This is a genomic window from Cupriavidus sp. NPDC089707 (assembly GCF_044748965.1).
Classification (GTDB): Bacteria; Pseudomonadota; Gammaproteobacteria; order Burkholderiales; family Burkholderiaceae; genus Cupriavidus.
This window is the reverse complement of record NZ_JBIVHB010000031.1, coordinates 1-56,561: the sequence shown is the minus strand read 5'-3', so window position 1 is coordinate 56,561 and position 56,561 is coordinate 1. Positions and strand designations below refer to the sequence as shown.

Below are 56,561 nucleotides of genomic sequence, written 5' to 3'. Positions count from 1 at the left end.
TGGAGCAGGCCGCGCGTGAAAAGCAGTCACAGCTGATCGACGAGATCGTCGGCAGCGGCACCATGAGCGCGCACGACCTGGCGCTGTTCGCCGCGGACAAGTACCAGCTGCCGCTGCTGGACCTGAACCAGTACAACCTGACCAAGGTGCCGCCGGGGCTGGCGGGCAACCGCGAATTTCATGCTCATCGCCTGCTGCCGCTGGGTCGCCGCGAGAATCGGCTGGTGCTCGGGATGTCCGATCCGTCCAACCAGGCCGGCCTGGACGCGATCAAGGAAAAGTACAAGCTGCCGGTCGAAGCGGTGGTGGTCGAGCACGACAAGCTGATGAAGCACGTGCGCTCCGCCGGCGAGGCGCTGGGCACGCTGAAGAACATCTCGCCGGTGCAGGCCGAGCGCAAGATGATCGAGTACGACCCGGTGGCGGCCGCTGGCGCGCAGCGCAACCGCACTGCCGCCGATGCCATCGATGACGCCCCCGTGGTGCGCTTCCTGCAGAAACTGCTGACCGAAGCCTTCCATCGCGGCGCGTCCGATCTCCATTTCGAGCCGTTCGAAACCTTCTACCGGATCCGATTCCGTGTGGACGGCGTGCTGCAGGAGGTGGCCAGGCCGCCGCTGGATATCCGCGACAAGATCGCCACCCGCATCAAGGTGCTGTCCCGGCTGGATATTTCTGAAAAGCGCGTGCCGCAGGACGGCCGCATGAAGCTGCTGATCGCGTTACCCAAGGAGACGAAGGACAACAAGGACAGCAAGGACGCGAAGGACCCCAAGGACAAGGACGCCAGGGAAACGGTCGAGAAAGCCGTCGATTTCCGCGTCTCGACGCTGCCGACGCTGTTCGGCGAGAAGATCGTGATGCGGATCCTGGAATCGTCGAGCGACAAGCTCGACATCGACCAGCTCGGCTACGAGCCACAGCAGAAGGCGCTGCTGCTGGACGTCATCAAGCGCCCGTACGGCATGGTGCTGGTGACTGGCCCCACCGGCAGCGGCAAGACGGTGTCGCTGTACACCTTCCTGAACCTGCTGAACCAGGGTGACATCAATATCTCGACCGCCGAGGATCCTGCCGAAATCCAGCTGCCCGGGATCAACCAGGTCAACGTCAACGACAAGGCCGGGCTGACCTTTGCCGCGGCGCTGCGCTCGTTCCTGCGGCAGGATCCGGACGTCATCATGGTCGGCGAAATCCGCGACCTGGAAACCGCCGATATCTCGATCAAGGCCGCGCAGACCGGCCACCTGGTGCTGTCGACGCTGCACACCAATGACGCGCCCACCACGCTGACGCGGCTGATGAACATGGGTGTGGCACCGTTCAACATTGCTTCCAGCGTGCTGATGATCACAGCGCAGCGGCTGGCGCGGCGGCTGTGCACCTGCAAGCGCGCCGGCGAGCTGCCGCGCGAGACGCTGCTGGATGCCGGCTTCCGCGAACCGGATCTGGATGGCAGCTGGCAGCCCTATCACCCGGTCGGGTGCGAGCGCTGCAGCGGCAGTGGCTACAAGGGCCGCTGCGGCATCTACCAGGTCATGCCGATCACCGAGGCAATGCAGCAGATCATCCTGTCGCACGGCACCGCCCTGCAAATCGCCGAGCAGGCGCGCAAGGACGGCGTGCTATCGTTGCGCGAGGCTGGGCTGATGAAGGTCAGGCAGGGCGTCACGTCACTCGAAGAGGTGCTGGCGACCACGAATACATAGCAAGTCAGTCAGGTCACAACGTAAATACAAGACGTACCAGAAGCGTCATTTACACCGGGGGTCAACAACATGGCGACGCGCGCACCAGCGGCGGGCGCCCGGACGGCAGCACCGTCGCGGGCAAAATCAGGAAAGGGGCGCAAGGCCCCCACCCAGTACATCTTTGAATGGGAAGGCAAGGACCGCAAAGGCAAGACCTTTACCGGCGAACTGCGCGCGGAGAGCCAGGCCGAGGTCACCGCCACGCTGCGCAAGCAGGGCCTGACCATCGTCAAGCTCAAGAAGCGCAAGGCCGCGCGCGGGCGCAAGATCACCGAGAAGGACATCGCCTACTTCACCCGGCAGCTGTCGACCATGCTCAAGGCGGGGATTCCGCTGCTGCAATCGATCGACATCATCGCGCGCGGGCACGCCAATCCCAACTTCACCCAGCTGCTCTCCGAGATCCGCTTCGATATCGAATCGGGCAGCAGCATGGCGGCGGCGTTCCGGCGACAGCCGAAGTACTTCGACACGCTCTACTGCAACCTGATCGATGCGGGCGAACAGGGCGGTATCCTGGACGCACTGCTGGAGCGCCTGTCGCTCTACATGGAAAAGACCATCGCGCTGAAGGGCCAGATCAAGTCGGCGATGATCTACCCGATCGCGGTGCTGACGGTGGCCTTTGCCGTCACCGTGATCCTGATGCTGTTCGTGATCCCGGCGTTCAAGGGCGTGTTCTCCAGCTTCGGCGCCAACCTGCCCGCGCCGACGCTGCTGGTGATCGCCATTTCAGACTTTTTCGTGCAGTACTGGTATCTGGTCATCGGAACGCCGGTGGCCGGCATCACGTTCTACCTGCGGGCACGCAAGAAATCGGAGAAAGTGCAGCGCTGGTCCGACCGTGCGCTGCTGAAGCTGCCGATCTTCGGCAGCCTGTTCCGCAAGGCGGTGATTGCGCGCTGGACGCGTACGCTGGCGACCATGTTCGCCGCCGGCACGCCGCTGGTGGAGTCGATGGAGTCTGTGGCGGGCGCCGCCGGCAATTGGGTCTACTACGATGCCACGCGCGAGATCGAACAGTCGGTGCGCATCGGTACCAGCCTGACCAACGCCATGCAGGCCACGCACGTGTTCGACAACATGGTGCTGCAGATGACGCAGATCGGTGAAGAATCCGGCGCGCTCGACAACATGCTGCTGAAGGTGGCCGAGTTCTACGAGCGCGAGGTCGACGACGCGGTGGCCGCCATCTCCAGCCTGATCGAACCGATCATCATCGTGGTGCTGGGCGTGCTGATCGGCGGCATGGTGGTGGCAATGTACCTGCCGATCTTCAAGCTGGGACAGGTGGTGTAAGCCATGGCGCTGGCGTATTCCGTTTCACCGTTTCCCGCCGGTAGCGGGCAATTGCTGCAGGCGCTGGCGGCGCTGCCGCCTGCCTTCATGGTGGCGGCGGCGGCCATGCTTGGCCTGGTGGTGGGCAGTTTCCTCAACGTGGTGATCCACCGGCTGCCGCGCATGATGGAGCGCGAGGAAGCCAACTATATCGCCGAGTTGCGCGGCGATCCGCTGCCCTACCCCGCCCGCTACAACCTGATGGTGCCGCGCTCTGCCTGTCCGCACTGCGGCCACACGATCGCGCCCTGGGAAAACGTGCCGGTGCTGAGCTGGCTGGCGCTGCGCGGGCGCTGCTCGGCCTGCAAGACTCGGATCAGCGCGCGCTATCCGCTCGTGGAACTGGTCTGCGGCGTGCTGAGCGCGCTGGTGGCGTGGCGCTTCGGCCCTGGCGTGCAGGCATTGGCGGCACTGGTGCTGGTCTGGGCGTTGCTGGCGCTGACCCTGATCGATGCCGACACCCAGTTGCTGCCGGACCAGATCACGCTGCCGCTGCTGTGGCTGGGACTGGTGCTGAACCTGGGCACGCTGTTCGTTCCGCTGGCCGACGCTGTGATCGGGGCTGCCGCCGGCTACCTGGTGCTGTGGACGGCGTACTGGCTGTTCCGGCTGGTGCGCGGCAAGGAAGGCATGGGTTTCGGCGATTTCAAGCTGATGGCGGCACTTGGGGCGTGGTTCGGCTGGCAGGCGCTGCCGGCGTTGGTGCTGCTGTCATCGGTGGTCGGAGTGGTGTTCGGGCTGGCCAGCATCGCGCTGCGCCGGCAGGATCGCGACACGCCCTTCCCCTTCGGCCCTTTTATCGCGCTGGCGGGGCTGGTGGTGCTGGTATTCGGCTCCGGCGTGCTGCCGCTGACCGTGCTGCCGTGAAGCTGGTATCGTGACGGCAACATCGTCAACTGGCCTTCACGGCATCCCCACATGCTGGAAATCGGACTGACCGGCGGCATCGGCAGCGGCAAGACCCGCGTGGCCGACATGTTCGCCGCGCGCGGCGCTGCGATCATCGATACAGACCTGCTCGCTCACCAGATCACCGCCCCGGGCGGGCGTGCCATCCCGGCGCTGGTCGAGGCCTTCGGGCCTGAGTGCCTGCGCCCTGACGGCGCCATGGACCGCGACGCAATGCGCGCGCTGGTGTTCGCCGACCCGGCCGCCAAGGCGCGCCTGGAAGGCATCACCCATCCGCTGATCCGCGCGCTGACCAACGAGCATGCGCAGGCGGTCCGCGACGCCGGCGAGCATCCTTACCTGATTTACGTGGTGCCGCTGCTGGTCGAGTCCGGCTCATGGCGCGAGCGCGTGGGCCGCGTGCTGGTGGTCGACTGCACCGAAGCCACGCAGGTGGCGCGCGTGATGGCGCGCAACGGCTTCAGCCGCGAGCAGGTACAGGCGATCATGGCCAAGCAGGCAACGCGGCGTGCGCGGCTGGCATGTGCCGACGACGTCATCGACAACGACGGTCCGGTAGACGCGCTCGCGGCGCAGGTGGACCGCCTCGACCGCTATTACCGCGAACTGTCGGCGTCCGGAAAGGTCCATCCCGAAGCTGGCGCATGATGCGCGGGCCCGGCCCGGCGGCACGCGGCGAACGCGCGTCCGACATTGTCCTCGGCCCGGGTCTCGCATAGAATGCGCTGGAACATGCCAGGAAATCGCCGCATACTGCGGGCATTGGACACCGCGGATCACTCCGACACCGTCCACCCAGCCCCTTCCGGCGTTCCCCGGGCCACATTCCGCACCGGGCCTGCTCCTCTCACTGGGGCCGCCCGGCGCCCTGCACGGACATAGCACTTGATTCTGTACGAATATCCTTTCAACGAACGCATCAGGACACTCCTGCGGCTGGAGGACCTGTTCGATCGGCTGGAATACTTCCTCGGCCAGGATCATCCCCAGCAGCACCATGTCGCGCTGACCACGCTGTTCGAGATCATCGACGTAGCCGGCCGCGCCGACCTCAAGACCGACCTGATCAAGGAACTGGAACGCCAGCGCCAGGCGCTGGCGCCGCTGCGCGCCAACCCGCAGATCGACCAGGAAGCGCTGGACAGCGTGATTGGCGAAATCGAGCAGGGCATCGCCATGCTCAACCAGACCGTGGGCAAGGCCGGGCAGTTGCTGACCGACAATGAATGGCTGACCAGCATCCGCAGCCGCGCCATCATTCCTGGCGGCACCTGCGAGTTCGACCTGCCGGCCTATTACGCGTGGCAGCACCGCCCCGCGGAGGACCGCCGCGCCGATATCCTGAAGTGGGCGCGCCCGCTGGTGTCGCTGCGCATGGGCACCACCATCGTGCTGCGCCTGCTGCGCGAAGCCGGCCAGAGCGGAAAGGTGATCGCCACCGGCGGCAGCTACCAGCAGATGCTGTCGGGGCGCAGCTACCAGCTGATGCAGGTGTGGCTGGATGACTCACTGCTCGCCTTCATCCCGGAAATGAGCGCGAACAAGTACATGCTGTGGGTGCGCTTCACGCAGCAGGACGGCGACCTGCGGCCGCGCCCGGTCGATGCCGATATCCCGTTCCTGCTGAAACTCTGCAATTTCTGAAGCCATGCCCGCTGTCGTCAAATGCCCCACCTGTGGCACCGAGGTGGCCTGGGTGCCCGACAACAAGTTCCGCCCGTTCTGTTCCGAGCGCTGCAAGCAGATCGACCTCGGCGCCTGGGCGTCCGAGAAATACGTGATCGGCGGCAAGCCAGGCGAGACGCCTTCGCCTGACCTGCCCGGCGACGAGGACGACTGACGCAGTCGCCTCAGCCGCACAGACCGCTCAGTGCGCCGCCGCCAGCACGCGGCGGTAGAACCCCACGCATACCAGCGCGAAGACCGCCAGGCCCAGCCACTGCGCCGTCGCCTCAAAACCGGCGCCTGCCAGCGCCAGCGGCGCATCCGTGCCCGACAGGCCGATCACCGCGGCCAGCATCACGCCAACCAGGCTTTCGCCCACAATCAGGCCCGACGCCAGCAGCGTGCCGCGCCGCTCGGCGTGTCCCAGCGCCAGCTTGACGTCGTCGCCGCGCGCGGTGGCGCGGCGACGTTCGACGCGCAGCTGTGCCCTAGGCTTCTTCGCCCAGCCATTCGACCACCGGAATGGTGGCCGGCAGCAGCGGCGCGACCGTCACGGGCACCGTCTGCCAGGAAAAGGCCTGGCCTTCGCGGCCGACCGGGTCACCGCGCCAGGCAGTGACTTTGCAGAAATGCAGCCGCACATAGGCGTGCGGGTAGTCGTGCTCGAGCACATGCCAGCGCTCGCACGCGGTAATGTCCAGTCCCAGTTCTTCATGCAGTTCGCGGGCGAGTGCTGCCTCTACGGTCTCGCCTGGCTCGAGCTTGCCGCCCGGGAATTCCCAGTAGCCTTCATATGGTTTGCCCGCGGGGCGCTGCGCCAGCAGGAAGCGGCCATCCGGCTGCACCATCACGCCAACGGCGACTTCGGTGACCTTGCGCGGCGGGTTGCCGGCGGTCTCTGCGGGCTTGTCCATGGCCGGGTTCATGCGTTGTCGTTCCCCGGCACGTCGGCAATATACGGCTGGCCATGCTTGCCGCCCCAGTCGCGCGCGAACTGCCACGCCACGCGGCCCGAGCGCGAGCCGCGCTCCAGCGCCCACACCAGCGCGTCGCCGCGCGCGGCGGCGATGTCCTCGTCGGTGCAGCCGAAGTGCCTGAGCCAGTGGCCGACAATGGTCAGGTACTCATCCTGCTTGGGCGGGTAGAACGACAGCCACAGCCCGAAGCGCTCGGACAGCGAAATCTTCTCCTCGACCACTTCGCCGGGATGGATCTCGCCGTCGTCGGTGTGGCGGTAGGTTTCGTTGTCCTTCATGTACTCCGGCAGCAGGTGCCGGCGGTTGGACGTGGCGTAGATCAGCACGTTATCCGACTGCGCAGCGACCGAGCCGTCGAGCGCGGATTTCAGCGACTTGTAGCCCGACTCGCCTTCTTCAAACGACAGATCGTCGCAGAAGATGACAAAGCGCTCGGGGCGGGTCGAGACCAGCTCGACGATATCGCCGAGGTCGCCGAGATCATCCTTGTCGACCTCCACCAGCCGCAGCCCGTCCTTGACGAAGGCATTCAGGCAGGCCTTGATCAGCGACGACTTGCCGGTGCCGCGCGCGCCGGTCAGCAGCACGTTGTTGGCCGGCAGCTGGCTCACGAACTGGCGCGTGTTGGCGACGATGGCGTCCTTCTGGCGCTCGATGTTTTTCAGGTCGTCCAGGTGGATCGGCGGCAGCTGGCGCACCGGCTGCAGATAGCCGATATTGCCGAACAGGCTCTGGCGCTTGCGCCAGCGGAACGCTACCGCCTCCTGCCAGTCCGCATCGTTCAGTTGCGGCGGCAGCCATTGTTCGAGGCGGGAAAGGAAGTTGTCGAGGCGGGCGGCGAGGTCGGACATGGTGATGGGGCGGTGGCAGTAGAGGTCAGCTTGTTGCCAACTGTTTTAGCTCCCTTTCCCCTCAGTGAGAGAGGATTGGGGAGAGGGGTGGTTTGGCGCTACCACGCTTCCTGATGCGCCGGCCCTCTCCCCCGGCCCCTCTCCCGCAAGCGGGAGAGGGGAGCAAAACAGTGGTGCTTAAGAACGGTAGTCGGCGTTGATCGACACGTAGTCGTGCGACAGGTCGCAGGTCCACACCGTGGCTTCGGCATTGCCGCGGCCCAGCGCGATGCGCACCGTGATCTCGGCCTGTTTCATCACGCGCTGGCCGTCTTCTTCGCGGTAGTCGGGATTGCGGCCGCCGTCGCGGGCGACCCAGACATCGTCCAGCCAGAGGTTGACGCGGCCGACGTCCAGGTCATCCACGCCCGCGTAGCCGACCGCGGCCAGGATGCGGCCCAGGTTGGGGTCCGAGGCGTAGAACGCGGTCTTGACCAGCGGCGAGTGCGCGACCGCATAAGCGATCTGGCGGCATTCGGCCACGTCCTTGCCGCCTTCGACGCGGATGGTCATCAGCTTGGTCGCGCCTTCGCCGTCACGCACGATCATCTGCGCCAGCTCTTGCGCCAGGCTCGTTACCGCGTCGCGCAGCGCTGCAAAGGCCGGGCCTTCGGCGCGGTCGACCACGGCACCGGACTTGCCCGAGGCGATCAGCACGAACGAATCGTTGGTCGAGGTATCGCCATCGATGGTGATGCTGTTGAACGAGTGGTCGGCGGCGTGCGTCACCAGACCCTGCAGCACCGGCTGCGCCACCGCGGCGTCCATGGCGATAAAGCCCAGCATGGTCGCCATGTTCGGGCGGATCATGCCGGCGCCCTTGCTGATGCCCGACAGCGTCACCGTCTTGCCGTCGATCTGCACCGTGCGCGATGCGACCTTGGGCTGCGTGTCGGTGGTCATGATCGCTTCCGCCGCGGCCAGCCAGTTGTCGGCCTTGGCGTTGGCGATGGCGGCGGGCAGCCCTGCCAGCAGGCGGTCCATCGGCAATTGCTCGAGGATCACGCCGGTCGAGAACGGCAGCACCTGGTCGGCATGGATGCCCAGCTGCACAGCCAGCGCGTCGCAGGTGGCGCGGGCGTTGGCCAAACCCTGCTCGCCGGTACCGGCGTTGGCATTGCCGGTGTTGACCACCAGCGCGCGGATGCCCTTGCCCGACTTGTTCACAGCCGCAAGGTGCTCCCGGCACACCTGCACCGGCGCGGCGCAGAAGCGGTTGCTGGTGAAGACGCCGGCCACGGTGCTGCCTTCGGCCACGCGCACCACCAGCACGTCCTTGCGGTTGGCCTTGCGGATGCCCGCCTCGGCCCAGCCGAGCTCCACGCCGGCGACGGATTTCAGGTTCTCTGCCTGGGGCAGCGGAAGATTGACGGGCATGTAGGACTCCTCGATGTTCCTGCCAGCGACTTGCTTGTCTCAGACGAACATGCCCGCGAAGGGCGGGCATGTTCGTTTCCTGTTGCGTCAGGCCCCGCGCTCGGGACCGACGTCATACCGGGCACCCGGCGCGGCTCAGTTCAGCTGAGCTTGCCGTGGCACTGCTTGAACTTCTTGCCCGAGCCGCACGGGCACGGATCGTTGCGGCCAACCTTGGGCATGCCCGCCAGCGCCAGCTCGGCGGCGGCCATGGCCGTGCCGGTGCGCGGCGACGGCACTTCCTCGACCGGCTCGCGGCCTTCGGCGAACTCGTCGTGCTTGTACTGCACGTTCTCCAGGTGCGACAGGCCTTCCTCGATCTGCTCGGAAGCCTGTTCCAGTTCCTCCGGCGACTGGATCTGCACGTTGAAGGTCACGCGGGTGACTTCGTTCTTGATCACGTCCAGCAGGCGCGCGAACAGCTCGAACGACTCGCGCTTGTACTCCTGCTTGGGATCCTTCTGCGCATAGCCGCGCAGGTGGATGCCCTGGCGCAGATGGTCCAGCGCGGCCAGGTGTTCGCGCCAGTGCGTGTCGATGCTCTGCAGCATGACCGAGCGCTCGAACCCGGCGAACGACTCGCGGCCGACCATCGCGACCTTGCCGTCGTAGCGCTCGGTCGCCGCCTTCATGATCAGGTCGAGCAGCTCTTCGTCCTCGATGCTCTGCGCGCCCTCGATGGTCTGCGCCAGCGGCACCTCAAGGCCCCAGTCCTCGCGCAGGCGCGCTTCCAGGCCGGCGATGTTCCACTGCTCTTCCATGGTGTCGGCCGGCACGTGATCGCGGAACAGCTCGATCAGCACGCTTTCGCGCAGGTTGGTGACCATCTCGCCGACGTCATTGGCCTCGAGCACGTCGTTGCGCAGCTTGTAGATTTCCTTGCGCTGGTCGTTGGCGACGTCGTCGTACTGCAGCAGCTGCTTGCGGATATCGAAGTTGCGGCCTTCCACCTTGCGCTGCGCCGATTCGATCGAGCGCGTGACGATGCCGGCCTCGATCGGCTCGCCTTCGGGCATCTTCAGGCGCTCCATGATCGCGCGCACGCGGTCGCCGGCGAAGATGCGCAGCAGCTGGTCGTCCAGCGACAGGTAGAAGCGCGACGAACCCGGGTCGCCCTGGCGGCCGGCACGGCCGCGCAGCTGGTTGTCGATACGGCGCGACTCATGACGCTCGGTGCCTACGATATGCAGGCCGCCGGCGGCCTTGACCTGCTCGTGCAGCGACTGCCATTCATCCTTGAGCTGCTGGATGCGCGCGGCCTTGTCGGCGTCGGACAGGTTCAGGTCCGCTTCGATAAAGCCCGACTGCTTCTCCACGTTGCCGCCCAGCACGATGTCGGTACCACGGCCGGCCATGTTGGTGGCGATGGTGATCATCCTGGGACGGCCGGCCTGCGCCACGATCTCGGCTTCGCGCGCGTGCTGCTTGGCGTTGAGCACCTGGTGCGGCAGCTGTTCGCGCTCGAGCAGGCCCGACAGGTATTCCGAGGTCTCGATCGAGGTGGTACCCACCAGCACCGGCTGGCCACGCTCATGGCAGTCGCGGATATCGCGCACCACGGCGTCGTAGCGTTCCTTGCCGGTCTTGTAGATCTGGTCTTGCTGGTCCTTGCGCTGGGCCGGGCGGTTGGTCGGGATCACCACCACTTCCAGGCCGTAGATCTCCTGGAATTCATATGCTTCCGTGTCGGCGGTGCCGGTCATGCCGGCCAGCTTCTCGTACATGCGGAAGTAGTTCTGGAAGGTGACGGTGGCCAGGGTCTGGTTTTCCTGCTGGACGCTTACGCCTTCCTTGGCCTCGACCGCCTGGTGCAGGCCGTCCGACCAGCGCCGGCCGGTCATCAGGCGGCCGGTGAATTCGTCGACGATCACCACTTCGTCGTTCTGCACCACGTAGTGCTGGTCGCGATGGAACAGGCTGTGCGCGCGCAGGGCGGCGTACAGGTGGTGCATCAGCGTGATATTCTGCGGCGCGTACAGCGACTCGCCCTCGCCGATCAGGCCCTGTTGGACCAGGATCTGCTCGGCCTTCTCGTGGCCGGCTTCGGTCAGGTAGACCTGGTGGCCCTTCTCGTCGACGTAGTAGTCACCCGGCTTCTCGACGCCGGTGCCATCGGCCTTTTCCTCGCCGATCTGGCGCTCGAGCAGCTTGGGGATGCCGTTCATGCGCTGGTACAGGTCGGTCTGGTTCTCGGCCTGGCCCGAGATGATCAGCGGTGTGCGCGCCTCGTCGATCAGGATCGAGTCCACTTCATCGACGATGGCGTAGTTCAGCGGCCGCTGCACCCGCTGCGACGGGTCGTAGACCATGTTGTCGCGCAGGTAGTCGAAGCCGAACTCGTTGTTGGTGCCGTAGGTGATGTCGGCGCTGTAGGCAGCCTGCTTCTCGTCATGCGCCATCTGCGACAGGTTGACACCCACCGACAGGCCCAGGAAGTTGTACAGCTTGCCCATCCACTCGGCATCGCGCTGCGCCAGGTAGTCGTTGACGGTCACCACGTGCACCCCCTGGCCCGTGAGGGCATTCAGGTACACGGCCAGCGTCGCGGTCAGGGTCTTGCCTTCGCCGGTGCGCATTTCGGCGATCTTGTTGTCGTTCAGCACCATGCCGCCGATCAGCTGCACGTCGAAGTGGCGCATCTTCATGACGCGCTTGCTGGCCTCGCGGCACACGGCAAAGGCCTCTGGCAGCAGCGCTTCAAGCGACTCGCCGCCGGCGTGGCGCTGCCGGAAGGTCTCGGTCATGCCGCGCAGGTCGTCGTCCGAGAGCCCCTCGAACTTCGGCTCCAGCGCATTGATCTGCGCCACCGTGCGGCCGTATTGTTTGATCAGCCGCTCATTGCGGCTGCCGAAGACTTTCTTGAGAAGGCCCGTGATCATCGATTGCTTTCACCTGCGCGGGACCGGGTTGACGCCCCTGGTAAGCGGGCCCCCCGGCGGCCGGGCGAGGAATGGATAGATTGGCGCGAAACGCCGAGTTTATCATGTGCCGGGGTCACGGCCGGAACGCGCGCCGGGCCTTGCCGTGCAAGGCGGCGAATGCCAAACACCGGCCAACGCGGGCCGACCCCGGCCCTCTGCTTGCAGCAGTTTGGGGCGGGTGCGGCAGCTTCAATCCGCACCCGCCCCGGGGCCGCCCCGGCGCCCCTTGCTAGAATGCAGCCATGCGCCGCTTTACCCACCACGCCCTGCAGACTGCTGCCGCCAAGCCGCTCAATGACTGGCTGGCCAAGTCCGGCCCGGTTTCGGGGCTGATGCAGACCGCGCGCCAGCTGTCCGTGCTGGAGGCCGAAGTGCTGTCGCTGCTGCCCCCCGGCATGCGCGCCGGCATTGCCGTGGCCGGGGTCAAGCGCGACGCCGTCGACCCGAACGGCCAGGTGCTGCTGTTGCTGGCGGCACACGGCGCGGCCGCGGCGCGGGTGCGGCAGGTGGTGCCGACGCTGCTGGGACGGCTGCAGCAGCGCGGCTCGCAGATCACCGCGATCCGGGTACGGGTGCAGCCCGAGGTGCAGCGCCACTCGGACTGGGACACCGGACCGGTCGAGCGCAAGCGCACCAGCGGGCAGATGACGCCGACCGGCCTTGCCAGCCTGGACCAGCTCGCGCGCACGCTGCCGGATTCGCCGCTGCGCGATGCGCTCAAGACGCTGCTCTCGCATCACCGCTGAGCGGCCGACAGCCATTTCCGAACAAACAAGAAAGCCGACCCTCGGGTCGGCTTTTCGTTGCGCGGCGCGCAGGCGGCGCGGCTCAGGCAAAGGCTGGCTGGGCCTGCGGCAGGAAAGCGGCTGGCGCGTCCTCGACACGGTCGAACGTGACCAGCTCATAGGCCTCCTGGTCCGCCAGCAGCGCGCGCAGCAGCTGGTTGTTCAGGCCGTGGCCCGACTTGTGCGCGACATAGGACCCGATCAGCGGATGGCCGACCACATACAGGTCGCCGATGGCATCGAGGATCTTGTGGCGAACGAATTCGTCGCCATAGCGCAGTTCCTCGTTGTTCAGCATGCGATGCTCGTCCAGCACGATGGCGTTGTCCAGGCTGCCGCCGCGCGCCAGGCCCATCTCGCGCAGCGCCTCCACCTCATGGGCAAAGCCAAAGGTGCGGGCCCGGGCGATTTCGCGCACGTAGCTGGTGTCGCCAAAGTCGATCGAGAAGGTCTGGCCGGTCTTGTCGACCGCCGGATGGCGGAAGTCGATGGTGAATGCCAGCTTGAAGCCGAAAAACGGCTCCAGCCGCGCAAACTTGTCGCCTTCGCGCACTTCCACCGGCTTCTTGACGCGGATAAAGGTCTTCAGCGCGTTCTGTTCTTCAATGCCGGCCGACTGCAGCAGGAACACGAAGGACGCGGCGCTGCCGTCCATGATCGGGATTTCCTCGGCGTCGACGTCGACATAGAGGTTGTCGATGCCCAGGCCGGCGCACGCCGACATCAGGTGCTCGACGGTGGAAACGCGCGCGCCATCCTTCTGCAGCACCGATGCCAGGCGCGTGTCGCCGATGGCCGAAGCGGCCACGGGAATCTCGACGGCCTCGGGCAGGTCGACGCGGGTAAAGACGATACCGGTGTCGGCGGCGGCGGGACGCAGGGTCAGCGTGACCTTACGGCCTGAATGCAGCCCGATGCCAACCGTCTTCACCAGGGATTTGATCGTGCGCTGTTTGAGCATGACAGCCTCAGCTATTATAAAAATCTATCGTGATGCTTTTCTGATTAAGCGATTTTACCACCACCCCGAAAATGGTGCAGCCGGGTTTTGTTTCCGGCTGTTAACGCCGCATCAAGATGTTGCGAATAATCCACGTTTACCCGGATGACTGTGTCAGCCGCGCAACGCAGCCAGCACGGCCTCGGCGCTGCTGACGCGGAATTCGCCGGGCGCCTCCACATCAAGCCGGGTCACGACACCATCGTCGATCACCATGGCATAGCGCTTGGAGCGCACGCCCATGCCGCGCGCGCCCAGGTCCTGGTCCAGTCCCAAGGCACGCGTCCATTCGGCGCTGCCGTCAGCCATCATGCGCACCGTGCCGGCGGCCTGCTGTTCGCGGCCCCACGCGCCCATGACGAAGGCGTCGTTGACCGACACGCACCACACTTCGTCGACGCCGGCGGCGCGCAGGTCCGCGGCATGCGTCACGAAACCCGGCACATGCTTGGCCGAGCAGGTCGGCGTGAACGCGCCGGGCAGTCCAAACACCACGATCTTGCGCCCGCGCACCAGGTCGGCGACGCGCAAAGCATTGGGGCCGAGCGCACAGCCATTGCTCTCGGTTTCAAAGAATTCCTGCAGGGTGGCGTCCGGGACGCGGGAACCGACGGTAATCATGGGGCGTGGTCTTCCTGGGTTTTCTGAAGAATAGGTCGGATGCGAATTGGCTGCCCTGGCGATTGTTGCATCGCACAGGCAGCGGGCAACCTCAGGATCATAGGCGCCGCGCCGGCGATGCAAAAGCCGGGTCACATCCGGTCGCATTCGATACACCTTGCTACAAAGACGTCCGCGCGACGCACCTTGTGGGTGCGCCGCGCGGACGGCGAGACATCCCGACCGGGAAGGCGGGAAACCAGTCCGGGGAGGCGGCCAGCGGCACGCCCTGCCCGGCGACGGGATGCGGGTTGTGGCGGACGATGCGCCGTTGCGGCAGGCGGCGCGGCGCCGCCTGCCGCCTGCCGGGTCACGTCAGTCCATGCAAGGCACGCGCGGATAGGGAGCGCGCGTGCATCGCGACAAGGCGACGCGATCCGTCAGGCGGCCAGTGGAGGCACCGATGCAGCGCCGTCCGGCGCTCAGTCTGCCTGCTTGCGCAGGAAGGCCGGAATATCGTACGTGTCCACACCCTTCTCCTGCAGCGCCGCCACGTGGGCAGACGCCGACTCGCGCGAGCTGCGCCACACCGCCGGCGTGTCCAGGTTGCTGTAGTCCGGCGAGCTGTGCTGCGCGGCAGTGGCGGCCATGTTGGCCATCATCTGCACCGGCATGTTGTCCGTGCCAGTCTTCAGCAGCGTCATCGGCTGCTGCTTCTTGGCCGAGCGGCCCAGGCCGGTTGCGACCACGGTCACGCGCAGCGCATCGCTCATCGAATCGTCGTACACCGTACCGAAGATCACGGTCGCATCTTCCGCGGCGTAGCTGCGGATGGTGTTCATGACTTCCTTGGTTTCCGACAGCTTCAGCGAACGGCTGGCGGTGATGTTGACCAGCACGCCGCGCGCGCCGGACAGGTCCACGCCTTCCAGCAGCGGGCTGGCAACGGCCTGCTCGGCCGCCAGGCGGGCGCGGTCCACGCCCGACACGGTGGCCGTCCCCATCATGGCCTTGCCCTGCTCGCCCATCACCGTCTTCACGTCTTCGAAGTCGACGTTCACCAGGCCGTCAACGTTGATGATCTCGGCAATGCCGGCCACCGCGTTGTGCAGCACGTCGTCGGCGCACTGGAAGCATGCGTCCATCTCGGCGTCGTCGCCCATCACTTCGAACAGCTTTTCGTTCAGCACCACGATCAGCGAATCGACCGACGATTCCAGCTCGCTCGAACCATGCTCGGCTACCTTGGCGCGGCGCGCGCCTTCGAAGTCGAACGGCTTGCTGACCACGCCCACGGTCAGGATGCCCATTTCCTTGGCAACCTGCGCCACGATCGGCGCGGCACCGGTACCGGTACCGCCGCCCATGCCGGCAGTGATGAAGACCATGTGCGCGCCACGCAGGGCGTCGGCGATCTGCTCGCGGGCCTGCTCGGCGCAACCGCGGCCGACTTCCGGCTTGGCGCCGGCGCCCAGGCCCGTATTGCCGAGTTGCAGCACGCGCGAAGCGCTGGAACGCTTGAGCGCCTGGGCGTCGGTGTTCATGCAGATGAATTCGACGCCTTGCACGCCGCGGCTGATCATGTGCTGCACGGCATTGCCGCCCGCGCCGCCCACGCCGACCACCTTGATGATGGTGCCGTCCATCACTTCCGTTTCGATCATGTCAAAGTCCATCACTGCCTCCGAGAAGAATCAGTCCCCAGACGATGCAGCCTCCCCGCCGCAACCCCTGGTTTCTGAACAAAAAACCATTAAAAGAAAAAGAACCAAGAAAACCTTTGCTCAACGCGCCATCGCCTGTCCGGTAGACAAGACCGTCCGCGCGCCGTTTGCATCTTCAGCCCGGTAACTTCCGCATCGATCAGAAATTGCCGACAAACCATTCCTTCATGCGGCCCCACACCTGCTTGACCGAGCCGCTCTGCACCGCCACCTTGCGCCCGCGCATCCGTTGCACGCGGCCTTCCAGCAGCAGGCCCATCACCGTCGCATAGCGCGGGCTCTTCACCACCTCGTGCAGGTTGCCGCGGTACTCCGGCACACCCACGCGCACGGGCTTGAGGAAGATGTCCTCGCCCAGCTCGACCATGCCCGGCATCATCGCGGTACCACCCGTGATGACCACGCCGGACGACAACAGTTCTTCATAGCCCGACTCGCGCACCACCTGGTGCACCAGCGAGTACAGCTCTTCGATGCGCGGCTCGATCACCGCGGCCAGTGCCTGGCGGCTGAGCGTGCGCGTGCCGCGGTCGCCTACGCCCGGCACCTCGATCATGTCTTCCGGATCGGCGATCGCCTGCTTGGCGATGCCGTACTGGATCTTGATGTCCTCGGCGTCCGGCGTCGGCGTGCGCAGCGCCATGGCGATGTCGTTGGTGATCTGGTCGCCGGCGATGGGGATCACGGCCGTATGGCGGATCGCGCCTTCGCTGAAGATGGCGATATCGGTGGTGCCGCCGCCGATGTCGACCAGCACCACGCCCAGTTCCTTCTCGTCCTCGGTCAGCACCGCCAGGCTCGACGCCAGCGGCTGCAGGATCAGGTCGTGCACTTCCAGGCCGCAGCGGCGCACGCACTTGACGATGTTCTGCGCGGCGCTGACGGCGCCGGTGACGATATGCACCTTCACTTCCAGGCGGATGCCGCTCATGCCGATGGGCTCGCGCACGTCTTCCTGGCCGTCGATGATGAATTCCTGCGTCAGGATGTGCAGGATCTGCTGGTCGGTCGGGATATTGACCGCCTTGGCGGTCTCGATCACGCGCGCCACGTCGGTCTGCGTGACCTCCTTGTCCTTGATCGCCACCATGCCGCTGGAGTTGAAGCTGCGGATATGGCTGCCGGCAATGCCGGTAAAGACCTCCGAGATCTTGCAGTCGGCCATCAGTTCAGCCTCTTCCAGTGCTTTCTGGATCGACTGCACAGTGGCCTCGATATTGACCACGACCCCTTTCTTCAGACCCTTGGACTCCGACTGGCCCATCCCGATCACCTCGTAGCTGCCGTCGGGGCGCAGTTCTGCGACCACCGCCGCCACCTTCGAGGTGCCGATATCGAGACCGACCAACAGGTCCTTGTATTCCTTGCTCATCGGGTTTTCTCCGCGTTCTTGCTCTTCAGTCGCGTCGGATTGTTGTTGGAAGTACCGGAAACCGCTGCCGCCGCCCGGGCCGCCTTCGCTGCCCGCTCCGCCTTCTCGGCCCGCACCGCCGCGGCGATCTGCGCCTCGGTCAGGAAGCGGGCGTTGGCGGCTCGGATGGCAAAGCCGTTGGGATAACGCAGGTCGGCGTAGTCGATCTGCTTGCCCCACTGCTCGGTGACCTGCGGCCACGCAGCGACGAAACGCCTGACCCGCTGGTCCATGGCAGCGCGATCTTCATCGTTCTGCTCGCGGCCCAGCTCGACCACCATGCCGTTGGACAGCTTGGCGCGCCAGGCATAGCGGCCCGACAGCGTCACCGCCAGCGGCTCGGTCTGCAGCGGCTTGAACCACTGGCGCATGACCTCGAGCTTCTCGATCACGTCGCCCTCGCTGTCCGGCGGCCCGTCCAGCGCCAGCAGCTGTGCGTCTTCTTCCGCCTCGGCGGTGTTGGCCACGAAGATCTCGCCGTAGGTATTGAGCAGGCGCCCGCTCTCCGGCGAGCCCCAGGTACCCAGCGCCTCGTGTTCCTCGACCTCCACGGCCAGGCCGTTGGGCCACTCGCGCCGCACGCTGGCACGGCGCACCCAGGGCACCGACTCGAACGCCTGCCGTGCCGCGTTCAGGTCGAGCGTGAAGAAGTTGCCCGACAGCTTGCCCAGCGCGCTGGCACGCACGCTGGGGGCGTTCACATGGCGCAGCGCGCCGCCGTCCATCGGCGCGACCTCCACGTGGGTGATGGCAAACACCGGCCGCTGCGCCAGCCACAGCAGGCCGGCCGCGAGCGCCATCAGCGCCACCACGGCGTACAGCGTGGTGGCGATCAGGTTGAGCAGGCGTGCGTTATGCCACATGATCCAGGCGGGTTCTCTGTTATTCAGGCTTCCAGTGCTCGTTCGGGTGCAGGTCCAGCGTCGCGGCGGCCACCACCTGCAGCACGAAGTCCTCGTAGCTGATGCCGACCGCGCGCGCCGCCATCGGCACCAGCGAGTGGCCGGTCATGCCGGGCGAGGTATTCATCTCGAGCAGGAACGGCTTGCCGTCGGCGCGCAGCATCACGTCGGCGCGCGCCCAGCCGCGGCAGCCCAGCACGCGGTAGGACTGCACCGCCAGCGCCTGGACTTCCTTCTCGACTTCGGGGTCCAGCCCTGACGGACACAAGTATTGGGTATCGTCAGTAAAGTATTTATTTTGATAGTCGTAGTTGGCCTCTGGCGCGACGATGCGGATCACCGGCAGCGCTTCGGCGGTGTCGCCCTCGCCGACGATCGGGCAGGTCAGCTCGGCGCCGTCGATAAAGGTCTCAGCGATGACGTCGTTGTCCAGCGCCTCGGCCCGATCGAACGCCTCGCGCATCTGCTCGGCCGCCGTCACCTTGGTCAGGCCGATCGACGAGCCTTCGCGCGCCGGCTTGACGATCAGCGGCAGGCCCAGGTCGGCGACCACGGCGTCGAAATCCGTATTTGCATGCAGCATGGCGAAACGCGGCGTGGGCAGGTCATGCGTGGTCCACAGGCGCTTGGTGGCCTGCTTGTCCATCGCCAGCGCCGAGGCCAGCACGCCGCTGCCGGTGTAAGGCACGCCCAGCTGTTCCAGCAGGCCCTGGATGGTGCCGTCTTCGCCGTAGCGGCCGTGCAGCGCGATAAAGACGCGGTCGAACCTGGCCGCGGCCAGCTCGGCCACGCTTTGCAGGCCGGGATCGAAGCCGTGCGCGTCGACGCCGCGCGACTGCAGCGCGGCCAGCACGCCGCTGCCCGACATCAGCGAGACCTCGCGCTCGGCCGAACGGCCGCCGAACAGCACGCCAACCTTGCCCAGCGACTTGGGATCGATATTGGGATGGGCGACGAAGCTCATTGCTGGCCTCCCGACTGTTGCGTCTGCTGGTACGACACCAGTTGCCCCGGCACGCCGCCGATCGAACCGGCGCCCATTGTCACGACCACATCGCCGGGCCGGACAGCATTCAGGATGGCCTGCGGCATCTCTTCCATCTGCTCCACGAAAACAGGTTCTACCTTGCCGGCCACGCGCAACGCGCGGGTCAGCGCACGGCCATCGGCGGCCACGATCGGGCTCTCGCCGGCGGCATAGACCTCGGACAACAGCAGGGCGTCGACGGTGCCCAGCACTTTGACGAAGTCTTCAAAGCAATCCCGCGTACGGGTAAAACGGTGCGGCTGGAACGCCAGCACCAGGCGGCGGCCCGGAAATGCGCCGCGCGCCGCGGCCAGCGTGGCGGCCATTTCCACCGGGTGGTGGCCGTAGTCGTCCACCAGCGTGAAGGTGCCGGCACCATCGGTGGTGGCCACTTCGCCGTAGCGCTGGAAGCGGCGGCCCACGCCGTGGAACTCGCGCAGCGCCTTGACGATGGCGGCGTCGGGCACTTCCAGCTCGGTGGCGATGGCGATCGCCGCCAGCGCGTTCTGCACGTTGTGCATGCCGGGCAGGTTCAGCACGATTTCCAGCGGCGGCTCGGTATGGCCGTTGAGCTGGCGCAGCACGGTGAAGTGCATCTGGCCGTCGACCGCGCGCGCGTCTACGGCGCGGATCTGCGCGTCTTCGGCAAACCCGTAGCGCACCACCGGCTTGGACATGAACGGCAGGATCTCGCGCACGTTGGGGTCGTCCACGCACAGCACGGCGATGCCATAGAACGGCAAGCGCTGCGTGAATTCGATGAACGCCTGCTTGAGCCGGGCAAAGTCGTGCCCGTACGTGTCCATGTGGTCGGCATCGATATTGGTGATGACCTCGATGACCGGGAACAGGTTCAGGAACGACGCGTCGGACTCATCGGCCTCGGCCACGATGAAGTCGCCGGTGCCCAGGCGCGCATTGGCGCCGGCGGAGTTGAGCCGGCCGCCGATGACGAAGGTGGGATCCAGCCCGCCTTCGGCCAGCACGGATGCCACCAGGCTGGTGGTGGTGGTCTTGCCGTGCGTGCCGGCGATGGCCACGCCCTGCTTCAGGCGCATCAGCTCGGCCAGCATCACCGCGCGCGGCACCACCGGGATGCGCTTGCTGCGGGCGGCCAGCACCTCGGGGTTGTCGCCGCTGACCGCGGTCGACACCACCACGGCGTTGGCGCCGGTCACGTTGGCCGCGTCATGCCCGTGCATGACCGTGGCGCCCAGCGAGGCCAGGCGCCGCGTGGCGGCATTGCTGCCCACGTCGGAACCCGAGACCTTGTAGCCCAGGTTCAGCAGGACCTCGGCGATGCCGCTCATGCCGGCCCCGCCAATGCCCACGAAGTGGATGTTTTTGACGATATGCTTCATTGGATTGCTGCTTCGCTCACTTCAGTCCCTGGCCAGCTGGCTGCACACCTCGGCGACGCGCCGGGTTGCCTCAGGCTTGGCCAGTCCGCGCGCCAGACGCGCCATATCTTTCAGCTGCGACCGGGTCAGGCTGGCGATGGTCTGCGCCAGGCCCTCGGCCGTCAGGTCTTGTTGCTGCACCAGCAGGGCCGCGCCCGCGCTGGACAAAAACTTTGCGTTGGTGGTCTGGTGGTCATCCACCGCGTGCGGGAACGGCACGAAGAGCGCCGCCACGCCCGCCGCGGCCACTTCCGACACCGTCATCGCGCCGGCGCGGCAGATCACGAGATCCGCATCGGCATAGGCGCGCGCCATGTCGTCGATGAACGGCAACGTCTGCGCCGGCACCTGCGCCGCCGCGTAGTTGGCGCGCAGCGTGTCGATCTGCCTGGCGCCCGCCTGGTGGGTCACCACCGGACGCTCGCTTTGCGGCAACAGCGCGATCGCCTTCGGCACAACCTCGTTCAGCGCCGCGGCGCCCAGGCTGCCGCCCACCACCAGGATGCGCAGCGGGCCGGTGCGCTGGTCGTAGCGCGACTCGGGCGCATCCAGGTGCGCCAGTTCCTCGCGCACCGGATTGCCGGTCCATTCGCCGCCGGGCAGCGTGTCCGGGAACGCGCACAGCACGCGGTCGGCCACCTTGGCCAGCACCTTGTTGGCCAGGCCGGCAATCGAGTTCTGCTCGTGCAGCACCAGCGGCCGCCCCAGCAGCGACGCCATCATGCCGGCCGGGAAGGTGATATAGCCGCCCATGCCCAGCACCACGTTCGGCCGCACGCGGCGCAGTGCGCCGATGCTCTGCCAGAACGCGCGCAGCAGGTTCAGCGGCAGCAGGAACTTGGTCACCAGCCCCTTGCCACGCAGCCCGCCGAACTGGATGTATTCCATCGGGATGCCGTGCTTGGGCACCAGCGTGGCTTCCATGCCGGTCCGGTTGCCCAGCCAGACAATGTTCCAGCCCTGCTCGCGCAACGCATGCGCGACCGCCAGCCCCGGGAACACATGCCCCCCGGTGCCGCCGGCCATCACGAGCAGGGTGCGCGGTGCGGTCATGCCTTGCCTCCGCGCGCCGGCACGCGATTGTGGCCGCGCACGCCGTGCGTGGCTTCACCCACTTGCGGCAAATTGAAGATGTATCGCTGCACGATGGTCATACCTTCCCTCCACGCATCAGCACGCGATTTTGGCTTCGGCCGCTGCGCTTAACTTCCTGCTGACGCAGGAAGTTAGCCTTCGCCGAAACCGTGTATTGCTGCGTTCCGGTCATACCTTCCCTCCGCGCATCAATACACGGTTTTCATAATCGATACGGAGCAGGATCGCCAACGCCACGCAGTTCATCAGGATCCCCGACCCGCCATAGCTCACCAGCGGCAGCGTCAGCCCCTTGGTCGGCAGCAGGCCCAGGTTCACGCCCATGTTGATAAAGGTCTGCCAGCCGATCCACACGCCGATGCCCTTGGCCACCAGTCCTGCAAAGGTGCGGTCGAGCTGCAGCGCGGTGCGTCCGATATTGAAGGCGCGGCGCACCAGCCAGTAGAACAGCACGATCACCACCAGCACGCCGATAAAGCCGAACTCCTCGCCGATCACCGCAAGGATGAAGTCGGTATGCGCCTCGGGCAGGTAATGCAGCTTCTCGATGCTGCCGCCCAGCCCGACCCCGGTCCATTCGCCACGGCCGAAGGCAATCAGCGAATGCGTCAGCTGGTAGGCCTTGCCCAGCGCGTTGCTCTCTTCCCACGGGCTCAGGTAGGCAAAAATCCGCTCGCGCCGCCACGGTGACGCCGTAATCAGCAGCGCGAACGCGCCCACCGCCACGCCGACCAGCCCGGCGAACAGCTTGCCGTTGATGCCGCCCAGGAACAGGATGCCCATCGCCACCGCCGCGATCACCAGGAACGCGCCCATATCGGGCTCGAGCAGCAGCAGCATGCCGACCACCACCACCGCCACGCCCATCGGCAGGAAGCCCTTGGCCAGGGTCTGCATCCACTCCTGCTTGCGCACGGTGTAGTTGGCGGCATACAGCACCACCGCCAGCTTCATCAGCTCGGACGGCTGGAAATTCATCACGCCCAGCGGGATCCATCGGCGCGCGCCGTTCACGCCCTTGCCGATGAACGGCACCAGCACGATCACCAGCAGGATCAGCGCAACGATAAAGAGCTTGGGCGCATAGCGGTCCCATACCTTCACCGGCACCTGGAACGCCACCAGCCCGACCGACAGCCCGATAAACAGCGCAAACGCATGCCGCACCAGGAAATGGCTTTCGCGATAGTTGGCGTAGCGCGGCGAATCCGGCAGCGCGATCGAGGCCGAAAAGACCATCACCAGGCCGAGCGCAAGCAGCACGATCGCGACCCACAGCAGGGGCTGGTCGTACTCCATCATGCGCGAGCGCGTGGGCTTGACGCCCGATACCGCGTCACGCAGGCCACCCCAGGCATTGCCGATGGTGGCGCCGATAAACCCGCTGCGCTTGACCTGTGGGTTGGTCTCAAGCTGGCTCATGGCAGGATCCCCCGGGACAGGGCCAGTTCTTCCACCGCGGCTCGGAATACCTCGGCGCGGTGCACGTAGTTGCGGAACATGTCGAGGCTGGCGCAGGCCGGCGACAGCAGCACGACGTCGCCGTGCTCGGCCAGCTCCGTGGCCTTGGCCACGGCCTCTTCCAGCGTGGCGGCATCGGCCAGGGTGGCGCCGCTGCCCTGCAGGGCATCGCGCAACTCACCCGCGGCGCGGCCGATCAACACCACGGCGCGCGCGTATTGCGCCACCGGCGTGGCCAGCGGAGAGAAATCCTGGCCCTTGCCTTCGCCGCCGGCGATCAGCACCACGCGCTTGTCCAGCCCGGACAGCGCGGCCACGGTTGCACCGACATTGGTGCCCTTGCTGTCGTCGAAATACTCGACGTCGTCGATAGTGGCGACCCACTCCACGCGGTGCGGCTCGCCGCGGTACTCGCGCAGGCCGTGCAGCAAAGCGTTCATCGGCAGGTCGATGGCACGGCACAGCGCCAGTGCTGCCATGGCGTTGGTGGCGTTGTGCATGCCGCGGATATGCAGCGCATCGGCGGGCATCAGGCGCTTATGGCGCACCGGCACGGCTCCCTCGGTGCTGTCCTGGCCCCCCGCGGCGACCTTGCGGCGGCGCGGCTTGCCCTCCCCTTCCGCTTCCGAGTCGGGCTCCGCCAGCACCAGCCAGGGCATTCCGCCCTCGCGCAGGATGCCGAAGCTGCCCGGCACTTCGGGCAGGTCGACACCGAAGGTCACCGGCTTGCGGCCCGGGCGCGCCATGTCCAGCGTCAGGCGGTCATTGCGGTTCAGCACCTGCACGCACTGGCTGTCGGCCGGCCCGAAGATGCGCGCCTTGGACGCGGCGTAGGCCTCCATCGAGCCGTGCCAGTCCAGGTGGTCCTGGGTCACGTTGAGCACGGTGGCCGCATGCGGCGCCAGCGTGTGCGTGGTTTCCAGCTGGAAGCTCGATAGCTCCAGCACCCAGACGTCCGGCAGCGTGGCCGAGGCGATGCATGCCGACAGCTTGTCCAGCGCCGACGGGCTGATATTGCCCGCCACCGCCACGGTCTTGCCCGCGCGTTCGATCAGCCGGCCAGTCAGCGCGGTGGTGGTGGTCTTGCCGTTGGTGCCGGTGATCGCCAGGATCTTCGGAGCGTAGCCCGACTCGTCTTCCAGGTGCTTCAGCGCGCGCGCAAACAGCTCGATCTCGCCCCACACCGGGATGCCGCGCGCCTGCGCCGCGGCCAGCAGGGCACCGGTGCCGGCGTCCAGCGGCGACAGGCCCGGGCTGATCGCCACCAGGCCGATATCGTCCAGCAGGCTTTCCGCGAACGGGCCGCCCACGAACTCGGCCGAGGTCAGCTCGGCCTGCAGGAAGACAAGGTTGGCGGGCGCCTCGCGCGTGTCGGCCACGCGCACCGCGCAGCCGTTCAGGCCACACCAGCGCGCCATGGCCAGCCCCGATTCGCCGAGGCCAAGTACCAGCACATGAGGTTTCTGCAGCTCGCCAAACACTTCGATTTCCTGCCTTTGGTTTCCTGTATCTATATAGAGAGCGCCGCGGTTCTCACCATCGGCGCAGCCATCAACGCAGCTTCAGCGTCGACAACCCGATCAGCACCAGCAGCATGGTGATGATCCAGAAGCGCACCGTGACCTGCGTTTCCTTCCAGCCGCCCAGCTCGAAATGGTGGTGCAGCGGCGCCATCCGGAACAGCCGCCTGCCCTCGCCATAACGGCGCTTGGTGATCTTGAACCACGTGACCTGCGCCATCACCGACAGCGTTTCCACCACGAAGATGCCGCCCATCACGAACAGCACGATCTCCTGGCGCACGATCACCGCCACCGTGCCCAGCGCGCCGCCCAGCGCCAGCGCGCCCACGTCGCCCATGAACACCTGCGCCGGGTGCGCGTTGAACCAGAGGAATGCCAGTCCCGCCCCGGCCAGCGCCGAGCAGAAAATCAGCAGCTCGCCCGCGCCCGGGATATGCGGGAACAGCAGGTACTTGCTGTAGACCGAGTTGCCCATCACGTAGGCAAACACGCCCAGCCCGCCGCCGACCAGCACCACCGGCATGATCACCAGCCCGTCCAGGCCGTCGGTCAGGTTCACGGCGTTGCTCGAGCCCACGATCACCAGGTAGGTCAGCACGATGAAGCCGGCCACGCCCAGCGGATAGCTGACTTCCTTGAAGAAGGGCACGATCAGGTTGGACTTGTACGGCATGTCGAGCGACAGCCCGCCCTCGACCCAGTTCAGGAACAGCTCCCAGACCCGCACGTTGCTGCTTTCGGACACCGAGAACGCCAGGTAGACCGCGGCCACCAGGCCGATCAGCGTCTGCCAGAAAAACTTTTCGCGGCTCGACATGCCGCGCGGGTCGCGGTAGACCACCTTGCGGTAGTCGTCGACCCAGCCGATGGCGCCGTAACCGAAGGTGACCAGCATCACCACCCAGATAAAGCGGTTGCCCCAGTCGCACCACAGCAGCGTCGAGACGGCGATCGACACCAGCACCAGCACGCCGCCCATGGTCGGTGTGCCGGCCTTGACCAGGTGCGTCTGCGGGCCGATGGTGCGCACCGCCTGGCCGACCTTCAGTTCGGTCAGCTTGCGGATCACCCACGGACCGAACGTCAGGCCGATCAGCAGCGCAGTGAGGTTGGCCATCACCGCGCGGAAAGTCAGGTAGTTGACGACCCGGAGGAAGCTGTAGTCGTTTTGCAGCCACTGGGCCAGAGCCAATAACATCGTGTTGTCTTCGTTAATGTGCGGAAGTGTCTGCGACCAGCGCAGCGACCATCCGTTCCATGCGCATGAAGCGCGATCCCTTCACCAGCACGGCGCCGGCTTGCGCCGCCATGCCCCCGCTGTCTTCCTCCAAGGCCTTTGCCAGGTCTTCCGCGCTGCCGAAATGGCGGCCGTTGGCGCCGAACGCCCGCACCGCGTGCACGGCCAGCTCACCGGTGGCCCACAACGTGTCGACGCCGCGCGCCTGCGCGTAGGCGCCGATCTCTTCGTGGAAAGCCGGCCCCTGGTCGCCGACCTCGCCCATGTCACCCAGCACCAGCACGCGCGGCGCGGCAAAGCCGGCCAGCACGTCGATGGCGGCGCGCATGGAATCGGGGTTGGCGTTGTAGGTGTCGTCGATGACCACCGTGCCGCCCGGCGTGTACTTCACCTGCAGCCGGCCCTTGACCGCCTGGAAGCCGGCCAGCCCCGCCTGGATCGCCGGCACGTGGACGCCCGCGGCCAGCGCGCAGGCGATCGCCGCGAGCGCATTGCGCACGTTGTGCTCGCCCAGCAGCGCAAGCCTGACTTCAAACGCATGGCCCGGCGCGCGCACCTGCATCACCTGCGCGCCGTCGATCAGCGCCATGGTGGCGTGCACATCCGCGCGCTGCGAGGTGCCGAACGACAGCGCCCGGCGCGCACCGGCGGCCTCGCGCCAGACCGGCGCATAGGCACCGCCGCTTTCCTCGTCGAGCGGGAACACCGCCACGCCGTCCGCCGGCAGCGCCGCGAGCGCTGCCGCGTGCTCGTGCGCCACGGCTTCCACGCTGACCATGAATTCCTGGTGCTCGCGCTGCGCGTTGGTGATGACCGCCACGGTGGGCTGGGCAATGCCAGCCAGGTAGACGGTCTCGCCCGGATGGTTCATGCCGAGCTCCAGCACCGCCAGCTTGTGCGTGGTGCGCAGGCGCAGCACCGTCAGCGGCAGGCCGATGTCGTTGTTCAGGTTGCCACCGGTGGCCAGGCGCTGGTCTTCGCCCACCGCCGCGGCGAAGATCGCCGCGATCATTTCCTTGACCGTGGTCTTGCCGTTGCTGCCGGTTACCGCCACCGCGGGCAGCGTGAACCGGCGGCGCCAGCCGGCGCCCAGCTCGCCCAGCGCGATGCGGGTGTCGGGGGCGACGATGGCTGGCACGCCAGCATCGACTTCACGGCTCACCAGCACGGCCGCGGCGCCCTTGGCCACCACGTCGGCGATGAAATCATGCGCATCGAAGCGCTCGCCCTTCAGCGCGACAAACAGGTCGCCGGGCCCGACGGCACGGCTGTCGGTCTGCACGCGCGAGAACGCAACGGCGCCGTCGCCGGAAACGCGCGCGCCGGCGATCCAGCCGGCGGCGTCCTGCAAGTTGGTCATGGTGGTCTGGCTCATGCCGATACTCCACGGGTGGCAAGCGCCAGGCGGACATGCTCGCGGTCGGAGAACGGGCGCTTGCGCCCTTGGATCTCCTGGGTGGCCTCGTGGCCCTTGCCTGCCACCAGCACCACGTCGGCCGGCGCCGCGTGCCGGATGGCGTAAAGGATGGCGGCGGCGCGGTCCTCGATCTGGCGGCCACGCGCGCGGTCCGCCATGCCGTCGGAGATCGCGTCCAGGATCTCCTGCGGATCCTCGCTGCGCGGGTTGTCGCTGGTCAGGATGACGTCGTCGGCCAGGCGCTCGGCGACTGCGCCCATCAGCGGGCGCTTGATCGGGTCGCGGTCGCCGCCGCAGCCGAACACGCACCACAGCCGGCCATGGCGCGCCTGCGCCACCGGGCGCAGAGCGGCCAGCGTCTGTTCCAGCGCGTCGGGGGTGTGGGCGTAGTCGACCACAGCAAGCGGACCCAGCGCGGCGTCGCTACCGTGGGCGCCGAACAGTTCCATGCGGCCCTCGACCGGCGTCAGCGCGCGCAACGCGGCCAGCGCCGCATCCCACGCCACGCCGTTGGCCAGCGCCGCGCCCAGCACCGCCAGCAGGTTGCTGACGTTGAAGGCGCCGATCATGGGCGTGGACATCTCGGCGCTGCCGAAGCTGCTGTCGATATGGAAAGCAGTGCCGTTGGGCGTGGCGCGCACGTTGGTGGCGCGCAGCCATTCGCCGCGCGGGCGGCGCACCGTGGCGGCGCCGGGGCCGTCGATGCCGTATTCGATCACGTGCGGCGCCGCGATGGCGGCCGCGTCCGCCGCCAGCAGCCGCTGGCCCATGGCGTCATCGCGGTTGACCACCGCGGTGCGCAGGCCGTCCCACTGGAACAGGCGCTCTTTGGCGGCCTCGTACTCGGCCATCGAGCCGTGGTAGTCGAGGTGGTCCTGCGTCAGGTTGGTCAGCACCGCCACCGAGAAATGCGTGCCGGCGACGCGCTCCTGCTCGAGGCCGTGCGAGGACACTTCCATCGCCACGGCCCGCGCGCCGGCATCGTGCAGCGCCGCCAGGCTGGCCTGCAGCTGAACCGCATCGGGCGTGGTGAAGCCGGTCGCTTGCAAGGCACCGGGGAAGCCGGTGCCGAGCGTGCCGACGGTCGCGCACGGCGTGCCCGCGGCCTGCAGCACGCGCGCCAGCCACTGGCTGCACGAGGTCTTGCCGTTGGTGCCGGTAATACCGGTCACGGCCAGGCCGCGCACCGGGTTGCCGTGCCAGCCGGCGGCGATCGGGCCGGCCAGTTGATGCAGGCTGCTGACCGCCAGATGCGGCACGACATCGCCAAACGGCCAGTCGAAGCCGTCGGCCTCATAGACGATGGCGCCGGCGCCGGCCGCGATGGCCTGCTGGATATAGGGCCGCCCGTCGGTGGCCAGGCGCTCGTTGCCGAGCACGTAGGCGAAGAACACGTCGCCGCGCGACAGCCGACGGCTATCGCCGGTCAGCTGCGCCGAAGCGGCCACGTTGGTACGCAGCCAGGCCAGCGCGTTGCTGGCCTGGGTGGTCACCTCGAGCGGGAGCAGGGGCTTGGCCGTCATTGGGTCGCGCTCCACGGTTCGCTTTCCGGCACCTTGTCGCTGACCACCAGCTGGCGGATCGGCGAATCGGGCTGGACATTCAGTGCGCGCAGCGTGCCGCCGGTGATGGCGGCGAACGCCGGGCCGGCCACCAGGCCGCCGTAGTGGCTGCCGGCGGTGGGCTCGTCGACGCTGACGGCGACGATGATGCGCGGGTTGGACATCGGCGCCAGGCCGATAAACGAGGCGCGGTACTTGCTGCGGTTATAGCCGCGGCCTTCGTGCTTGTAGGCGGTGCCGGTCTTGCCGCCGACGCGGTAGCCCATCACCTGCGCCTCGGGCGCGGTGCCGCCGGGCGCGGTCACGGTTTCCATCATGGCGCGCACGTCGCGCGCCACCTGCGGCGACAGGATGCGCTCGCCGGTGGCCGGACCATTGGTGCGGAACATGGTGACCGGGATCAGTTCCCCGTCGTGCGCGAAGATGGTGTAGGCATGCGCCATCTGGAACAACGACACCGACAGGCCGTAGCCGTACGACATGGTGGCCTGCTCGATCGGACGCCAGCTCTTGAACGGGCGCACGCGCCCCGCCACCGCGCCGGGGAAGCCGATCTTGGGCGCCTGGCCCAGGCCGATGCTGGTGTAAATATCCCACATCTCCTGCGGCTTCATCATCATCGCGATCTTGGTCGTGCCGATGTTGGACGACTTCTGTATCACGCCAGTGACGGTGAGCGCGCCGTAGTTGTGGGTGTCGGTGATGGTGGCGCCTTCGAACTGGTACTTGCCGGTGGTGGTGATCACCGTCGATGGCGTCACGCGCTTGAGCTGCAGCGCCAGCCCCACGGTGATCGGCTTCATCATCGAGCCGGGCTCGAAGGTGTCGGTCAGCACGCGGTTGCGCAGCTGCTCGCCGGACAGCCGGGTGCGGTCGTTGGGGTTGTAGGTGGGCCAGTTGGCCAGCGCCAGCACCTCGCCGGTCTGGGCGTCGAGCACCACCGCGCTGGCGGCCTTGGCCTTGTGCTTGTCGACCACGGCCTTGAGTTCGTTGTAGGCCAGGTACTGGATCTTGGCGTCGATCGACAGCTGGATGTCCTCGCCGTCGCGCGGGGTCTTCAGGATGCCGATGTCCTCGACCACGCGGCCGAGGCGGTCCTTGATCACCTGGCGTGCACCGGGGCGGCCGGCCAGCCCGGTCTCGCGCGCCAGCTCCACGCCTTCCTGGCCGCGGTCTTCCACGTTGGTGAAGCCCACGATATGCGCCATCGCCTCCCCTTCCGGGTAGAAACGCTTGTACTCGCGGGTCTGGTGGATGCCGTCGATCTTGAGCGCGGCGATCTTGTCGGCGACGTCGGGCAGCACCTGGCGCTTCAGGTAGACAAAGCCCTTGTCCTCCGACAGCTTCTTGCCGAGGTCCTTCTCGGACATGCCGAGCAGCCTGGCCAGCTGGCGGATCTTGGCCAGCTCGACCTGGTTGGGGACGTCTTCAGGGACCGCCCAGATCGCCTTGACCGGCAGGCTGGTGGCCAGCACCAGGCCGTTGCGGTCCAGGATCTTGCCGCGCGTGGCCGGCAGCTCCAGCGTGCGCTGGAAGCGCTTCTTGCCCTCGGCCTCATAGAACTGGTTGCCGGGGCCCTGGATCCATGCGGCGCGCAGCGCCAGCGCGACAAAGGCCGCGAACATCAGGAACACCACCAGCTTGGAGCGCCACATCGGCAGGCGCAGCCCCAGCACCGGGCTGGCCGAGAACTGGCCGCTGCGCGGGCGCGACGGGGTGCCGCTGCCGTTGCGGCCGGGCGGGTTGGGTCGGGCCATGCTCATTGGCGCGCCTCCGCCTCGCTAGCCGGCGCGGGCTGCGCCGGCGGCAGCACGATGCCCGACAGGTACTGGGTCTTGCCGGGGTTGGCCGGCGCCATCTTCAGCTGCGCGCGCGCCGCATCGGCGATGCGCGCGCTCTTGCCGAGCGAGCTCTGCTGGTACTGCAGGCGCGCCCAGTCGATGTCGAGCTGGCGTTCTTCCGCTTGCGCCCGCTCCAGCGCCACGAACAGCGTGCGCGCCTGGTGCTGCGCGCTCACCAGCGAGAGCGCGCACAGGATCAGCGCGGCCAGCAGGAAGAAGGTCAGGCGGTTCATGTGCGCGCGCCTCCGCCGGCCGGAGCCAGTTTCTCGGCCACGCGCATCACGGCCGAGCGCGCGCGCGGGTTGGCGGCGATCTCTTCGGCGCCGGGCTTGAAGCGTCCGAGCAGGCGCAGCGTGGGTTGCGGCAAGTCGGCCGCGCGCAGCGGTGCGCGGCGCAGGGCCGGGTCGGCATCCTGCTGGGGACGGGCGTGCGCCGCCATGAACCGCTTGACGATGCGGTCCTCCAGCGAATGGAAGCTGATCACCACCAGGCGTCCCCCTACCTGCAGCAGGTCATAAGCCGCCTTCAGCCCTCTTTCGAGGTCCTCAAGCTCTTGATTGACGTGAATCCGTAGAGCCTGAAAGGTGCGGGTCGCAGGGTCCTGGCCCTTCTCGCGTGTTTTGACGGCTTTCGCCACGAGCGCGGCAAGGTCGGCAGTAGTGGCGATGGGTCCGCCATCGCCGGGTTCGCGCCGGCGAGCAACAATCGCCTTTGCAATCTGTACAGCAAACCGTTCTTCCCCATAGTCTCGTATCACCCTGGCAATGTCCTGCTCATCCGCCTGCGCCAGCCACTGCGCGGCGGTGATGCCGCGCGTGGTGTCCATGCGCATGTCAAGCGGGCCCTCGAAACGAAAGGAAAACCCCCTCGCCGCCTCATCGATCTGGGGCGAGCTGATCCCCAGGTCGAGCAGCACGCCGGCCACGTGGCCGCGCCCGGCAAGGCGCTCTGCCATGTCCGCAAAGCTGGCGTGCTCAATGGAGAAGCGGGCATCCCCGATGGTGCCCGCTTCTGCGATTGCTGCTGGGTCCTTGTCGAATGCGACCAGGGCCCCGTCGGGCCCCAGCCGGGCCAGTACCGCCCGGCTGTGCCCTCCCCTGCCGAAGGTGCCGTCCACGTAGACGCCGTCCGGGCGCCAGACCAAGGCGTCGACGGCCTCGTCCAGCAGCACGGTGCGATGGCGCAGGGCGGGGGTTGCCGGCGTTCCGGTAGGACTCATGACCTCTTCAGAAAGAGAAATTTTTCAATGCTTCGGGCATGCCTTGCGCCATCGCCTGCTGTTCCTTGGCGGCGTAGGTCGCGGCATCCCACACTTCGAAATGGCTGCCCATGCCGAGCAGCATGACCTCTTTGTCGAGCATGGCGGCACTGCGCAGCTCCGGTGCGATCAGCACCCGGCCTGCGCCGTCCATTTCCACGTCGGCGGCGTTGCCCAGGAAGATGCGCTTCCACCAGTGCGCATCCATCGGCAGCGCTGCAATGCGCGTGCGGAAGGTTTCCCACTCGGGCCGTGGAAACAGCAGCAGGCAGCCATCCGGGTGCTTGGTCAGCGTCACCCGGCCCTCGGCCTGCTGTTGCAGCGCCTCGCGGTGCCTGGACGGAATGGACATCCGCCCCTTGGCATCCAGCGACAGCGCCGATGCTCCCTGAAACAAGCTCGCTCCCGGTCCCTGCCAGCTGCCGGTGACCCCTGGCGGCTGGCAATCGCGTGAATCCCTCTGTTTCCGACTGTGGCGAAATGATCCCACGGTCGGTTCGCAATTTCACACAAAAATACACTTCCTCACACTATTTCCCACTTTAGAGGAAGCGATTTGGGCGGTCAAGGCTCGCTGCAGGGCAGCAAACGAGATTTTTCGAATCAGAACAATGACTTAGCGCGCACACCTCACGCACCGTGAAAGTGAATCCTTAATGAAATGAAGATCTTAGGGAGGAAAGCAGAGAAACCACCTGAGAACTGCGGGAGGAGGACTGCCGGCGGCGGCGGGAACGACTGTCCCGCAGCCCGAGGGAAGGATACAACAATCGCCCGCCAGCACCGGAAAATCAAGGGCGCGCGGGCAACCGCGAGCGCGCGGCCATGAGGCCGGGCGCACGGACGCCGCGCTTCAGATGCGGTAGGCCGCGGTGGTCATCACGCGCGAGGCGCCGCGCATCAGCGCACGCACCGGCGCCGGCAGCGGGATGCCGCCGGCATCGCGGGCGGCATCGCCATGGCGGATCTCGTCGTCGCGCATCTGCTCAAGGATGGCGCGCGAGCGGCCGTCCGCTTCAGGCAGGCGGTCCAGGTGGCCGCCGAGATGATGCTCGACCTGGCGCTCGGTCTCGGCCACGAAGCCGAGGCTGATCTTGTCGCCAGCGCGGCCCGCGGCCCAGCCGATCGCGAACGCGCCCGCGTACCACAGCGGGTTGAGCAGGCTCGGGCGCGAGCCCAGTTCGCGCAGCCGCTCGGCGCACCAGGCCAGGTGGTCTTCTTCTTCGCGCGCGGCGGCATCCATCTGCGCGCGCACTGTCGCGTTGCGCGCGGTCAGTTTCTGCGCCTGGTACAGGGCCTGGGCGCAAACCTCGCCGACATGGTTGATGCGCATCAGCCCGGCTACGTGACGGCGCTCGTCCGCGCTCATCTGCTCGGTATCCGGCGCCAACTGGTCGGCCGGGTTGGCGCGCGCGGAGCGGGTTGCTCCGGCAATGGCGCGCAGTGCCACGTCGAATTCTTTGATCAGTGTGTCCATGTCGCGGATGCGGATTGATCTGCTTGCTCCCGAGGCCCTGCCATGGTGGGCTACGGCCCGCAACGGCCGCATCGGGATTACCCGCATTGTAGCTTGCCTCTAATTCGCGCCATCCCGCACCACGCCTTGCATTGATGCGGCCCGCTACTCAGAAACCCTGAGTTGTTAAAACCAGACAAGGGGGTTGCGCCCGACTGGTGAACGAAAAGTTGTTTGTTACAGTACTTCGCAACTTCTAAGGAAGTTTGACGCATGGGGGATGGAGACCAACAGGAGGTTCCCCCGGCCCGTCACCAATAATTCTTACAGTGGAGATCAACGAGCATGAAGAAATCGCTTCTGGCGCTGGCAGCGCTTGGCGCATTTGCTGGGGCGGCGCAGGCCCAATCGAGCGTCACGCTCTACGGTGTTGTGGATGCCAACATCGAGTACGTGAGCAACATGTCGAGCGTCATCCCGTCGTCCGCCAACGGCTTTGCCACCGGCCCGGCCGAAAACCTCTTCCGTATGTCGTCCGGCGGCCTGTCCGGCTCGCGCTGGGGTCTGCGCGGCGTGGAAGACCTCGGCAGCGGCCTGAAGGCGCTCTTCGTGATGGAAAGCGGTTTTGGCCTGGATGACGGGCGTTCGCAGCAGGGCGGCCGCCTGTTCGGTCGTCAAGCTTACGTCGGCCTGGAAAGCGCCCAGGTGGGCCGCGTCACCTTCGGCCGCCAGTACACCTCGCTGTTCGACATGATGGCCAACTTCTCACCGACCGGCTATGCCACCCAGTATGAACCGGTGGTGGCCCAGCTCGGCCTGAACTTCCGCTCGGACAACACCGCCAAGTACACCGGCAAGTTCGGCCCGGTGACCGCGGTCGCGCACTGGTCGTTCGGTAACGGCGTTGCCGGCGGCGGTGAAGTCCCCGGCCAGTTCCGCCGCGACACCGGCTACGGTGCCGGCGTGTCATGGGTAGCCGGCCCGTTCGGCATCAGCGGCGCCTATGACCAGTACAACCCGACCCTGAACGCCGCCGGCGGCACCGGCGAATTCAGGAAGGCCGCGGTCGCTGCCAGCTATGCCTTCGGTCCGGCCAAGCTGATGGCTGGCTATCGCTGGGGCATGAGCAAGCATGTGAACGACAATACGATCCTGAAGGACAACTACTACTGGGTCGGCGGCAACTACCAGGTCACGCCGGCACTGGGCCTGACGCTGGCCTACTACTACGACGACGTCAAGAACTTCAACCCGGCCGCCGCCACCACCAACGTCACCAACAACATCAAGAACCCCTGGCAGATTTCGTTCATCGCTGATTACAACCTGTCCAAGCGTACCGACGTGTACCTGACCGCGGCCTTCTCGAAGAACGCGGGCCTGAACTTCGACACCTCGGCCATCAGCTTCGCCAACGGTTACTTCCTGGGTACCGGCGAAGACAAGATGATTGGCGCCGCCGTCGGCATCCGCCACAAGTTCTAAGCAAATCCCGCTTGAACTGGAAAGGCACCTCCGGGTGCCTTTTTTCATTGGCTGGGCCGCGCACCCCAATACTCCATAGGGCATCACCTCATCGGCACCGCCTTGGGTGCCGACTAGAATGCACTGACCCCATGCCGGCGCAAGGCGCGGCGCACAACACCAGGAGACCACGCATGCAACCCAATCGCCGGCGCATCGTCGCGCTGCTGCTGTCCGCCAGCCTCGGTGCCCTCGCCGCGCCGGCGGCGCTGGCCGCGGATCCATATCCATCCAAGCCGATCCGGCTGGTGGTCCCATTCGCCGCCGGCGGCACCACCGATATCCTGGCCCGCGCCGTCGCCGCGGAGCTGGCCAAGCTGCCTGGCTGGAACGTGGTGGTGGACAACAAACCCGGCGCGGGCGGCAATATCGGTGCCGATATCGTCGCCAAGGCAGCGCCGGACGGCTATACGCTGCTGATGGGCACGGTCGGCACCCACGGCATCAACCAGTCGCTGTATGCCAAGCTGCCGTTCGACCCCATCAAGGACTTCGCGCCCATCACCGAAGTGGCGGCGGTGCCGAACGTGCTGGTGCTCAACCCGGCCTTCGCGCAGCAGAACAAGATCGACAGCGTCAAGGACCTGATCGCCTACGCGCGTGCCAACCCAGGCAAGCTGAACATGGCTTCCAGCGGCAACGGCACCTCGATCCACCTGGCTGGCGAGCTGTTCAAGACGCAGACCAAGACCTTCATGGTCCATTTCCCGTACAAGGGCAGCGGGCCGGCGCTGACCGACCTGACCGGCGGCACCATGCAGGTGATGTTCGACAACCTGCCCTCGTCGATGGCGCTGATCAAGGCCGGCAAGCTCAAGGCGCTGGCCGTGACCAGCGCCAAACCCTCGCCGGCACTGCCGGGCGTGCCGACCATCGCGCAGGCGGCTGGCCTGCCGCAGTACGAGGCCAGCTCCTGGTTCGGCATGCTGGCACCCGCCGGGACGCCGCCGGAAATCATCCACCGCATCCAACAGGAAGTGGCCAAGGCGCTCGGTGCGCCCGCGGTGCGCGAACGCCTGCAGGCACAGGGCGCCGAACCGGTCGGCAACACGCCGGAGCAGTTCGCCGCGCTGATCCGCGCCGAGACCACCAAATGGGCCAAGGTGGTCAAGGATTCGGGCGCCAAGGTCGATTGACGGCGGTTTGATCGCCGGCAGGGCGACCGTCCGCATCGCGCATATACTTGAGGCATAAAATGTTGGCTGCCGGCCCGATCCGGCAGCCGCTGGCGGCGTTCGCCGCACACCTGCGCACCCTGAAGATGCCAAACCTGTCTCCTGCCGCCGGCGCCGAGAACGCGCCGGTCGACCTTGAAACCCGTGCCGACCAGACCGAGCACGAAGACCTGCGGCTGTGGCTGCGGCTGCTGACCTGCACCAACCTGATCGAAGGCGACATCCGCTCGCGGCTGCGGCAGGAATTTGCCTGCACGCTGCCGCGCTTCGACCTGATGGCCCAGCTCGACCGCCACCCCGAAGGGCTGAAGATGGGCGAGCTGTCGCGCCGCATGATGGTCACGGGCGGCAATGTCACCGGCATCACCGACCAGCTGCAGCAGGAAGGGCTGGTCTCGCGCGAGGCGCTGCCCACCGACCGCCGCGCCTACCTGATCCGCCTGACGCCGGCCGGACGCGCGGCATTCTCGCGCATGGCGCGTGCGCATGAGGATTGGATCGGGCAACTGTTTTCGGGGCTGGCCGAAACCGACCGGCGCGCGCTGTTCCGACTACTCGGCAGGCTAAAGAACGGCCTGATCTCGCCATGAAGACGCTACCCTACCTCACGCTGTGCGGCCTGCTGCCGCTCCTGGCCGCGTGCAGCAGCACGCCGCAACCACCGCAGGTGACCCCGGTGAACGCCACCATCAAGCTCGGCCGCGTGACCGAGAAGACATTCCTGACGCGGATGGACGTCGCGCAGGCGCCCTACTACGGCAGCGGCACCAGCGTCGGCGTAGGTGCGGCGGGCGGTGGCGGAGGCGGCGGGGTGGGCGTCGGCTTTGCCTTCGACCTGAGCCGGCTGTTCAATCGCCCGGCGCCGGTGCAGCAGGTCGACCTGTTCCAGTACAAGGTGCGGACCATGGAAGGCGCGCTCGTATCGGCCAATGCGCCGGCGATACCGGGGCTGGAGCCAGGAGCGTGCGTGCGGGTGATCTATCTCGATGGGAGCACGGATCCGAGGCTTGCGCCGTCGAACGAATGCTGAGCCGCTGAACGCGGCAAGACAAACGGCCTCCGTTGCGGAGGCCGTTCTCGATTGCGCAAAAGCTGGCGCTCAGGCCGCCTTGCGGCTATCGCGCAGTTCGCGGCGCAGGATCTTGCCGACGTTGGTCTTGGGCAGCTCGGTGCGAAACTCCACGTACTTCGGCCGCTTGTAGCCGGTCAGCCGCTCTTTGCAGAACTCGATCACGTCCGCCTCGGTCAGCGCCGGGTCTTTCTTGACCACGAACAGCTTGACCACCTCGCCCGAGTGCGTGTCGGGCACGCCCACCGCGGCCACCTCCAGCACGCCCGGGCACTCGGCCACCACGCCTTCGACTTCATTCGGGTACACGTTGAAGCCCGACACCAGGATCATGTCTTTCTTGCGGTCGACGATCTTGGTGTAGCCGCGCTCGTCCATCACGCCGATATCGCCGGTCTTGAAGAAGCCATCAGGGGTCATGACCTTGGCGGTCTCGTCCGGCCGGTTCCAGTAGCCCTCCATTACCTGCGGACCGCGGATGCAGATCTCGCCTGGCTGGCCCAGCGGCAGGTCCTTGCCGTCGTCGTCGCGGATCACCACTTCGGTCGACGGCAGCGGCATGCCGATGGTGCCGGAAAACGCATTGCTGTCGGTCGGGTTGCAGGTGGCCGACGGCGAGGTCTCGGACAGACCGTAGCCTTCGATGATCGGGCAGCCGGTCTGGTCCAGCCACTTCTTGGCCACCGCTTCCTGCACCGCCATGCCGCCGCCGTTGGCCACGCGCAGGCCGGAGAAATCGACCTTGGCGATTTCCGGGTTATTGATCAGCGCGTTGTACAGCGTGTTGACCGCCGGGAACATATGGAACTTGTACTTCTGCAATTCCTTGATAAAGCCCGGGATATCGCGCGGATTGGGGATCAGCACGCTCATGCCGCCGCTGCGCATCCCCAGCAGGCAGCAGACCGTCAGCGCGAAGATGTGGTACAGCGGCAGCGCGGTAATGGTGACGACCTGGTCGATATGGCCACCCTTGGCCAGCGCCGGCTGCATCCAGGCCTCGGACTGCAGCACATTGGCAACCACGTTACGGTGCAGCAGCACTGCGCCCTTGCTCACGCCGGTGGTGCCGCCGGTGTATTGCAGGAAGGCGATATCGTCAGGTCCGCTGGTCGCCGGCTGCAGCGTGAGCTTGCTGCCCTCGGCCAGCACACTGTTGAAGCGCACGCAGTTGGGCAGTTCCCACGCCGGCACCATCTTCTTGACGTTGCGCACGACAAAATTGACGATCGCGCCCTTCAGTCCGCCGAGCATGTCGCCCATGGTGGCGACCACCACGTGCTTGACCGGCGTGCGGGCCAGCACCTGCTGCAGCGTGGCGGCAAAGTTCTCCAGGATGACAATGGCCTCGGCGCCGCTGTCCTTGAGCTGGTGCTCAAGCTCGCGCGGCGTGTAAAGCGGATTGACATTGACCACGACGAAGCCGGCGCGCAGCACCGCGGCCAGCACCACCGGATACTGCAGCACGTTCGGCATCATGATTGCCACGCGCGCGCCCGGACGCAGCCCGCGCGACTGCAGCCACGCGGCGAAGCGCGATGACATCTGGTCTAGTTCGCCATAGGTGATGGCCTTGTCCATGCAGACGAAGGCCTTGCGATCGGCATAGGTGCGGAATGACGCTTCGAGCAGCTGGGCAAGCGTACGAAACTGGCTGGCATCGATCTCGGCGGGGACGCCGGCTGGGTAGTGTTTCAGCCAAATTCTTTCCATAGCGCCGTCTCCTGAATTTGTGAATGGTCGTTCGATTTTGCCGAGATACTAAACGCGCGCCCCGGTTGAAACAACAACTTAGACGAAGTCCTCGAGGCCATCGCACGGGGCAATGCGCCCCTGACGGGCATTATGCGCCACCGGCGCCGCGGTGGCAGCGGGATAACCCCTAGGACGGTGGGCTTAGCCGCCGCTGGGCAGCACCAGCTTCATCATGTTGGTGGCGAGTTCGTGCGCAAGCGCCTCGTCATCCATGCGGCCAGGCTGGTGCCACGTGTACATGAAGCCGACCACGCTGCCGATTGCATGCGCCGTCACGCGCGCATCGCCAAAGGCAAACACGCCCTCACGCCTGCCCTCTTCCAGCAACGCATACAGGTCGCGGTAGAAGCCGCGCGCCATGCTGTCGAGCCAGGCCACGGTATCGGGACGCAGGTACTGGTTGTCGCGAAAGCTGAGCGTCGCCGGCACGTGGCAGGCGACACAGCGGCGCGCCATCTCGAGCAGGCAGGCATGCAGGCGCTCGCGCACTGGCAGCACAGGGTCGGCGGTCTCCCGGATCACGGGCAGGCAGGTCTGCGCCGACTCGCGGCACAGGATGTCGAAAATCTCGTACTTGTCGGTGAAGTAGTAGTAGACCGCCGGCTTGGTCACGCCCAGCGCGCGGCACAAGTCGTTCATGGTCATGCCGGGATAGCCCTTGGTATAGAAGAGCTGCGCGGCGGTATCGAGGATCTGGCGGCGGCGCGCTTCCTGGCGCTCGGCGACATGCAGGCGCGCCGGCACGGGCTCGGGTGCTACGTCTGACGGGGCGGGTCTCTGTACGGTCGACATGATCGCAATTCTCGCATGGCGGAATGGGGCAACCATCCGTCACATTGACGCAAGCGCGGGATCGCCATAGCATCTTACCCATCGGTATAGAGAGCTACCAACAGGTACATACCCGCGCGGCGGCCTGCTTGTGCGCCGGCACCGATCACTGCGAGGAGACCCGCACGGATGGACCAGACCACAACGCATGCCGCGGGCGCACCGCCTGCCGCACCCGCACCTGCTCCGACCTCCGAGGCTGACTATCTTGCCGACCTGCGCCGCCGCTGGCAGGCGGCCTGGCCGACCGGCGCACCGACCACCCCGCAGTACCCGCTGGGCCGCATTCCGTTGTCGGAGATGCTGCGCCACTGGGGCCAAGCGCTGCCCGACCAGCCTGCGGTGATCTTCTACGGCCACCAGACCACCTACGCCGAACTCGACGCGCAGAGCGACCGCTGTGCCGCGCTGCTGGCCGCCAGCGGCATCGGTGCCGGCGACCGCGTGGCGGTGCTGCTGCCCAACTGCCCGCAGTTCCATGTGGTGTTCTTTGCCATCCTGAAGCTGGGCGCGGTGTACGTGCCGATCAGTCCGCTGTCGCAGCACGCCGAGCTGCTGCACGCACTGCGCGACGCGACGCCACGCGCGCTGGTGGCGCTGGACCAGTTGCTGCCGCTGGTGGGCGATGCGCGCGACGAACTGGGTGCCGACGATCCGCTGTCACTGCTGTTTGTCACCAGCTTCGCCGAGGTCGCGCCGGCCGAACCCACGCTGCCGCTGCCGCCGATGGTGCAGGCGACGCGCTACGAGCTTGAGGCGGAAGACCGCGCCATCGACCTGCTGCCCGCCATCGCCGCCTGCGTCGCGCCGACGCCAATGGCGGTGCCGGACATCGACGCGCCCGCCGCGCTGAACTACACCGGCGGCACCACCGGCCTGCCCAAGGGCTGCATCCACACGCAGGGCGACATGGTCGACATGGCCGCCGCGTTCGGCGCGGTGGGGCTGCCGGTGCAGGAAGACACCGTCATGCTTGGCTTCTTCCCTGAGTTCTGGATCGCCGGCGAGAACCTGTGCCTGATCTTCCCCGCCTTCCATGGCATCCCGCTGGTGCTGCTGGCGCGCTGGGACGCGCAGACCTTCATGGCCGCGGTGCAGCGCTACCGCGTGACCAACGCGTCGATGCTGGTGGACAGCGCGGTCGAGGTGATGGACCACCCTCGCGTGGGCGAATATGACTTGCGCTCACTGCGCCACGTGGGCGTGTCGTCGTTCGTCAAGAAGCTGAACCTGGAATACCGCCGCCGCTGGCAGGTGCTGACCGGCTCGACCATCGCCGAAACCGCCTGGGGCATGACCGAGACCCAGACCTGCAACACCTACACCTACGGCATGCAGGACGGTGACATGGACCTGCACGCGCAGCCGGTCTTCGTCGGCCTCCCGGTACCCGGCACCGAGTTCAAGGTGTGCGACTTCGGCACCGGCAGCCTGCTGCCACTGGGCAGCGAGGGCGAGTTGTGCGTGCGTACGCCGACGCTGCTCAAGGGCTATTGGAACAAGCCCGACGCCACGCGCGAATCGATGCGCGACGGCTGGTTCCATACCGGCGATATCGGCCTGATCGACGAACAGGGCTATATCCACTACCTCGGCCGCCGCAAGGAAATGCTGAAGGTGAACGGCATGAGCGTGTTTCCGGCGGAGATCGAGACGATGTTCGGCCAGCACCCGGCCGTACTGGGCTCTGCCGTGGTCGGCCGCCCCGACGAGGATCGCGGGCAGGCGCCGGTGGCCTTTGTCATGCTGAAGCCTGAGGCCGCCGGCAGCGTCGACGCCGCCGCGCTGACCGCGTGGTGTCGAGGCAGCATGGCGGTCTACAAGGTGCCGGAGGTGCGCATTGTCGATGCGCTGCCACTGACGGCGACGGGAAAGGTGCGCAAGCAGGATCTGGTGGCGCTGGCGGCACGGCTGGACTGACTTGCGGCGGCGGCCTTGCGCCCGTGCCGCCAGCCCGAGGGGAAAGGGCGCGTTATCGAGACGTGGCAGCCGTCAGTTGGTCCCGGCCGCCTTGCCGCTGGCGGTCAGCGTATCGACACGGGTAGCGGGCGGCGCCAGCCTACGCAGCGTGGCCTCGCGCTCGGCGGACGGCAGCGCGCCGATGCGGCCGGCTTCTTCATAGAAACGGCGCCAGTCGCCGTCGCACTGCACCAGCAGCGCGGTAAAGGCCGGCACCCACTGCTGGTAGGTCGCCACCGCCGCCAGGTGGGCATTGGTCAGCGGCTGGTCGAACCAGCGGTCATAGCCGCTGTAGTTGCCCCACTCCACCTTGAGCCGCGCGTATTGCGCGCGCAGGTCAGCGAAGATCCTGGCCTTGCCCTCGCGCTTGGCTTCGTCGTCCAGCGGCGTCTGGTACAGCGCCGCCAGCCGGTCGCGCGTGCCGAGCAGCAGCGCGCGGAACTGCTGGCGGCGCGCGTCGTACTGGCGATAGCTGGCGCGCGCATCCTCCGACGCATCCTCGGCCAGCCAGCGCTCCACGCCGGCGGCTTCCACGGCGGTGGCAAAGGACTCGTTGAAGGCGGTGTCGTTGCGCACGTAGACCACCTGGTGCGCCAGTTCGTGGAAGATCAGCCGCGCCAGCTCGCCCTCCGGCAGGTAGACGAAGGTATTGAGCAGCGGGTCGTCGAAATAGCCCAGCGTCGAATAGGCGGGGATGCCCGCCACGTACGCTTCCTGGCCGTCGCGGCGCAATCCCTGCGCGTACTGCTCGGCATCGGCCTGCGCGTAGTAGCCCCGGTAGCTGATGCAGCCGACGATGGGGAAGCACCACTTGCGCAACTCCATCGACAGCTCGGGCGTGGCAAACACGCTCCACACCACGTAGGGCCGGTGCAGGTTGGCGTAGCGGCGGTAGCTGCCGTTGTCGGGCAGCTTCAGCTCGCGCGAGGCATAGTCGCGGATGCGGCCGGCCAGCGCCAGCCGTTGCGCCAGGCGCGCGTCGTTGGCGTCGCGCGCGCCGGCGATAGCGTCGTTGAGCGGCTGCGCCTGCGCCATCACGCCGAGGTGGCCGCCGATCGACTGCGCGTAGTAGCCCACGGTTTCGCACCCGGCCGTGAGCAGGGCCAGGGCCGTCATGACCGCCGCCGCCAGGATTGCCGCCCCGCGCCGGCGGCCGGGTCGCGTACTCATGCCGGCAGGACTGCCCCTTCCGTGCAGGCCTCGACCTGCACCAGGCAGTCGTAGAAGACCGGCGCCCGGCCCAGGTCGGTCAGGCGCTGGCTGGTCAGCTCGTTGGCGTTCTTGCCGTCCGAAGCCAGCTTCTTCCACCAGATGGACAGGCCCACCACCAGCCCGCGCCGGGCGCGGTCGGTCACGCGGGCGCGCGCCAGCATGCTGCCGCGGTCATTGAAGGCGCGCACCATGGCGCCATGCACGATGCCGCGCTCGGCGGCGTCGGCCGGGTGGATGTCCAGGTGCGGCTCGCCCTCGGTGGCGCGCAGGCTGTCGACATTGACGAAGGAGCTGTTCAGGAAATTGCGCGCCGGCGGCGAGATCATCGCCAGCGGGTAGCGCGCCGCGAGTTCCGGCGCGGTCGCCGGGGACTCGTACTGCGGCACGTAGTCAGGCAGCGGGTCGAAGCCGTCGCGCGCCATCGGCTCGGAATAGAGCTGACACTTGCCCGAGGCGGTGGGAAAGCCGCCTTCGGCGAACGGTGCCGGCGCCAGCGCCAGCTTCTGCCAGCCCTGCTCCTTGAGCGACGCCCAGCTGATCCCGGCGGCGCGCGCATCGCCCGGCAAGATTGCCTGCGCGGCGATGTCCTCGTCGCTGTCGGCGAAGCACGGCTCGGTGAAACCCATGCGCTGCGCCAGCCGCCGGAAGATCTCGGTATTGGGCAGCGCCTCGCCCATCGGCGCGATCGCGGCGTTGTTGGCGAGGAAATAGGTGTGGCCGTAGGCCTTGTGCACGTCGGTGTGCTCGAGCTGCGTAGTGGCCGGAAGCAGGATGTCGGCATAGTCGGCGGTATCGGTGCGGAAATGCTCCAGCACCACCGTGAACAGGTCCTCGCGCGCGAAGCCGGCGGCGACCCTGGCCGACTCCGGCGCCACCGCGACCGGGTTGCTGTTGTAGACCACCACCGCCTCGATCCGTGGCGCGCCGGGCGCGGCGTCAGCCAGCAGCGCATCGCCGATGGTGCTCATGTTGACCAGGCGCGGCAGCTTGCCGGGCCAGCCCGGCAGCAGGTCGGGCCGCTGCAGCGCGGCGTCGTTGATCGGAAAGAAGCCCGAGGTCGACAGCTGCAGCCCACCGGCGGCATGACGCCACGCGCCCACCAGCGACGGCAGGCACGCCACCGCTCGCACCGCCTGGCCGCCGCCGTGAACGCGCTGCATGCCGTAGTTCAGGCGGATCGCCACCGGCTGGCGCTCGCGCACCGCCAGCTGGCCGTAGAGGCCTGCCAGCCACTCGATGTCTTCAACCGGGATGCCGCAGATCTCGGCCACGCGCGCCGGCGGATAGGCCTGGGCGCGCTCGCGCAGCCTCTCGAAGCCCACCGTGTGGCGTTCGATGTAGTCGTGGTCGAGCAGCCCGTCGCGGACCAGCACATGGATCATGCCCAGGGCCAGCGCGCCGTCGGTACCGGGCATCGGCGCGATATGGCGATGGCATTTCTCGGCACTCAGCGAGCGGTAGGGATCAATCGCCACCAGCGTGGCGCCGCGCCGCTTGGCTTCCTGTGCGCGGGTCCAGAAATGCAGGTTGGAAGCGATCGGGTTGCCGCCCCAGATGATGACGAGCCTGGCATCGACCACGTTCTCCATGTCCATGCCGACGCTGGCACCATAGGTATAGCGCAACGCTGTGGCGCCGGCGCTGGCGCAGATGGTGCGGTCCAGCCGCGATGCGCCCAGCTTGTGGAAGAAGCGTGCGGCCATGCTCTCGCCCTGCACGAGACCCATGGTGCCGGCGTAGCTGTATGGCACGATGGCCTGCGGATCGCGCGCTGCGATGGTCTGCAGGCGCGTGGCAATGGTGTCGAGCGCTTCGTCCCAGGAAATCGGTGCGAACTTGCCTTCTCCCTTCTTGCCGATGCGCTTCATCGGCGTCAGCAGGCGGTCGGGATGGTAGGTGCGTTCGGTGTAGCGCGATACCTTGGTGCACAGCACCCCCTGCGTGCCGGGGTGCTCCGGGTCGCCTGCCACCTTGACGGCGCGGCCGTCCTCGACGGTGACGAGCAAGGCACAGGTGTCGGGGCAGTCATGCGGGCAGGCGGCGCGGACAATGCGGGAAGCCATGGGATCTCCGGGGGCTGGCGGTCTGTCGTTATCGTTCGTTCGGTCGGAACGTGAACTTATGGCGCAGGCGCCCGGGTCGCGGGCCGCGGGTCTCGGGCCTGCGCCGGCGCTGCGGCGCGTCCCCGTCCGTGCGGGCGTGCGGGGCCGGGGCGGGGAGTATCTCGATCGGATTGTATTCGATATGATGTGCCGGCGCGCGGCCGGCACCACGCTGGCCGCGCGCTTGCCGTCCAATGCCGGCGCAGACCGGCCCATGGCGGCGAACGGGTAACCGAACCACATTTTGCGGGGATTTATGTTTTTCCGATCCGGGGTCAAAGGCCGGCTTGCCGGCCTGCTGGTGGCGTGCGCCATCGGCACGGGCGGGGCATCCGGCGCTGCCATCGCCAGCACTGCCATATCCGAAACCGGCGTCACCGCCGATACCATCCTGCTGGGTCAATCGGCCGCGCTGACCGGGCCAGCCGCGTCGCTCGGCAAGCAGATGAACGCGGGCGCACGGCTCTATTTCGACCACATCAACCAGCAAGGCGGCATTTTTGGCCGCAAGATCCGGCTCGAGGCGCTGGACGACTACTACGAGCCGGAGCCTGCCGCCAAGAACACACGCAAGCTGATCGAGCAAGACCGCGTCTTCGCGCTGTTCGGCTACGTCGGCACGCCCACCAGCCAGGCCGCGCTGCCGCTGGCGACACAGGCCAGGGTGCCGTTCTTCGGCCCGTACACCGGCGCGCGCTCGGTGCGCGAGCCGCGCAGCCGCTACGTCTTCCATGTCCGCGCCGGCTACAGCGACGAAGCCACGGCAATCCTGCGCCAGATCCAGACCACCGGCCTGAAGCGCGTGGCCGTGGTCTACAACGACGATGCCTACGGCAAGGCCGAGCTGGAGGAGCTGGAACGCGCACTGAAGACCGCCGCCGACAGCGGCGTGCAATTGGTCGCGCGTGAAGCCGTGGTCCGCAATACGGTGGAAATCGGTGACGCCATGCAGGGCGTGATCAAGGCCAAGCCGGACACCGTGGTGATGATCAGCGCGTATCGCACCGCCGGCGCCTTCGTCAAGGAAGCGCTGCGCCGCGGCTACAACGGGCAGTTCTACAACGTCTCGTTCGTCGGCACGCAGGCGCTGGCCAATGAGGTCGGCGCGAAAGGCAGTGGCGTGATCATCTCGCAGGTGATGCCGCATCCGGGCAATGCGACGCTGCCGGTGGTGCGTGAATACCTGCGCCTGCTGCAGGCCGCGGGCAAGCCGAACGAGTTCGACTACGCCAGCATCGAGGGCTACATCGCGGCGAAGGCCTTGACCGAAGGACTGCGCCGCGCGGGCAAGGACCTGACGCGCGAGAAGCTGGTGACGGCGCTGGAATCGATGCGCAGCGTTGACCTGGGCGGATTCATCGTCAACTTCACGCCGGAGAACCATGTGGGATCACGGTTCGTGGAGATGACGGTGATCAATTCGAAGGGACAGGTGATTCGGTAACTCTTCCAGCCGCGCCGGTTTTCTCCCCTCTCCCTCTGGGAGAGGGGCGGGGGAGAGGGCCCGCGTGTCCACGAAGTGAAGCGCTATCGTGCTTGCCATGCGCCTGCCCTCTCCCCCAACCCCTCTCCCGCAAGCGGGAGAGGGGAGAAAACCGGCGGAACCGCACCTGCCCTCGCCCTACTTCATGTCATTCAAATGACAAGCCGAAAACCGCATCGGCGCAATCTCCTTCAACACCGGCTGCTCCTCCCTGCAACGTGGCATCGCATAGGGACAGCGCGGATGGAAATGGCACCCCGGCGGCGGATTCAACGGTGACGGAATCTCGCCCTTGATCGCCACATAAGTCTTCTTGCCGACCTCCAGCTTCGGCGCTTCGGCCAGCAGCGCCTGCGTGTAGGGATGGTTCGGCGCGGCGAACACGTCCTCGGTCGGCGCCGACTCGACCACCCGCCCCAGGTACATGATCACCACGCGGTCGCTGATGTGCTTGACCACGCCGAGGTCATGACTGATGAACAGGTAGGTCAGGTTCAGTTCTTCGCGCAGCCGCATGAACAGATTCAGCACCTGCGCCTGGATCGATACATCGAGCGCCGCCACCGACTCATCGCAGACCAGGAACTCCGGCTTGACCGCCAACGCCCGCGCAATGCCGATGCGCGCGCGCTGCCCGCCCGAGAACTGGTGCGGGAAGCGCCGCAGCACGGTCGGGTCCATGCCGACGCGCACCAGCATGTCCTCGACATAGCCCTTCTGCCCGCCACGGTCGACCATGCCGTGCACCACCGGCGCCTCGCCGACGATATCCAGCACGCGCAGCCGCGGATTGAGCGAGGCGTATGGGTCCTGGAAGATCATCTGGATCGCCAGCTGCTTCTCGCGGCGCTTGTCCGGCGGCAGGTGGTCGAGGTTGGTGCCGCGCCACAGCCGCTCGCCTTCTGTCAGTGTGTGCAGGCCCACCGCCATGCGGCCCAGCGTGGACTTGCCGCAGCCGGATTCGCCCACCAGGCCCACCACTTCTCCAGTGCGGATACTCAGGTCGACGCGGTCGACCGCATGCACTACCTCTTCATGCGCATGGGCGCCGAACAGGTTGGCGATGCGCGCCGCGGTGTCGAGCGACTTGACGAAGCGCTTGGACACGCCGCGCAGCTCCAGCAGCGGCGCCACGGGCGTCTCACCTGGGTCAGCCGCGGTGTTTGCCATCGGTCGGGATTGCAGTTCAGTCGTGGTCATGCCGCCTCCTGGTTGGCCAGCACCGGGTGGAAGCAGCGCAAGCGGCGGCCGTCAGGCGCAGTCTCCAGCGGCGGCTCGGTCTTGCACGCGGCGGTCGCGTACGGGCAGCGCTCGCGGAACGAGCAGCCGCCCGGCAGGTTCAGCAACGATGGCGTCATCCCCGGGATCTGCCGCAGCGGGGCGCCGCGCGGGTTGCGCGACGGTGCCGAACCGATCAGGCCGTGCGTGTACGGATGCTCCGGATGCTCAAGCACCTGGCGCACATCGCCGGCTTCGACAATCTTGCCGGCATACATCACGCACACGGTGTCGGCCAGCCCTGCCACCACCGACAGATCGTGCGTGATCCAGATCAGTGCCGTGCCGGACTCGCGGCACAGGGTCTGCATCTCGTACAGGATCTGCCCCTGGATGGTGACGTCGAGCGCCGTGGTCGGCTCGTCGGCGATGATCAGGTCGGGCTTGTTCAGCAGCGCGATCGCGATCGCCACGCGCTGACGCATGCCGCCCGAGAACTGGTGCGGATAGGCCAGAAGGCGCTCGTCCGGGGAAGGAATGCCGACCCGCGCCAGGGCATTGCGCGCACGCTCGCGCGCCACCGCCTTGCCGACGTTCTCGTGCGCCAGCACCGCCTCGATCATCTGCGTGTCGATGCGCAGGACCGGGTTGAGCGTCATCATCGGGTCCTGGAAGATCATCGCGATGCGGTTGCCGCGCACGTCGCGCTGCTGCGCCGGCGTCAGCGCGCGCAGATCGCGCGTAATGCCGTCGCGGCTGGTCAGCGCGACGCGCCCGTCAACGACCTTCCCGGGCGGGTCGACCAGGCCCATGATCGAGTAGCCGGTCATCGACTTGCCGGAGCCGGACTCGCCCACCAGCCCCATGATCTCGCCGCGGCCCACGGTAAAAGACACGTCGTCGACGGCCTTGGCAATGCCGCCGCGCGTGTAGAAATGCGTCTTCAGGTTCTCTACGACCAGCGTAGGTTGTGCCATGTCGGTCTCCCGCGGGTTATTGCGTCTGCAGGCGCGGGTTGAGCACGTCGCGCAGCTGGTCGGCGACCAGGTTCATCGCCACGATGGTGACCACCAGCGCGATGCCCGGGAAAAAGCTGATCCAGTACTTGCCCGACAGCATGTATTGCTGGCCGTTGGAGATCAGCGAGCCCAGCGACGGCTCCGTGATCGGCACGCCGAGCCCTAGGAACGACAGCGTCGCCTCCAGCGTGATCGCCGACGCCACCTGCAGCGCAGCGATCACGATCAGCGGCGGCAGGCAGTTGGGCAACAGGTGGCGGAACATGATGCGGCGCGGAGGCAGGCCCAGGCAGGTGGCCGCCTCGATATATTCCTTGCGGCGCTCCACCAGCGCGGCGCTGCGCGTGGTACGGGCGTAGTAGGCCCACTGCACCGCCACCAGCGCGATCACGATGTTGCCCAGCCCCGGGCGCAGGAACGCCAGCAGGATCAGCGCCAGCAGGATCGGCGGGAAGGACAGCTGCAGGTCGGCCACGCGCATGATGAAGGCTTCGGTACGCCCGCCCAGGAAGCCGGCCAGCAGCCCCAGCGTGGCGCCCAGCAGCAGTGCGATCACGGTGCTGACCACGCCCACGCCGATGCTGATGCGCAGCCCGTACATCACCGCGGACAGGATGTCGCGCCCTTGCTCGTCCGAGCCGAGCAGGAAGGTCATACCGGTACCGGCCTTCTCGCCCGGCGCCAGGCGCGCGTCTAGCACGTCGAGCGTAGCCAGGTCATACGGGTTCTGCGGCGCCAGCCATGGCGCGAGGATCGCAATCAGGATGATGGTGACCAGCGTGGCCAGCCCGGCCACGGCGATCTTGCTGGAAAAGAACTCCGTGGCAAAGCGGCGCCACGGCGACTGTTCGCGCGCGGCCGGCGGTGCGCCCGGCGGCGTCTTGTCTTGCGGTTCGACGGTGGTGGCGGTCATGGCTCAGCCCTTGTTGTCGGCAATGCGCACGCGCGGATCGAGCATGCTGTAGACGATGTCCACCAACAGGTTGATCAGGATGAACAGCGTCACGATCACCATGAGGTAGGCGACGATCACCGGCCGGTCCAGCAACTGGATCGAGTCGATGATCAGCTTGCCCATGCCGGGCCAGGCAAAGATCGATTCGGTCACGATCGCAAATGCGATGATCGAGCCGAACTGCAGCGCGATCACCGTGACGATCGGGATCAGGATGTTCTTCAGCACATGCACGCCGACGATACGCGTGTTGGACAGGCCCTTGGCACGCGCGAACTTGACGTAGTCCTGCAGCATCGCCTCCTGCGTGCCGGCGCGCGTGAGCCGGATCACCATGGCGATATTCAGCAGCGACAGCGTCACCGCCGGCAGCACCAGATGGCGGATGCCGTCAACGGTCAGGAAGCTGAGCGGGATGCCAAGCACGCGCACGGTCTCGCCGCGCCCGTTGGACGGCAGCCAGCCGAGCTGCACCGCAAACACCATGATCAGCATCAGGCCAACCCAGAACGTGGGCAGCGAGAAGCCCAGGATCGACACCGTCATGATCGACTTGCCCGCCACGCCGTTGGGGCGCAATCCGGCCCACAGCCCCAGCGGGATGCCAAGCACGATCGCCAGCAGGATCGCGGACACGGCCAGCTCCATGGTGGCCGGCATGCGCTCGAAGATCAGCTTGAGCGCGGGCGTGCCGTGTGCGAACGAGGTACCCAGGTTACCTTGCAGCGCGTTCTGCAGGAACACCCAGTATTGCTCCCACAGCGGCTTGTCCAGGCCAAGCGCGGCGATGGTGCGCTTGATGTCCTCCTGGTCGGCCTGCGGGTTGATCAGGATGTCGACGGGATTGCCGATGGCAAAGACGCCGAGGAAAACCAGCAGCGACATGACGAAGAGCACCACTACGCTCTGCATCAGGCGCCGGATGATGAAAACCAGCATATTCAGACCACTATCCTTTCGCGCGCGAATGCGCACGCCGCCCGGGAGCGCCATGCGCTTCCAGGCGGCGCGGCAGCCATGCGCGGCACCGCGAACTCAGCAGCAGGCAGCCTGCTTACTGGGGCTTGAAGTTATGCGCGTAGGTGCGCTCGTCGGTACGCGGCACGTAGACGATGCCCTTCTGCGTGGCCCAGGTGGTCACCTGCTGGTGGATCGGGATGATACCGCCATCGTTGATCGCGATCGCGGTGGCTTCCTGCAGCAGCTTGGAGCGCTCGCCGTCATCCACGGTGGACAGCGCCTTCTCCAGCACCACGTCCATCTTCGGGTTGCAGTACTCGCCCCAGTTGGTGGTGCCGAAGCCCTTCTTGCTGTCCTCGCACGCCAGCAGCGCGCGCAGCGGCGAGCTGACCTCGCCGGTCTGCGCACCCCAGCCGAGCAGGCCGAACGACCACTCGTGCTTGATGCCCTTGGACGAGTACGTCGCCATCGGCATGCCTTCCACCTTGGTGGCGATGCCGATGCGGGTAAGGTTCTGCGCGATGGTCTGCGCGATCTTCTCGTCGTTGACGTAGCGGTTGTTGGGCGTGTGCAGCGTCACGCCGAAGCCGTTCGGGAAGCCCGCCTCGGCGAGCAGTTTCTTGGCGCTCTCCGGGTCGTACTTGACCGTCTTCAGGTTGGGGTTGTAGCCGAACAGCGTGGGTGGCACCAGGTTGTTGGTCGGCTCGGACAGGCCTTCCATCAGCCTGTCCTTGATGCCCTGCCGGTTGATCGCCATGCTGATGGCGTTGCGCACGCGCGCATCCTTCAGCGGGTTCTTGTCCAGCGGCGCGCCTTCCTTCGTGGTGACGTAGGGTGACTTGTCGCGCTTGGCATCGAAGTACAGGTAGATCACGCGATGCGAAATCTTGGAGAAGAACGACAGCTTGGGATCCTGGCGCACCTTGGGGAGGTCAGGCGTCGGCACGTTCTCGATCGCCTGCACATCGCCCGACAGCAGCGCCGCCAGGCGCGTGGCCGGGTTGGGGATGAAGCGCAGCGTGGCCTTGTCCCAGGCAGGCTTGGCGCCCCAGTAGTTGTCGTTGCGCACCAGTTCGACCCGGTCGTCGCGCGCATAGCTGACGAACTTGAACGGGCCGGTGCCGATCATGCCCTTGCCCTGCGCGAAGTCATCCGAGCTCAAGCCCTGCGTCGCCTTCTTCTGCACGATGAAGATCGACGTCAGGTCATTCAGCATCAGCGGATACGGCTGGTTGGTGGTCAGCTGGATGGTGTACTTGTCGATCACCTTCTTGTTGACGATCGCCTTGGTGTAGACGTCGAACTTGCCGGGACTGTTCTGGATGGTGGCCGGGCGGTCCAGCGACCAGACGATGTCCTCGGTGGTCAGCTCAGTTCCATCGTGGAACTTCACACCTTTGCGGATCTTGAATTCCCACGTCAGGTTGTTGACCAGCTTCCACGACTCGGCCAGGCCCGGGATGATGCGGCTGTCCGGATCCATCTTCACCAGCGAGTCGAAGATGTGCTCCGACACGTTGATGTTGGAGAACAGGTTGTAGAAGTGCGGATCCATCGAGGTCGGCGGCGAACTCATGGCCAGTTTCAGGTCCGCGGCCTGGGCGCTGCCGGACCAGGCCAGGCCAAGGGCCCCGGCCACGGCGACAACGCCGATTGCCTTCTTGAAAGTGCGAAGGGACATCGCGCAATTCTCCCTGTAGGAAGTGAAGCAGACGTTTGAGGATCGGCAATGCGCGCGCCGCGGGTCACGCAGCAGGTCGCGCACGGGCGCTGCTTTTTGGTGCGCTCGCTGGCGCAGGGATGCAGCGCAAAACGGCAAATTGCCGGCCGGGCACTTCAAGCATGAACTGTTCCAGCAGTCGACATACGACGGCAATGCGGGGAAACCCACACCGTCCGGCATATTGCACCGCGCCATTCGCTGGATGGGGCATAACCCGGCGCATTTTGGCGCTTTTCCGAGAGGCATCGTATGATCGGGGTTATCCGACGCCTACCCGGCTCGCCACGCCCAGACTCCGGCATCATGAAGCTCATCCCCGAAATCCTGCAGGCGCAAGCCGAAATCCGCGAGATTCGCCGCGACATCCACGCCCACCCGGAACTCTGCTTCGAGGAACAGCGCACTGCCGACGTGGTCGCGCGCAACCTCGAGTCGTGGGGCATCGAAGTGCATCGCGGCCTCGGCACCACCGGCCTGGTCGGCGTGATCCGCAACGGCAGCAGCGCGCGCACCATCGGCCTGCGCGCCGACATGGACGCGCTGCCGCTGCAAGAGGCCAACACCTTCGGCCATCGATCGCAGCATGCAGGCAAGATGCATGCGTGTGGCCACGACGGGCATACCGCGATGCTGCTCGGCGCGGCGCGTTACCTGGCGCAGCACAAGCCCTTCGATGGCACCGTGCACCTGATCTTCCAGCCGGCCGAGGAAGGCGGCGGCGGCGCACGCGAAATGATCAAGGACGGACTCTTCTCTCGTTTTCCCTGCGATGCGGTCTTCGGCGTCCACAATTGGCCAGGCATGCCGGTTGGCGCTTTCGGCACGCGCGCGGGTCCGCTGATGGCATCGAGCAATGAATTCCGCATCGTCGTACGCGGCAAAGGGGCGCATGCGGCCATGCCGCACAATGGCAACGACCCGGTCTTCACCGCCGCGCAGATCGTCTCGGCGCTGCAAGGGATCATCACCCGCAACAAACGCCCCATTGATACCGCAGTGATCTCGGTCACGCAGTTCCATGCCGGCGACGCAACCAATATCGTGCCGAACGAAGCCTGGATTGGCGGTACGGTGCGCACGTTCACGGTGCCGGTGCTAGACCTGATCGAGCGGCGCATGGAGGAAGTCTCCCGCGCCGTCGCGAGCGCGTTCGACTGCACCATCGACTACGAATTCCACCGCAACTATCCACCTACCATCAACACCGAGGCCGAAACAGGCTTCGCCGCCGCGGTCGCTGCCGAACTGGTGGGCGAAGCCAATGTCGACAGCGACGTCGAACCGACCATGGGCGCCGAGGATTTTTCGTTCATGCTGCAAGAAAAGCCGGGCTGCTACCTGTTCCTCGGCAACGGCGACGGCGCACACCGCGACAGCGGGCATGGCATGGGGCCGTGCATGCTGCATAACCCCAGCTACGACTTCAACGACGAACTGCTGCCGGTGGGCTCGACCTTCTTCGTGCGGCTGGTGGAGAAGTGGCTGGCGCCCGCGTAAGAACTAAAACTCAAGGCGCAGCCTGCAGGCAGAATCGATAACAGCGCATTCGCGCAAGACAGGGGAGCATCTGCATGGGCCGCTCGGCGCTTGATCGGGGGACGGCGCGCAGCTTTGCGCGCGTGGCGCTGGACAATATCCGACGCCGCTATCCGTACAAGGTGGATCACATGATGGCCAGCGCCGGCGACGTGGCCGAGCCCGCGACCTGGCACCCGGCCTTCTGTGGCAGCTATGACTGGCATTCGAGCGTGCATATGCATTGGCTGCTGGTGCGGCTGCTGGCGCTGTACCCGGACCTCGATGAAGCGGCCGAACTCCGCGATACGCTTGACGCGCAGTTGCGGCCGCAGCATATCGCGGTCGAACTGGACTATTTCTATCGGCCCGGTTCCCGGACATTCGAACGCCCGTATGGCTGGGGCTGGGTACTGAAGCTGCAGGCCGAATTGCTGGCGCTGGCGCAGCAGGATCCGCGCGCCGCGGCATGGGCCGAAGCCTGCGCTCCGCTCGCCTCGTACCTGTCGCGGCAATTGGCCGAGTTTCTTGACGCGGCGGATTTCCCGGTGCGCACCGGCACCCACTTCAACAGCGCCTTTGCCTGCGTGATGGCGCTGGCCTACGTGCGCGCCGCGCAGGACACGGCCTTGCGGCGCGCCATCGTGCGGCGCGCGCATCGTTGGTTCGGGCACGACCGCAGCTATCCGGCACGCTATGAGCCAGGCGGCGATGAATTCCTGTCGGGCGGCATGACCGAGGCCGTATTGATGCATGCCGTCATGGACGGCAGCGCGTTCGGGCAATGGTGGGAAATGTTCGTGCCGGGCCAGGCAGAACTAGCCAACTGGCTGACCCCGGTGGAAATCGCCAATCGCAGCGATCCCAAGACTTCGCACCTCGACGGGCTGAACCTGTCGCGCGCGTGGTGCTGGCGCCTGCTGGAACCGGCGTTGCCGGAACCGCTGCGCCCGCTGGCCGTGCGCGCCTGGTCCGACCATCTCGCGGCTTCGCTGCCCTATGCCGTTGCCGGCGAGTATGTCTCGACACACTGGCTGGCCTCGTTCGCGGTGCTGGCGATGGCCGAGCCGGTCGGCGGCTGACGCCGCCGCGTTGGTATCAGTCCAGCGCGATATCCCCGTACCAGGATTCCGCCTTGCTCTTGGTGTTGTCGGTATCCGTCATGATGCCGACCGCAACCACTCGCCCGGGGTCGGTGCCGAACGCCTTACGGTAATCCGCGCGCAGGTCGCGTTCGTGGCATCGCCACTCATTGGCATGCTTCGTGCCGCTATCAACCACGATCATGCGCACACGATCGGTATGCGGATTCGCCACCACCGAGCCTTCGGCGCGCTTGCCGCCCCAGATGTACATCAGCGTGGCGTAGGGCATTTCGCGGCCGGTGGTGAGCCGTGCCATCTCGTACATCAGCTGGTCTTTCAGCGGCAGGCTGCCCTTGTCGCCATCGAAGGCGACGAACAGGCGCAGCGGAGAATCCTCGCGGGGACCGTGGCTGTTGTCGGCATTGCGGATAATGCCGCTGGTCTTCCAGCTCCAGCGCACCATGCCGGCGTCACGGTCGTGCAGCGGTACATAGAGGCCAGACGCCGAACTCTCCGCGTGTGCATGGACGACCACGCGCTGGTCGACTTCGACCAGCGCATAGCGGGTGGGAATCTTGTTGCGGTTGATGGTCCACGGCTGCCAGCCGACCGGCAGTTGTCCTGCGCCTTGCGCCACCGAGAACAGCGGAAGCGTGGCGAGGGTCGGCGGTTCGGCGTCAGTTTCCTCGCCGTCTTCGCCGGCATCGCCTTCGGCAGCGCGGGCATTGGCCGCGGCGAGGGGGTCGGCCGGCGTGGCCGCAGCCAGGGCGCTCTGCTCGGTAGCGCGCTGTGCCTCGGCGTACGCCGCCATGCGCTTGGCAAATGCCTGGCAATCGACCGCCGAAATGCTGGTAGCCCGCGCCGAATCAGCTTCGGCGGTGGATAAGCCTGAGGAACCAGGGGGATTGGATGCGCATCCTGCCAGCATCAGCGCGCTGGCGGCGCCAGTAAGAACCAGCCGAAACACCTTGGCCGTCATGTAACCCCTCGAATCCCGGAACTGGCCCTGCTTCCTTGGCAAGGGCCTGTCTATTGCTCACTGCTTGCTGCTTGCTGCAAACGGCTTCGTGCCGCTTGTGGGCACTTGGGATTCGAACATAGCAGAAGGCTTGGAGGGCTGGAATGCTGGGCTACCCGGGATGCAGCGGGAAAACAACGGGGATTTTGCGGCCGGGCACTGCGGGTGCTGGTGACATGCCCCGAACACAGCCCACAGAATCAACTCAAAACCCGCAAAGCAAAAACCCCTCGCAGCACACGCTGTCGAGGGGTTTTGCACAATAAGAGCCTGGCGATGACCTACTTTCACACGGGTATCCGCACTATCATCGGCGCGGAGTCGTTTCACGGACCTGTTCGGGATGGGAAGGGGTGGTTCCAACTCGCTATGGTCACCAGGCATAAGGGGTT

General features: G+C 66.6%; 48 protein-coding genes, 1 rRNA gene and 1 pseudogene (1 of these 50 running past the window's edge). 16 read left to right on the top strand and 34 right to left on the bottom strand.

Going from position 1 to position 56,561, the window contains the following annotated elements; all coding sequences use genetic code 11:
* The 6 genes from ACIP1U_RS29780 to ACIP1U_RS29755 form a co-directional block, all read left to right on the top strand.
* On the top strand, nt 1–1,709 hold the 3' portion of the coding sequence (locus ACIP1U_RS29780) for an ATPase, T2SS/T4P/T4SS family (RefSeq protein WP_400322738.1). Its footprint begins 61 nt before the window's first position; the window shows 1,709 of its 1,770 coding nt (coding positions 62–1,770); its start codon lies off the left edge, out of view; it ends in the stop codon at nt 1,707–1,709.
* 69 nt (nt 1,710–1,778) lie between these two features.
* On the top strand, nt 1,779–3,050 hold the full coding sequence (locus ACIP1U_RS29775; protein WP_400322737.1) for a type II secretion system F family protein: 1,272 nt from the start codon (nt 1,779–1,781) through the stop codon (nt 3,048–3,050).
* A 3-nt stretch (nt 3,051–3,053) separates the two neighbouring features.
* On the top strand, nt 3,054–3,956 hold the full coding sequence (locus ACIP1U_RS29770) for a prepilin peptidase (protein WP_400322736.1): 903 nt from the start codon (nt 3,054–3,056) through the stop codon (nt 3,954–3,956).
* Nucleotides 3,957–4,007: 51 nt separating this feature from the next.
* A complete protein-coding gene (coaE, locus tag ACIP1U_RS29765) occupies nt 4,008–4,646 on the top strand; it encodes a dephospho-CoA kinase (protein ID WP_400322734.1) in 639 nt (212 codons plus the stop codon).
* A 237-nt stretch (nt 4,647–4,883) separates the two neighbouring features.
* Nucleotides 4,884–5,642, top strand: a complete 759-nt coding sequence (gene zapD / locus ACIP1U_RS29760) for a cell division protein ZapD (protein WP_400322732.1) — start codon at nt 4,884–4,886, stop codon at nt 5,640–5,642.
* A 4-nt stretch (nt 5,643–5,646) separates the two neighbouring features.
* Complete coding sequence (locus ACIP1U_RS29755; RefSeq protein WP_029048086.1) at nt 5,647–5,838, top strand: DNA gyrase inhibitor YacG; 192 nt, start codon at nt 5,647–5,649, stop codon at nt 5,836–5,838.
* Between the two features lie 27 nt (nt 5,839–5,865).
* Here ACIP1U_RS29755 and ACIP1U_RS29750 read toward each other — a convergent pair.
* The 5 genes and pseudogenes from ACIP1U_RS29750 to secA all read right to left on the bottom strand — a co-directional run.
* Nucleotides 5,866–6,144 (bottom strand): annotated as a pseudogene (locus ACIP1U_RS29750) (oligopeptide transporter, OPT family); the annotation flags it as partial.
* Between the two features lie 7 nt (nt 6,145–6,151).
* The gene (locus ACIP1U_RS29745) at nt 6,152–6,577 is read right to left on the bottom strand and encodes an NUDIX domain-containing protein (RefSeq protein ID WP_209761242.1); all 426 of its coding nucleotides are present in this window, start codon (nt 6,575–6,577) and stop codon (nt 6,152–6,154) included.
* Nucleotides 6,578–6,585: 8 nt separating this feature from the next.
* A complete protein-coding gene (locus ACIP1U_RS29740; RefSeq protein ID WP_400322729.1) occupies nt 6,586–7,491 on the bottom strand; it encodes an ATP-binding protein in 906 nt (301 codons plus the stop codon).
* Between the two features lie 177 nt (nt 7,492–7,668).
* Entirely contained in the window at nt 7,669–8,907 is a 1,239-nt protein-coding gene (gene argJ, locus ACIP1U_RS29735; RefSeq protein WP_400322727.1) for a bifunctional glutamate N-acetyltransferase/amino-acid acetyltransferase ArgJ, read from the bottom strand.
* Nucleotides 8,908–9,047: 140 nt separating this feature from the next.
* A complete protein-coding gene (gene secA / locus ACIP1U_RS29730) occupies nt 9,048–11,825 on the bottom strand; it encodes a preprotein translocase subunit SecA (protein ID WP_400322725.1) in 2,778 nt (925 codons plus the stop codon).
* Nucleotides 11,826–12,109: 284 nt separating this feature from the next.
* On the opposite strand from secA, the gene ACIP1U_RS29725 reads away from it, so the two are divergent.
* Nucleotides 12,110–12,613, top strand: coding sequence for a DciA family protein (locus ACIP1U_RS29725; RefSeq protein ID WP_400322723.1), 504 nt, complete (start codon nt 12,110–12,112; stop codon nt 12,611–12,613).
* Between the two features lie 82 nt (nt 12,614–12,695).
* Here the strand turns inward: ACIP1U_RS29725 and lpxC are convergent, their stop codons facing one another.
* The 3 genes from lpxC to ftsZ all read right to left on the bottom strand — a co-directional run bounded on the left by lpxC (nt 12,696) and on the right by ftsZ (nt 15,928).
* Entirely contained in the window at nt 12,696–13,613 is a 918-nt protein-coding gene (gene lpxC / locus ACIP1U_RS29720; protein ID WP_209761237.1) for a UDP-3-O-acyl-N-acetylglucosamine deacetylase, read from the bottom strand.
* A 153-nt stretch (nt 13,614–13,766) separates the two neighbouring features.
* A complete protein-coding gene (locus tag ACIP1U_RS29715) occupies nt 13,767–14,273 on the bottom strand; it encodes a peroxiredoxin (RefSeq protein WP_400322721.1) in 507 nt (168 codons plus the stop codon).
* A gap of 461 nt (nt 14,274–14,734) precedes the next feature.
* A complete protein-coding gene (gene ftsZ / locus ACIP1U_RS29710) occupies nt 14,735–15,928 on the bottom strand; it encodes a cell division protein FtsZ (protein WP_400322719.1) in 1,194 nt (397 codons plus the stop codon).
* Here ftsZ and ACIP1U_RS29705 point away from each other — a divergent pair.
* Nucleotides 15,915–16,103, top strand: coding sequence for a hypothetical protein (locus ACIP1U_RS29705; protein ID WP_400322760.1), 189 nt, complete (start codon nt 15,915–15,917; stop codon nt 16,101–16,103). The genes ftsZ and ACIP1U_RS29705 overlap by 14 nt on opposite strands.
* Before the next feature lie 12 nt (nt 16,104–16,115).
* Here the strand turns inward: ACIP1U_RS29705 and ftsA are convergent, their stop codons facing one another.
* The 15 genes from ftsA to coq7 all read right to left on the bottom strand — a co-directional run bounded on the left by ftsA (nt 16,116) and on the right by coq7 (nt 33,587).
* The gene (gene ftsA / locus ACIP1U_RS29700; RefSeq protein ID WP_400322718.1) at nt 16,116–17,348 is read right to left on the bottom strand and encodes a cell division protein FtsA; all 1,233 of its coding nucleotides are present in this window, start codon (nt 17,346–17,348) and stop codon (nt 16,116–16,118) included.
* Nucleotides 17,345–18,250 carry a cell division protein FtsQ/DivIB gene (locus tag ACIP1U_RS29695; RefSeq protein WP_400322716.1) on the bottom strand — a complete coding sequence of 302 codons (906 nt, stop codon included), beginning with the start codon at nt 18,248–18,250 and terminating at the stop codon, nt 17,345–17,347. The genes ftsA and ACIP1U_RS29695 overlap by 4 nt, the downstream gene beginning before the upstream one ends.
* A 19-nt stretch (nt 18,251–18,269) precedes the next feature.
* The gene (locus ACIP1U_RS29690; protein WP_400322714.1) at nt 18,270–19,253 is read right to left on the bottom strand and encodes a D-alanine--D-alanine ligase; all 984 of its coding nucleotides are present in this window, start codon (nt 19,251–19,253) and stop codon (nt 18,270–18,272) included.
* On the bottom strand, nt 19,250–20,677 hold the full coding sequence (gene murC / locus ACIP1U_RS29685) for a UDP-N-acetylmuramate--L-alanine ligase (RefSeq protein ID WP_400322712.1): 1,428 nt from the start codon (nt 20,675–20,677) through the stop codon (nt 19,250–19,252). The genes ACIP1U_RS29690 and murC overlap by 4 nt, the downstream gene beginning before the upstream one ends.
* Before the next feature lie 21 nt (nt 20,678–20,698).
* A complete protein-coding gene (murG, locus tag ACIP1U_RS29680; RefSeq protein ID WP_400322710.1) occupies nt 20,699–21,769 on the bottom strand; it encodes an undecaprenyldiphospho-muramoylpentapeptide beta-N-acetylglucosaminyltransferase in 1,071 nt (356 codons plus the stop codon).
* 210 nt (nt 21,770–21,979) lie between these two features.
* A complete protein-coding gene (ftsW, locus tag ACIP1U_RS29675; RefSeq protein ID WP_400322708.1) occupies nt 21,980–23,233 on the bottom strand; it encodes a putative lipid II flippase FtsW in 1,254 nt (417 codons plus the stop codon).
* Nucleotides 23,230–24,753 carry a UDP-N-acetylmuramoyl-L-alanine--D-glutamate ligase gene (murD, locus tag ACIP1U_RS29670; protein ID WP_400322706.1) on the bottom strand — a complete coding sequence of 508 codons (1,524 nt, stop codon included), beginning with the start codon at nt 24,751–24,753 and terminating at the stop codon, nt 23,230–23,232. Before murD ends, ftsW begins: the two co-directional genes overlap by 4 nt.
* Before the next feature lie 70 nt (nt 24,754–24,823).
* Nucleotides 24,824–25,993 carry a phospho-N-acetylmuramoyl-pentapeptide-transferase gene (mraY, locus tag ACIP1U_RS29665; RefSeq protein WP_400322704.1) on the bottom strand — a complete coding sequence of 390 codons (1,170 nt, stop codon included), beginning with the start codon at nt 25,991–25,993 and terminating at the stop codon, nt 24,824–24,826.
* Between the two features lie 13 nt (nt 25,994–26,006).
* Entirely contained in the window at nt 26,007–27,407 is a 1,401-nt protein-coding gene (gene murF / locus ACIP1U_RS29660; RefSeq protein ID WP_400322703.1) for a UDP-N-acetylmuramoyl-tripeptide--D-alanyl-D-alanine ligase, read from the bottom strand.
* Nucleotides 27,404–28,972, bottom strand: coding sequence for a UDP-N-acetylmuramoyl-L-alanyl-D-glutamate--2,6-diaminopimelate ligase (locus ACIP1U_RS29655; protein WP_400322701.1), 1,569 nt, complete (start codon nt 28,970–28,972; stop codon nt 27,404–27,406). The genes murF and ACIP1U_RS29655 overlap by 4 nt, the downstream gene beginning before the upstream one ends.
* A complete protein-coding gene (locus ACIP1U_RS29650) occupies nt 28,969–30,774 on the bottom strand; it encodes a peptidoglycan D,D-transpeptidase FtsI family protein (protein WP_400322699.1) in 1,806 nt (601 codons plus the stop codon). The genes ACIP1U_RS29655 and ACIP1U_RS29650 overlap by 4 nt, the downstream gene beginning before the upstream one ends.
* On the bottom strand, nt 30,771–31,085 hold the full coding sequence (gene ftsL / locus ACIP1U_RS29645) for a cell division protein FtsL (RefSeq protein WP_063241536.1): 315 nt from the start codon (nt 31,083–31,085) through the stop codon (nt 30,771–30,773). The genes ACIP1U_RS29650 and ftsL overlap by 4 nt, the downstream gene beginning before the upstream one ends.
* Entirely contained in the window at nt 31,082–32,071 is a 990-nt protein-coding gene (gene rsmH / locus ACIP1U_RS29640) for a 16S rRNA (cytosine(1402)-N(4))-methyltransferase RsmH (RefSeq protein WP_400322697.1), read from the bottom strand. The genes ftsL and rsmH overlap by 4 nt, the downstream gene beginning before the upstream one ends.
* Nucleotides 32,072–32,078: 7 nt before the next feature.
* Nucleotides 32,079–32,507 carry a division/cell wall cluster transcriptional repressor MraZ gene (gene mraZ, locus ACIP1U_RS29635; protein WP_010814778.1) on the bottom strand — a complete coding sequence of 143 codons (429 nt, stop codon included), beginning with the start codon at nt 32,505–32,507 and terminating at the stop codon, nt 32,079–32,081.
* Nucleotides 32,508–32,963: 456 nt separating this feature from the next.
* A complete protein-coding gene (gene coq7, locus ACIP1U_RS29630) occupies nt 32,964–33,587 on the bottom strand; it encodes a 2-polyprenyl-3-methyl-6-methoxy-1,4-benzoquinone monooxygenase (protein ID WP_400322695.1) in 624 nt (207 codons plus the stop codon).
* 324 nt (nt 33,588–33,911) lie between these two features.
* Between coq7 and ACIP1U_RS29625 the strand changes: the two genes are divergently transcribed.
* The 4 genes from ACIP1U_RS29625 (at nt 33,912) to ACIP1U_RS29610 (ending at nt 37,295) form a co-directional block, all read left to right on the top strand.
* On the top strand, nt 33,912–35,051 hold the full coding sequence (locus tag ACIP1U_RS29625; protein ID WP_400322693.1) for a porin: 1,140 nt from the start codon (nt 33,912–33,914) through the stop codon (nt 35,049–35,051).
* 173 nt (nt 35,052–35,224) lie between these two features.
* Nucleotides 35,225–36,226 carry a tripartite tricarboxylate transporter substrate binding protein gene (locus ACIP1U_RS29620; protein WP_400322691.1) on the top strand — a complete coding sequence of 334 codons (1,002 nt, stop codon included), beginning with the start codon at nt 35,225–35,227 and terminating at the stop codon, nt 36,224–36,226.
* Between the two features lie 125 nt (nt 36,227–36,351).
* Entirely contained in the window at nt 36,352–36,855 is a 504-nt protein-coding gene (locus tag ACIP1U_RS29615; RefSeq protein WP_133097983.1) for a MarR family winged helix-turn-helix transcriptional regulator, read from the top strand.
* Nucleotides 36,852–37,295 carry a hypothetical protein gene (locus tag ACIP1U_RS29610; RefSeq protein WP_400322689.1) on the top strand — a complete coding sequence of 148 codons (444 nt, stop codon included), beginning with the start codon at nt 36,852–36,854 and terminating at the stop codon, nt 37,293–37,295. Before ACIP1U_RS29615 ends, ACIP1U_RS29610 begins: the two co-directional genes overlap by 4 nt.
* 69 nt (nt 37,296–37,364) lie before the next feature.
* On the opposite strand, the gene ACIP1U_RS29605 is transcribed toward ACIP1U_RS29610, so the two are convergent.
* Both ACIP1U_RS29605 and ACIP1U_RS29600 read right to left on the bottom strand, forming a co-directional pair.
* Complete coding sequence (locus tag ACIP1U_RS29605) at nt 37,365–39,047, bottom strand: long-chain fatty acid--CoA ligase (RefSeq protein WP_400322687.1); 1,683 nt, start codon at nt 39,045–39,047, stop codon at nt 37,365–37,367.
* Nucleotides 39,048–39,230: 183 nt separating this feature from the next.
* Complete coding sequence (locus ACIP1U_RS29600; RefSeq protein ID WP_400322685.1) at nt 39,231–39,881, bottom strand: TetR/AcrR family transcriptional regulator; 651 nt, start codon at nt 39,879–39,881, stop codon at nt 39,231–39,233.
* Nucleotides 39,882–40,049: 168 nt separating this feature from the next.
* Between ACIP1U_RS29600 and ACIP1U_RS29595 the strand changes: the two genes are divergently transcribed.
* A complete protein-coding gene (locus ACIP1U_RS29595; RefSeq protein WP_400322683.1) occupies nt 40,050–41,840 on the top strand; it encodes an AMP-binding protein in 1,791 nt (596 codons plus the stop codon).
* Between the two features lie 72 nt (nt 41,841–41,912).
* On the opposite strand, the gene ACIP1U_RS29590 is transcribed toward ACIP1U_RS29595, so the two are convergent.
* Together ACIP1U_RS29590 and ACIP1U_RS29585 are read right to left on the bottom strand one after the other, a co-directional pair.
* Nucleotides 41,913–43,049, bottom strand: coding sequence for an aminopeptidase (locus ACIP1U_RS29590; protein ID WP_400322681.1), 1,137 nt, complete (start codon nt 43,047–43,049; stop codon nt 41,913–41,915).
* Nucleotides 43,046–45,154 carry a molybdopterin-dependent oxidoreductase gene (locus tag ACIP1U_RS29585; protein ID WP_400322679.1) on the bottom strand — a complete coding sequence of 703 codons (2,109 nt, stop codon included), beginning with the start codon at nt 45,152–45,154 and terminating at the stop codon, nt 43,046–43,048. Before ACIP1U_RS29585 ends, ACIP1U_RS29590 begins: the two co-directional genes overlap by 4 nt.
* A gap of 295 nt (nt 45,155–45,449) precedes the next feature.
* Between ACIP1U_RS29585 and ACIP1U_RS29580 the strand changes: the two genes are divergently transcribed.
* A complete protein-coding gene (locus ACIP1U_RS29580) occupies nt 45,450–46,637 on the top strand; it encodes an ABC transporter substrate-binding protein (RefSeq protein ID WP_400322677.1) in 1,188 nt (395 codons plus the stop codon).
* Nucleotides 46,638–46,814: 177 nt separating this feature from the next.
* Here the strand turns inward: ACIP1U_RS29580 and ACIP1U_RS29575 are convergent, their stop codons facing one another.
* The 5 genes from ACIP1U_RS29575 to ACIP1U_RS29555 all read right to left on the bottom strand — a co-directional run bounded on the left by ACIP1U_RS29575 (nt 46,815) and on the right by ACIP1U_RS29555 (nt 52,509).
* Nucleotides 46,815–47,876: an ABC transporter ATP-binding protein gene (locus ACIP1U_RS29575; RefSeq protein WP_400322675.1), complete on the bottom strand. Its 1,062-nt coding sequence runs from the start codon at nt 47,874–47,876 to the stop codon at nt 46,815–46,817.
* Nucleotides 47,873–48,871, bottom strand: a complete 999-nt coding sequence (locus ACIP1U_RS29570; RefSeq protein WP_400322673.1) for an ABC transporter ATP-binding protein — start codon at nt 48,869–48,871, stop codon at nt 47,873–47,875. Before ACIP1U_RS29570 ends, ACIP1U_RS29575 begins: the two co-directional genes overlap by 4 nt.
* Before the next feature lie 16 nt (nt 48,872–48,887).
* A complete protein-coding gene (locus ACIP1U_RS29565) occupies nt 48,888–49,826 on the bottom strand; it encodes an ABC transporter permease (RefSeq protein ID WP_400322671.1) in 939 nt (312 codons plus the stop codon).
* A gap of 3 nt (nt 49,827–49,829) precedes the next feature.
* Nucleotides 49,830–50,807, bottom strand: coding sequence for an ABC transporter permease (locus ACIP1U_RS29560; RefSeq protein ID WP_400322669.1), 978 nt, complete (start codon nt 50,805–50,807; stop codon nt 49,830–49,832).
* A gap of 115 nt (nt 50,808–50,922) precedes the next feature.
* A complete protein-coding gene (locus ACIP1U_RS29555; protein ID WP_400322667.1) occupies nt 50,923–52,509 on the bottom strand; it encodes an ABC transporter substrate-binding protein in 1,587 nt (528 codons plus the stop codon).
* 345 nt (nt 52,510–52,854) lie between these two features.
* Here ACIP1U_RS29555 and ACIP1U_RS29550 point away from each other — a divergent pair, with 345 nt between their 5' ends.
* Entirely contained in the window at nt 52,855–54,048 is a 1,194-nt protein-coding gene (locus ACIP1U_RS29550) for a M20 aminoacylase family protein (RefSeq protein ID WP_400322666.1), read from the top strand.
* 74 nt (nt 54,049–54,122) lie between these two features.
* Nucleotides 54,123–55,148: a DUF2891 domain-containing protein gene (locus tag ACIP1U_RS29545; protein WP_400322665.1), complete on the top strand. Its 1,026-nt coding sequence runs from the start codon at nt 54,123–54,125 to the stop codon at nt 55,146–55,148.
* A 16-nt stretch (nt 55,149–55,164) separates the two neighbouring features.
* On the opposite strand, the gene ACIP1U_RS29540 is transcribed toward ACIP1U_RS29545, so the two are convergent.
* Together ACIP1U_RS29540 and rrf are read right to left on the bottom strand one after the other, a co-directional pair.
* The gene (locus ACIP1U_RS29540) at nt 55,165–56,130 is read right to left on the bottom strand and encodes a DUF3047 domain-containing protein (RefSeq protein ID WP_400322663.1); all 966 of its coding nucleotides are present in this window, start codon (nt 56,128–56,130) and stop codon (nt 55,165–55,167) included.
* 307 nt (nt 56,131–56,437) lie between these two features.
* Nucleotides 56,438–56,550, bottom strand: a 5S ribosomal RNA gene (gene rrf, locus ACIP1U_RS29535).
* Between the last annotated feature and the right edge of the window lie 11 nt (nt 56,551–56,561).

What these genes read in the sequence shown, in the direction of transcription:
- murF (WP_400322703.1), bottom strand. Translation starts at nt 27,407, where the DNA reads ATGAGCCAGACCACCATGACCAACTTGCAGGACGCCGCCGGCTGGATC.
- ACIP1U_RS29650 (WP_400322699.1), bottom strand. Translation starts at nt 30,774, where the DNA reads ATGAGCATGGCCCGACCCAACCCGCCCGGCCGCAACGGCAGCGGCACC.
- ACIP1U_RS29570 (WP_400322673.1), bottom strand. Translation starts at nt 48,871, where the DNA reads ATGGCACAACCTACGCTGGTCGTAGAGAACCTGAAGACGCATTTCTAC.
- ACIP1U_RS29590 (WP_400322681.1), bottom strand. Translation starts at nt 43,049, where the DNA reads ATGAGTACGCGACCCGGCCGCCGGCGCGGGGCGGCAATCCTGGCGGCG.
- mraY (WP_400322704.1), bottom strand. Translation starts at nt 25,993, where the DNA reads ATGTTATTGGCTCTGGCCCAGTGGCTGCAAAACGACTACAGCTTCCTC.
- ACIP1U_RS29775 (WP_400322737.1), top strand. Translation starts at nt 1,779, where the DNA reads ATGGCGACGCGCGCACCAGCGGCGGGCGCCCGGACGGCAGCACCGTCG.
- ACIP1U_RS29565 (WP_400322671.1), bottom strand. Translation starts at nt 49,826, where the DNA reads ATGACCGCCACCACCGTCGAACCGCAAGACAAGACGCCGCCGGGCGCA.
- ACIP1U_RS29625 (WP_400322693.1), top strand. Translation starts at nt 33,912, where the DNA reads ATGAAGAAATCGCTTCTGGCGCTGGCAGCGCTTGGCGCATTTGCTGGG.
- ACIP1U_RS29615 (WP_133097983.1), top strand. Translation starts at nt 36,352, where the DNA reads ATGCCAAACCTGTCTCCTGCCGCCGGCGCCGAGAACGCGCCGGTCGAC.
- ACIP1U_RS29585 (WP_400322679.1), bottom strand. Translation starts at nt 45,154, where the DNA reads ATGGCTTCCCGCATTGTCCGCGCCGCCTGCCCGCATGACTGCCCCGAC.
- ACIP1U_RS29595 (WP_400322683.1), top strand. Translation starts at nt 40,050, where the DNA reads ATGGACCAGACCACAACGCATGCCGCGGGCGCACCGCCTGCCGCACCC.
- ACIP1U_RS29695 (WP_400322716.1), bottom strand. Translation starts at nt 18,250, where the DNA reads ATGTGGCATAACGCACGCCTGCTCAACCTGATCGCCACCACGCTGTAC.
- ACIP1U_RS29605 (WP_400322687.1), bottom strand. Translation starts at nt 39,047, where the DNA reads ATGGAAAGAATTTGGCTGAAACACTACCCAGCCGGCGTCCCCGCCGAG.
- lpxC (WP_209761237.1), bottom strand. Translation starts at nt 13,613, where the DNA reads ATGCTCAAACAGCGCACGATCAAATCCCTGGTGAAGACGGTTGGCATC.
- ACIP1U_RS29740 (WP_400322729.1), bottom strand. Translation starts at nt 7,491, where the DNA reads ATGTCCGACCTCGCCGCCCGCCTCGACAACTTCCTTTCCCGCCTCGAA.
- ACIP1U_RS29560 (WP_400322669.1), bottom strand. Translation starts at nt 50,807, where the DNA reads ATGCTGGTTTTCATCATCCGGCGCCTGATGCAGAGCGTAGTGGTGCTC.
- ACIP1U_RS29620 (WP_400322691.1), top strand. Translation starts at nt 35,225, where the DNA reads ATGCAACCCAATCGCCGGCGCATCGTCGCGCTGCTGCTGTCCGCCAGC.
- ACIP1U_RS29725 (WP_400322723.1), top strand. Translation starts at nt 12,110, where the DNA reads ATGCGCCGCTTTACCCACCACGCCCTGCAGACTGCTGCCGCCAAGCCG.
- ACIP1U_RS29550 (WP_400322666.1), top strand. Translation starts at nt 52,855, where the DNA reads ATGAAGCTCATCCCCGAAATCCTGCAGGCGCAAGCCGAAATCCGCGAG.
- rsmH (WP_400322697.1), bottom strand. Translation starts at nt 32,071, where the DNA reads ATGAGTCCTACCGGAACGCCGGCAACCCCCGCCCTGCGCCATCGCACC.
- ftsA (WP_400322718.1), bottom strand. Translation starts at nt 17,348, where the DNA reads ATGAGCAAGGAATACAAGGACCTGTTGGTCGGTCTCGATATCGGCACC.
- ftsL (WP_063241536.1), bottom strand. Translation starts at nt 31,085, where the DNA reads ATGAACCGCCTGACCTTCTTCCTGCTGGCCGCGCTGATCCTGTGCGCG.
- coaE (WP_400322734.1), top strand. Translation starts at nt 4,008, where the DNA reads ATGCTGGAAATCGGACTGACCGGCGGCATCGGCAGCGGCAAGACCCGC.
- ftsZ (WP_400322719.1), bottom strand. Translation starts at nt 15,928, where the DNA reads ATGGACTTTGACATGATCGAAACGGAAGTGATGGACGGCACCATCATC.
- ACIP1U_RS29705 (WP_400322760.1), top strand. Translation starts at nt 15,915, where the DNA reads ATGTCAAAGTCCATCACTGCCTCCGAGAAGAATCAGTCCCCAGACGAT.
- secA (WP_400322725.1), bottom strand. Translation starts at nt 11,825, where the DNA reads ATGATCACGGGCCTTCTCAAGAAAGTCTTCGGCAGCCGCAATGAGCGG.
- ACIP1U_RS29540 (WP_400322663.1), bottom strand. Translation starts at nt 56,130, where the DNA reads ATGACGGCCAAGGTGTTTCGGCTGGTTCTTACTGGCGCCGCCAGCGCG.
- ACIP1U_RS29690 (WP_400322714.1), bottom strand. Translation starts at nt 19,253, where the DNA reads ATGAGCTTCGTCGCCCATCCCAATATCGATCCCAAGTCGCTGGGCAAG.
- ACIP1U_RS29755 (WP_029048086.1), top strand. Translation starts at nt 5,647, where the DNA reads ATGCCCGCTGTCGTCAAATGCCCCACCTGTGGCACCGAGGTGGCCTGG.
- ACIP1U_RS29555 (WP_400322667.1), bottom strand. Translation starts at nt 52,509, where the DNA reads ATGTCCCTTCGCACTTTCAAGAAGGCAATCGGCGTTGTCGCCGTGGCC.
- ACIP1U_RS29610 (WP_400322689.1), top strand. Translation starts at nt 36,852, where the DNA reads ATGAAGACGCTACCCTACCTCACGCTGTGCGGCCTGCTGCCGCTCCTG.
- ftsW (WP_400322708.1), bottom strand. Translation starts at nt 23,233, where the DNA reads ATGAGCCAGCTTGAGACCAACCCACAGGTCAAGCGCAGCGGGTTTATC.
- coq7 (WP_400322695.1), bottom strand. Translation starts at nt 33,587, where the DNA reads ATGGACACACTGATCAAAGAATTCGACGTGGCACTGCGCGCCATTGCC.
- ACIP1U_RS29770 (WP_400322736.1), top strand. Translation starts at nt 3,054, where the DNA reads ATGGCGCTGGCGTATTCCGTTTCACCGTTTCCCGCCGGTAGCGGGCAA.
- ACIP1U_RS29575 (WP_400322675.1), bottom strand. Translation starts at nt 47,876, where the DNA reads ATGACCACGACTGAACTGCAATCCCGACCGATGGCAAACACCGCGGCT.
- argJ (WP_400322727.1), bottom strand. Translation starts at nt 8,907, where the DNA reads ATGCCCGTCAATCTTCCGCTGCCCCAGGCAGAGAACCTGAAATCCGTC.
- ACIP1U_RS29745 (WP_209761242.1), bottom strand. Translation starts at nt 6,577, where the DNA reads ATGGACAAGCCCGCAGAGACCGCCGGCAACCCGCCGCGCAAGGTCACC.
- ACIP1U_RS29545 (WP_400322665.1), top strand. Translation starts at nt 54,123, where the DNA reads ATGGGCCGCTCGGCGCTTGATCGGGGGACGGCGCGCAGCTTTGCGCGC.
- ACIP1U_RS29655 (WP_400322701.1), bottom strand. Translation starts at nt 28,972, where the DNA reads ATGACGGCCAAGCCCCTGCTCCCGCTCGAGGTGACCACCCAGGCCAGC.
- murG (WP_400322710.1), bottom strand. Translation starts at nt 21,769, where the DNA reads ATGACCGCACCGCGCACCCTGCTCGTGATGGCCGGCGGCACCGGGGGG.
- ACIP1U_RS29580 (WP_400322677.1), top strand. Translation starts at nt 45,450, where the DNA reads ATGTTTTTCCGATCCGGGGTCAAAGGCCGGCTTGCCGGCCTGCTGGTG.
- murC (WP_400322712.1), bottom strand. Translation starts at nt 20,677, where the DNA reads ATGAAGCATATCGTCAAAAACATCCACTTCGTGGGCATTGGCGGGGCC.
- ACIP1U_RS29600 (WP_400322685.1), bottom strand. Translation starts at nt 39,881, where the DNA reads ATGTCGACCGTACAGAGACCCGCCCCGTCAGACGTAGCACCCGAGCCC.
- ACIP1U_RS29715 (WP_400322721.1), bottom strand. Translation starts at nt 14,273, where the DNA reads ATGATTACCGTCGGTTCCCGCGTCCCGGACGCCACCCTGCAGGAATTC.